This is a genomic window from Photorhabdus sp. RW14-46 (assembly GCF_963887965.1).
GTDB lineage: Bacteria > Pseudomonadota > Gammaproteobacteria > Enterobacterales > Enterobacteriaceae > Photorhabdus > Photorhabdus laumondii.
Map to the genome: position 1 here is coordinate 1 of NZ_CAWPHH010000025.1, position 57,671 is coordinate 57,671.

Here is a 57,671-nt window from a genome sequence, read left to right on the forward strand (position 1 = left end):
AAGCTAATTAAATTAGATGAAGTCTTGAATCACTATTGTGTAGATTTTAAGTACGACATTAAAGCTAATGTCAAAAAAGGGAAAATAAAATTACCCTAAGCTAATAGTAAAAAGCCGGAAAGATCCCTGTGATCTTTCAGCTTTGTTATTTTTATGTTTAAAACAAATAGATTACAGAGTTGGTCTTATATATTAAATATATAACTTAAAATCATAAAAATATAAAACAAATAAGAAGATAAACAGAATAATAATACAGAAAAATATAATATCAATGGTAAATATTAACATAGTCTATATTTTAGCTATTTTATTCTTTTTTTTCTCTTAAACAGCAAAAAACCGGAATCACTTCCGGCTAGCTTCTTTCTTACCGCGGTGAATGCCACGCCAACGCCGACGGGTTAGTACAATGGCAAGGCATCAAGGTAATCACAGATATACTGATGCAATGCTCTAGATAAAATAAATCTACATCAATCAATTAATACCATATCGAAACAAGTAGCTAACATCCAAAATATAGCTAAAAAAGATATGGAGAATGGCAATATTATTAAACCCAAAGATATGTATAACACTAATATTCAGGGGGAAGACGTAAATTAAAAAATCAGACAAAGCATCTTTGATGCTCTGGAGTAAAATTTTAGGATAATTTAACATGGGTAATATAATAATCTTTTATATGGAACCCGTTGAATTTTTTTTAAAAATTCTGATTCTCATCCGGTTCTATTGAAAAATTTAATGAACACGAAATTATTGATAATAAAAATATGACATTAAAGCTTATTTTCGATCAAGACATACCAGGCAACTATATGGTTTTGAGTAATTTTTTCTCTGATCTGGTATCTGAATTTTATCTTCATGAGGATTATAAAAAAGCAGAAAAGGATATCCTTGACAGAATAAAAACATCTACTCAGGATCAAGTTAAAGAAAAGATGAGAAAAAGAAAATAATATCTTATAAGAAAGAAGCAAGAGTTGGCTTATAACATAGAATACGATAATTTTCTAAATGAAGTAAAATATACCTAGATTTGCCAGAAACATGGAAGGATTTAAAGGGTGTAAATCATGACAAATATCATAGGAAATAAGTCCACTTTTGCTGTTGAATACTCTCTTGAAAATAGAAAAAAGTTAATTGGTCGGGCAAGACTCTGGATTAACGGGATTTTTTTGGGAAGTTTAGGCGATACAATATTTTTTGATGGATATTTAATTGGTGGGCTTACAGAAATTTTAAATAAAAATAAGTTAGATGAGAGATATTTACTTGATGATCATCATTTAATCTATGATTTATTAGAAAATGACATGAATCTCTTTGATGATGAAAAATATGATTTAGCAAAATCTTTCTCTGTTAATTTAGGTACATGGTCGGATTATTTTGATATGTACTCATATAAATTAACCGATAATCTCGGTATTATTTTGTGGAAATTTATTGGTCATAATGATGCATTGGAAGATTTAATAGGCTATCCACGCTGTGTATTTTCCGAACAGTTTAGATATGATGAATTGGTTAACATAATAAATAGGCTTCATATTGTAGGATCTTAATAGTGAAGCTTTTTGCTATCTAAAATAATCAGTTATAGCTGAAAAACATGTATATGAAAATTAACTAACTTTGAAAAATCAGCCGGAAAGATCCCCATGATCTTCCGGCTTTGTAATAGTAATACAGGAACATTCCGCAGGGCATATATATGGCCCACCGGGGACTCCTGGAAATCAGGGGCCTCATTTTAATCCTAGAGAATATAATCCTGCGTCTGGAGATGGATTTAGAAACAAAAGTGTCGATGGATTACCAGAACATTATAATTTTCCTTGAGGCAAATAAATGTGGTTTGATCATGCTATTTTTAAAGAAAAAATTAAGTTCATGTTTAATAATGAACTATCGATGGAACATGTTGGATTTGAACAATTTTTATATTATGACACATCTAGATTAAAAATTTTTTTCTGTAGCAAAAATATACCAAACGTTATTCCAGAAAAATGGAGGAGGAAAAAGTTTAATTGTTTTATGATCACATTGACATGTATTGATGTTTCTGTATTGGAAATTAATGGGGGAGGAGTTGCATTTGAATGTACCCCCATTATTGAATCAACGAAGGAAAAAACAGAAATTACAATAAAAAATGATGGCTTTTACCTCCATTGTTCTACCAGAACAATGGTAATAGAGGATATTACACCGCATTGGGATGTACGATGGACTAAATAATATAAATAGCCGGAAAGAGCCCACGAGATCTTCCGGCTTTCTGATGATCTATCTTGGCATACAGCTATGTCCATGATCCGGTCAATTGGATTGGCTGGCTGGGTGTAATACCCAATTTAATTCCAGAAAAGATGCTCTTAGAGCTGCAAAAAGAGATATTGGCATTCCTAAAAACCAGCGTCCAAATAAGTATTTAATCAGAAACATCAAAATACAAAAGAATATGATCAGGTAATGTTAAATAAGATTCCAAAATAGTGCTACATCTTATGCCACCCATAATTCTATGTATAACAATGGGTTGAATAAGGCTATGTGTAGCAGAATTATGAAACGTTATTTAACAGACAAAAATGGTCAACCTATCTTAAATTAAAATAAAAAACCTATTTGGACAAGGTGGTGTAGGTGATCAAGGTTAATTTTAATGTGAAACCTCATGATAATATTAGAACTGGTAGCGTTGATGGAACAGTAGACCATTATAGTTACTAATGGAGATATATATGTATTGGACTGATTTACCAGGTAGTGAATTGATGAAGCGAGTTTATTCAAATCCACCATCTATCAATGAGATAGATATTTTCAGCATTGATGTAAAAAGGGATGGGCCAAAAGTAATTATGTCATTTGATCTTGTAAATAGTCTTCCTGATAAAACTCCAGATAAATGGGGTAAAGATTTTAATAGATGTAGAGCAGGTATTTACTGCTTTGGTGTTTCTAACTTAAATATGCAAGGAATTGGAACCGATATGCTTACAAAAATAGATATTAAAATGATGGATAATAACAATATAGTGAGTATTAAAAATAACGATATAGATATAAAAGTTATTTGCTCACATATAAGTCTTACTGGCCCTTCTGTTTACATAAGAAAATAAAAAGATATGTGTTTGTAAAATTGGTATAAAAATCACTAAACAAAGCCGGAAAGATCCCCGTGATCTTTCCAGCTTTGTTATTTTTATGTTTAAAACAAATAGCTTACAAGGTAAGACTTATATATTAAATATATAAATTAAAATCATAAAAATATAAAACAAATAAGAAGATAAACAAAGGAATAATACAGAAAAATATAAAATTCATAATAAATATATACATATGCTATATTTTAGCTATTTTATTCTGCTTTTCCTCTGAAACAGCAAAAAGCCGGAATCGCTTCCGGCTGGCTTCTTTCTTACCGAGGTGAATACCCATGCCACGCCAATGCCGACGAGTTAGTGCAATGGCAAGACATCAAGGTAATCACGGATATACTGATGCAATTCTCTGGATAAAATAAATCTACATCAATCAATTAATACCATATCGAAACAAGTAGCTCACATTCAAAATATAGCTAAAAAAGATATTGAGAATAGCAATATTATTAAATCCAAAGATATGTATAACACTAATATTCAGGGGGGAAGACGTAAATTAAAAAGTAAGACAAAGCATCTTTGATCTCTGGAGTAAAATTTTAGGATAATTCAATATGAGTGAGATAATAAATTTTTATATGGAGCCAGTTGAATTCTTTAAAAGCTCGGATTTTTTATCCGGTTCTATTGAAGAATTTAATGAATATGAAATTATGGATAATAAAGATAGGGCATTAAAGCTTCTTTTCGATCAAGACATACCAAGCAACTATATGGTTTAGCGTGATTTTTCTCTGATCGGGTATCCGAGTTTTATCTTCATGAGGATTATAAAAAAGCAGAAAAGGATATCCTTGACAGAATAAAAATATCTATTCAAGATCAAGTTAAAGAAAATATGAGATAAAAGAAAACTATATCTTATAAGAAAGAAACAAGGGTTAGTTGATAACATAGAATACGATAACTTTCTAAATGAAGAAAATGACGAATGTAATGACAGGTTAAATATGATAAGCATTTATCGATATTTATTTTATTTTAATCAAGACGCTAAATTAGAAGAAATATTTTCTATATTTAAAAAAGGAGCTATGCCGTGCGGTATAAAAAAAGATAAAAAGACATGAATTATTTTCAATCCTATTATTTTGAAGAATAGTTAATAAAATTATAGATGAACTGCCCTCAAAAACTAAATTCAACATTTAATGACTAGATTTAGAGAGGCAGTTCACAATCACCAGATCTTCCGATGTTCCTATTGATCTACCATGGCGCATACCCACAGTAAGCCAGAGCAGATTGAAGCTTACCGATGGCATCCCTAATCTGATACGCTTCCTCGTCATTCACGGCACAGGCCCGTATCTCCGCCCAGTTCAGCCGCTTAACCAGTTGGGCCAAGGCCAGCGCTTCAATGTGGGTTAACTGAATGTCCTGCAAATGTTCAATCACCACTTTCATTTTATCCTCTCCCTTAACCCGCAAAACCGGTTATCAGCGCCCGCATCTGCTGCTTAATCTCCCGCAGTTGGGCCTGTTGCCGCTGGTACTGCTGATGCTGTTGTTGCGTGGCTTCACTCTCTGGAATCAGCACCAGACAACCGTCCATCACCTTCACCGTAATCTGGTGTTGTGTTCAATAAGAGTTGCTCCCCAGATTAAATACCGTAAAACCTACAAAACCAGCAAAAGATGCCACACCTTTATTTTCACGTGCCATACCTAGCGGAATAGCAATCGCGAACATCACAGGCAGGAAACTGAAAGCCAAGGAGCTGATTTTACTCATCCAGGCAAATAACAACCGAAAAGCTGTGTGATCTAATATCGGTAGTAACGTAATAACCTCTCGGCTACTGGGAGAGCTGCCAATTCCGAGCATAATTCCACAAAATGATAGTAACGCCACGGGCAACATAAATGTTTTACCCAAGCTCTGGAAGAATTCCCATAGCGTAATTTTCTGTTTCTTCTGAGTGAGCATAATGACTCCAGTAGATATTATTAGATACTATTTAATAAATAGCACTACGGGTTATCTGGTGAAGTGGTTCACTATTGATAAATATTTTAGAGGAGGATTATTGGTTTAGTTGGAGCACTAAAAACAACTCAAACAATCATTACTCTCCTTTAAATCATTCATATATTGAACAAAGAACAGGCAGAACCGTGGTATTATTATTCTGCCAAAGGAGAAGTACATTTGGTTGAAGCTGCTGTTATATTTTGAATAGATATCATTGTCATCTTGTCAGGAAAATCTCTCCAACTTCTATTTACAACGGTACTAAGGTAAAAATTCAGTTTTATTCAAATTCTCCTAATAATTCATTTGAGTAATAGTATTAATCATTCAATTAATCTATAAGGTAAAAAATATAATCATCTGATAATTACAAATTGATATTAGTTATATATAGCCAAGTAATACAGCTTTAGCTATTGCCTGGAATTTATTCTTACAATCCAGTTTCTTAACAATATTCATTAGGTGAAAATCAACTGTACTTTTAGTGACACAAATGGTTGATGCAATTTCAATTGATGTCATCCCATCTGCGGTATATCTTAATACTTCTAACTCTCTGTTTGAAAATGAAGTTTCATCAATATAGAACGATTGCAAATACTTTGTGTGTGATGTTAAGTATCTTATTATCCTAATATATACTCCTAAAATTTCTCCACTACATTTATACATTGTCTCGTTATCAATAGGCCCATCTTTTCCTGCAACAGAAAATATTCCATCAGTTCCTGAAAATGCAGGAAGTCCAAAGATGATTCCAGAGCGAAACCCATATTTCTGATTCACATACCAAAGCTCTTGCCCATTAGATTTGGAAAAAAAATCTAAATCCCATATTTTTGAAAAAGAAGGTGGCACAGGCCGGAAATTTAGAACGGGATCAATCATCCAATACTTTTTTTCTATATAAAGGTCCCGCCAAGATTCATGATAATTATCAAAGAAATACACTTCTCGGTTAGAGATAGGAAAGCGCGCCTTTAATAAAAGGGAGAACAAACTAAACCCCGAAATTTTGTTAATAAGCTCACAAATTTCAGCTACAAAATGGGGGTCTACATCTAATTTATGAAAATTATAGGGTAAGGTATATGGTCGATTAATATTCATTCAATGTCCTCTTGAAAATTAAGAATATTGATAGTGAATCCTAATATTTATTATAGTAGAAAAATTTACACTTAATAAAGTAAATAATTATTTAATGCTATACAGAAACAATGTCTGATAAATCACAATGTATTATTGGTAAACAGGAGAAATTATATCAATAGGATTGAAATCCTAATAATCAGGAAAAATAATATATATAAAAACATATTATAGTCATATGAAGAATATTAAACTATTTCCAAGCCAATATAAGTGATTATTTAATGTTTTAATCTAAAACCTTCATGTTTTATTTTTCACAACAATAAATTAACTGAAATACTGAACTATATGAAGCAATACCTGATATATATATGAGTAATTTTCCCATATAAACTATGATTTATCCCAGTAGCTGTTTCAACTTTAATAGTTAATTATATAAAAAGAAAGTTATTAGAATAATAATGAGTAAGCAAAATAACCTTTCGATTCCCAATAAATAGTTTAAATATGTAAAGAGGTGTTATGATGAGTGAAGTCATTCAGGGTAAAGATGATATTGCTATAACCAAGAATTCTATTACAGCTGATGTAACCTTTGTTATTGATGTTGATTCAATTATTGAATATCTTCGTAATAATAATCTTAAAAGTTCTCTGGATCCTAAAGATCCAACAGTTATCCGTCAGCATGTATATATAGCTAATTATACTCCAGAGCTTGGATTGAAAGTGGCGAGTTCATCTGGTGCCCGTGTCACAGTTCCCATTAATGCGAATATTAGATGGAGGGCTACAACTGTATCTAATAATTTCGACTATACGATTATATTGTATAAATTCAAAAAGCTTAGTATAGGAGACGATGTCATCTCTGTCCCATCACAAATATGGTCACAGAACCCTATGGGCAAAAAAGTTCCAATGGTCCCTTCAGGTATTAATGCGAATGAGGATGAACCTAAGATAATTTTTGTCGAATCTCAAGATAGTTATTTCCAAGCAATAGCTCATAAACCCGGTGTAGAACAATATACATGGTTCTTTGCCGCTTATGACGGTAAAAAGCTCCTAGGTTATTATCGATACGATCCATATGTTGAAGTAACTAATAGCTAACCATTTGTATATTTTCATTTTTTACTGGAAAATTATCAAAATAGTTTTCCAGTATTTTTATTTTTCAATTTACTTAAATATCTTTAACAAACACTAATTTATATAATAATATTATTACCTTATAAAGAAAATCTTCTAACCTCCAGGTAAACTCTATTCCCCTCCATAAATTCAACAATCTTCCGACAATTATTCTGCCATCAATTCAGCAGATATTCTTTCTATTATCTATTTCTTTAGCTAAAATAACTTACATGAACTATTACATCTGTCATTATCGTCTATCAAGCTAAATAACCGTGAATTAAAATTTAGCTTATTCTTACTTTCTTAGATTAATCTTTCCTTTCTTTAAAAATCTTCCTAGTACAACTCATGCTATTATTAAAAAAAACATTACCTGTTACTTATTCCACTTAAGTTAATTCATTAATAAGCAATAAAATCATGGCTCTTATTAACTCATTACTATCCGAATAACCAACTAATTAAAATTTCTAATAGAAAATCGAGATATAAAAGAAACGCCACTCGTTAATCAGAGCAAGATATAACCAATAGTGTGCTTTAATAACGAATAAATTAGCCAATATGTATGTCATTACTATCAGGCTATCACCCTATATTTATGTTTTATGGAATAAAATATCATCCTTATCGGTGAATTAATGATAAAAAGAATATCTATTCTCATATTAGGTTGTATTTCCTTTCAGATAATCGCTTCACCGGCAGAGATAAATGATAATCTGCCAATGACTGAGGCTAGAAGGACTCTGCAAGATAGTTCCAGGGAAATTAACCAGCTGATAGAACAACGCCGATATCAGCAACTAAAGCAGCAGGCTAATACAGTCCCTGAGTCAACTCCTGCGCCAGTTTTGCCGGAATCTAAGCAATGTCTGCCGTTAACCGGTGTTTACCTTAAAGGGATCTCCCTGCTCTCTGTTCGGGATTTAAGTACGCTCAGCGCTTTGTCCCCGGCGTGTATCAGTAGTCATGATATCAATCGGCTCAGCCATGAACTGACTCATCTTTATATCAGTAAAGGCTATATCACCGCCCGTGTTCAGTTTATTGCGCCTAATACCGATGGAGAGTTAGGGCTAAATGTTATCGAAGGGTTTGTTGAAAAAATCGAAGGCGGTGATCGCTGGGTGAATAGTAGTATGTTATTTCCCGGTCTGGAAAAACAACCGCTCAATATCACGCAGCTCGATCAAGGTTTAGATCAGGCTAACCGGCTACAGTCCAATAAAACCACCCTGGATATTTTACCAGGAACAGTGAATGGTGGTTCGGTGATTAAGCTGCATAATCAGCGCAGTAAGCCTTGGTTATTGAATATCAAAACTGATAATTATGGGCAAAAGAGTACTGGGAAATGGCGGGTCCGCACCAATGCCAGTTTTGACAGCCCATTTGGTTTATCCGATTTCATCAGTCTGAATGCCAGTAGTACGTTAGATAGCCCATCCAACCGGTATAGCCGTGCCTATACTCTGCTTTATTCAATGCCCTATGGCGCAGCAACATTCAGTGGGTTTGGTAGTTATTCCCAATATGCCAGCCGCCCCCATTTACAAATGAGAACAATAAAGATTTATGGTGATACTCAGCAAATCGGCATGCGTTCTGATTTTGCCTTCTATCGTAATCAATCTCAGATTAATAGTGTCAGCGGGCAATTAACTTACAAGAATTACAATAATTACATCGACAATGCCAAGATTGGCGTCAGTAGCCAAACATTGAGTGTCTTTGAACTCGGTGTTAATCATTTACATATCATTCCAACCGGATTAATCACGCTCAATCTGAGTGTTGAACAGGGTTTGCCTTGGTTTGGAGCACAAACCGGAACCGCTTATCTCGATAAGCAGTTCACCAAAGGCAAGTTGATGGTCAATCTACATCAGCGTTTTATGCTGTTCAACTCGCCTTATCAGCTCAATAACCTGTTTTATGGGCAATACAACCGGCACGGTCTGCCCGGTGTCGAATGGTTAAATATCACTGATCGGAATGCAGTCCGGGGATTTAGCAAAAATACGCTATCCGGGGATAACGGCTGGTATCTGCAAAATACACTGTCCCGGACGTTCCCCCTCGCCAACAGCACATTATCAATGCGTATCGGTATTGATACCGGTCGGGTTCAAGGATATCGCAGCCCACAAGGCTGGCAAAGCAGCGCCGGAATCAGTTCTGGCGCCACACTGAGATACCAACGCATGGTATTCGATATAGAAACCAGTCGAGGAAAGCTACTTTCCAATCGCCAAGCATCTGATGAACCCATTCAGGTGCTAGTCCGTTTTTCTTACACCTTTTGATGGTTTTAAGCAGTACCCAATGCTGTACACACAATAATATAACTAAATATATAGAGACTTAATGTATGAAAAACAAAAAATTCAGGTTATCCCCTACCGGCAAGCTTGCCGCTTCTATGGCAATCATTCTTGTTTCTTGTTCTACCAGTTTTGCCAGTGAAATCGTTGGTGGTGGCGACCCAGCACACCATCCCGATATTTTCGCTGCCGAAGGTAAAGCAACGGTTGTGAATATCGTGACGCCCTCCTCTTCCGGGCTGTCACATAACCAATATCTGGATTACAACGTTGGCCAGATGGGCGTCGTCCTAAATAATGGGCTAGAGGAAGGTCAATCACAATTGGCGGGGCAGCTTGCCGCTAACCCTAATTTGAATGGTCAAGCGGCTAACCTGATTCTGAATGAAGTTATCAGCAGGAACCCTTCCCTGTTATTAGGTCAACAGGAAGTGTTTGGTATCGCAGCAGATTATGTACTGGCAAACCCGAACGGTATCACCTGTAATGGATGTGGTTTTATCAATACTAACCGCGCTTCTCTGGTTGTGGGTAATCCATTGATAGAACAAGGTAATTTGCAAGGTTTCAGTACGTTTAATAATCAGAATAGCCTGAAAATTAAATCGGATGGTTTAATCGCCAATGCGATCCTTGATCTTATCGCACCTAAAATTGACAACCGGGGCTCAGTCACTGCTCAAAAAGAGATTAATGCGATCAGTGGTGAAAATAAAATCTCAGCCACAGGAGAAGTCATTGATTCTCAGCAAGCGTTAACCGGTGTGCTGGATAGCTATTATCTCGGTAGTATGCAAGCCGGGCGTATCCGTCTACTCAATACCGCAAAAGGCAGTGGCGTTAATTTACAAGGTACTCTTACTGCCAGTGATGAGATTATTGTTGATTCCCACGGTAATCTCAATTTAGAAGCAGCACATCTACGCGGTGGAAATATTGATCTCTTGGGTAATGATATTGAGGTAAAAGGTAAAGTCAGCGAATCATCATATAGCCGTGATGGTAGCAATAATTACCAAAGCTATTTCAGCGGTTCTTATACCAATGATAGTAAAAGTAGTCAGTCACTCGCTCGTACTAAGCTTGAAGGCAAAAATATTTCATTAGTCGCCAACAGTAATAACCGGGTTACAGCCACGGATATCGTAGGTGATGATGTGAATCTGAGTGGTGCTAATCTCACTTTAGATGGGCAGCAATTAAAGCAATCCACTAAAAATATTAATAACCAACAGGGTTATTCTTGGCGCCACGAGGTAACTCAGGAAAGTGAAAAACTGCATCAGGCAGGAAACAATATCCAGGCCAAAGGAAATGCGAGCTTAAATGCGACAGAAGGTGACGTTAAGATCCTTGGCAGCAAAATAGATGCTAAAGGTGAGCTAGCGGTTACAGCGAAAAAAGGTGTTCAAATTGCCGGTCTGACTGAGACAGAAAAAAGCGCGGAAACAGGTTACAAAAAAAATCACACGGCTAAATTGCAGACCGGAAGTTGGGAAGAGAGTAAACAGACCGAGCGTTTGATTGCCAGTGAATTACAAGCAGGAACTAATCTTAATATTAAGGCAGGAACTCGTGCTGAAATTCTTGGGACAAAAGTCCATGCAGGTCAAAATCTGACACTGGAAGCCGGTAAACAACTGCAAATCGATGTTCAGAAAACGGCTGATAGCCGGGCTGTACGTGATGATAAAAAATACTGGGGAGGGATCGGCGGCGGTGAGAATAAAGACAACAATGAGTTGAAAGAAACCAACCATGCATCTGAATTAACAGCCAATGGGCGTTTATTGCTGTCAGGCAATGAGGGTATTGCCATTACCGGCAGCAAAGTGAAGGCGGTCCAAGGTGCTTTTGTAAATGCTAATAGTGGCGAATTAACCATCGATAATGCGGTCAGTCATATCAATCGCAAAGTTGATGAGCGAACGGGCACTGTACTCAATATCACTAGCGGTTCAAAAAGAAATAATAGCCAGCAACAGAAATCTCACGGCAGCGAGTTGGTTTCTGAGGCGGATCTTAAATTACTCGGTGATGAAGATATCAATATCATTGGCAGTCGGGTGCAAAGTACCGGTGCGCTTAGCCTGAACACGTCCGGTAATATCAAGGTGCTCTCTTATGGCGAACAGAAACAGGTAGATAAACAAAGCACCTCTCTGGAGCCACAAAGCCACTTCCAACCAAAGGGAGACAAACAGTATCGTGCCGGAATAGGTATTGAACATACCAGTAACAGTCAAAAAAATCAGACGGTAACACAGCAAGCTTCCACGTTGAGTGGCGGTAGCATCACTATCGATGCTGATAAAGATGTCACTCTACGTGGTTCTAATCTGGTGACGACCACAGGTGATGCTAAAATCACCGGTGAGAATGTTCATCTGTTAGCCGAGGATAATAAAAAATCCGAAGAAAAATCTCAGAGTAAAAAGTACGTTGGGGCCTATCTTACCGGAGGAATCGATAAAGTCGGTTCCGGTATTTATGGTCGTTATGAAGGAAATAACAGTAATCATACCAGTACGACTGCTGTTGTTTCCGGTTCTCAGATCGCAGGTAATTTGAACATTAAAGCCAACGGTGAATTGGTTCAGGAAGGGACGAAGCATGAAGTCAATGGCACCTATACCGCAGAGGCAGGCAAAGTCAGCAATCTGGCTGTATCGAATACAGAATCAAGTACCAATCACAAACTACAGGTTGGTACAGATATTGGTGTCAACGTAGATTATAGCGCTGTTACTCGCCCGATTGAGAAAGTGGTTAAAGAACCGGCTAAATCTGCACTGGATGGCACTTTAACCAAAAAAGGCACACCTAATTTCGGCGCGGATATTGCCGCCAACGGCAGTAGTATCCAGACTGCGAACAAAAAGTCCGAAACGGTTGTGACCTCTATTCAGGCCAGCGATATCGTCATTAAAACCAATGGCGAACTGTATGATCAGGGCACTCAATATCGGGCTGATAAAGGTAACGTTACATTAACCGCCGGTAACCATACCAGTGAAGCAGCACAAAACCACCACCAAAGTAGCCACAGTGAAACCAGCGGCAATGCTGACCTACGTGTTTATACCACTACCGGTGAAGATATTTCTGCGAATGGTAAAGGCAAAGGTGGCACGCAAAGCAGCCATACTACGACGACCACAGCAGTCACTAGCCGGATTACCGCAGCGGATGACATTAATATCCGCGTCGAAAGGGATGCTGAATATCAGGGTACCTCTCTGAATGCCGGCTCAGGCAAAGCCAATATAGATGCTAAAGGTGATATCCGTTTTGATAATGCCACCAATAGCACAACGAAAACAGCAACCGGTTATAACGGAGAAGCATCTGCTAAAGGGGGAAATTCGCCAGAGGGCAAGAATGTTCATATCGGTCTTGGCGGCGGTTACAACATAGATAGCAAAAACAGTACCACAGCTCAGGTCAGTGAAATTGGCGGTAAGCAAGGTGTCACTTTGAGTGCAGGCAATAACTTGACGTTGCAAGGTGCTCAAGTGACCGGTAAGCAAATCGACCTGAACGCTAAACAAGGTAATGTTGAACTGGTATCTGCTCAGGATCGCATTAACAACGATGGTTGGGAATTTAACCTGAAAGGCAATGGCGGAAATGCAAGCTCGATCAAGAAAGCAGAAGATGACAGTACAACCACCACCACAAAACAGAACTTTGGCGGGGAAGTCAAAGTCGGTATTGATCGCCTGCAAGCAACGACCCAACGTAATAGCCATATTAAAGGTGAAAATGTTGTTATCAACAGTGGTGGTGATACAACAGTTGCCGGGGCACGGATAGAGGCGGATCAGGTAAAAGGCAGTATTGGTGGTGATCTACGAGTTGAAAGCCGTAAGGATACTGAACATGGGTTAAATGTCGGTGTTGACGCTGGCATGAATTACACGAAAGAATCCAAAGTAAAAAGTGACGATATCCCTAAAGACGAATCAACTAAGGATGATTTTTCCAAAGACGATGTGTCGAACGATGAGGAATTGAAAGATGATCCATCTAAAAACCCAACCGAAGAACCACAACCGAAAGGATGGCAGGAAAGATTAACCTCTACGTTTAATAGTCTTAATAATATTAAAGGTATTAATGGGGTTACAGGTAAACTTAAAAGCAATGTCGATATTAAAGATCGAGAAAATGTCGGTGAACAATCGGTTATTTCCGGCAATCAAGGGGTTAATTTAGATGTAAAAGGAAATACTCATCTGATTGGCGGGCAGATTGGTAGCGAGAAAGGCCATGTCATTCTTAATACCCAAAATGTGGAACAACAATCTGTTACCAGCTATGACAATAGTAAAGGCGGTAACGTTGCATTACCTGATTCTGTTAGCGGAATAGTTAAAGCAGTTCAAGAAGGTGTATTGTCCGGCAAAATACCTTTAGTGAAAACGTATAGTAATGAAACCGAAACTAGTACAACTAATGGCGAAATAATTAATCGTAAATCTGATTAATTTGTTCTTTTATAAAAGATCCTTCAAATGAGGGATCTTTTTATTGCTACCTATATTGAATATTTCAATAGTTCCAATTGACAATGTTAATGCTTTTTCATAATATCAAAAAATTAATAAACGACTTGGTAATATAATTATGTTTGGAATTTTCAAGCGAAATTTAGAACTTGAAAAATACTATAATTCACAAATTGGAATCAAAGGAATATTTAGAAAGGAAACTATTTGTTTAAATATATTCACTGCATATATTATTTTTATGATCGTGTTTAATTTCAATAATCCATTGCTTAGATATGTGGATTACGCTATGGCAATAATGCTAGTCATTATGCTATTAAGTATGTCTATTAAGATAAGTAGAGAGTTTAATATATTGATAAACAGATATCAATCAGAGGATATTAATTACTCTAACGAAAAGATAAAAACTTCACGTAAAGTATTAATTTCAATTATCTTAATAGCTGTTTCAACATTAATGTGGATACCAATCTCATATTTATCCAGCATTATTATATATAATTTTTCATTAAAAGTGCTTTTATTGATGATTATCAGCATATCAATATACCTAATCATGAAAATGTTTAATCAGAGAGTACTCACTATGCATGAATAGGGGATATTAACTCAATACAAGTACGCTTTATACTTTGAATTGTTAGATAATAAGCCGCCACAATGAAAGCGGCTTTTAAATAAAGTTAGCATCAATATTTTTGCATTTCCTTTGAAATTTGATAAATATTTTCTATACCGATAGAGCTTTCATTATCTGAAGCTAAAGTCGTTGTTATGAAACTGAGTTTATCCCTAGATTTGTTGGTAAATGTTACATGATACATTTGCCTATAAATCGGCTGAGATAAATAAATATCATCAAACTCATGTTTATCATTCAGTACTTTTTCCCTTTCAGCCTTAGCTATTTCACGTTGTAGAATAATAGCTATTTCACTTTTATTTAATTTCTCAGAAAGAATTAATGATGTTTGCGTTTTATCAAAATCGATATTATTTCTATCAATACCAAAGTCATTCAAACTATTCGCAGTAAGCTGAGTTGCCCATCCATTTATATCTGAACAATCAGGCCCTGCGGCAATAGCAGATATTGAAAATGATAATACAACTACCGATAGTAATATTATTCGACCGTTAAATCGTGATCGCCACTGACCCATATTTGTTTCCTGATGGATAAATTAAGAACAATACAACCGTCAGAGCCTGTTCCAGGATGTTTCCTATTATCGCCATGAATTTTAAAAGTATCCCTGCCACACATACTATTACTGCTATCTGGGTATACAGCCATACTAATTACCTCCTGAGTTATTGTTTCATTGGTTAATATTATATCTATACCCGTTATCCTTCAAGATGCCTCTTCGTTAAGCTGGTGGCATATCACTTTGACAAGTGACTTAGATTTGACAACGGAATCATCTCGTAGAAATATTGCATAATGAGATTACTCATATTCAAGCAAGGTAACTATTTGAGGCTATGCATGCCAAAGCGTACAGAAAAACAGGAAACAACCCAACATCAGCCGAAAAGGTTATCCAAAACGCCTTTGGAAAAGGGAATTCGTCACGGTAAAAAAGCGATTTCTCTGACGGTCAGAGTAGGAAATTATATCCGCACTATTCCTATTATCGCTCATTTTATCCGTGCAACGCTGCGTTTTAATGATCGGATGGGTAATCAGTTTGGCGCGGCAATAACGTATTTTTCCTTCTTATCACTTATCCCAATTCTGATGCTCTCTTTCGCCATTGCCGGTTTTATTCTGGCCTCTAATCCTGATTTATTGGCAAGACTGATTAACAGTATCGCCAACAGTATTAGTGATCCGACTCTTGCCAATACGCTGAAAAATAGTGTCGATACCGCAATTAAACAACGTACTACCGTGGGATTAACCGGTTTGGCAATTGCGCTGTATTCCGGTGTGAATTGGGTTAGTAATTTACGTCAGGCCATTCTTGCCCAATTCCATCCTGTCTGGGTGCGAAATCAGGAAGATAATGAGAAAATCTATTTTAAATATTTTCGTGATTCTATTTCTCTGATTGGGCTATTATTAGCGCTGGTGATCACGCTATCACTGACCTCTATCGCAGGCTCCGCCCAAGCAACCATTGTTAAGATGTTAGGGCTAGATGGCATTGAATGGCTGCGTCCATCTTGGTTCTTGATTGGATTAGCCATTTCTATTTCAGCTAATTATCTGCTTTTCCTATGGCTATTCTGGGTGCTACCTCGCCACCAGCCAGAACGTAAGGCGCTATTAAAAGGAACATTGATGGCAGCAATAGGTTTTGAAGTGATCAAGTATATTATGACCATGACATTGCCGCGCCTCGCCAATTCCCCTTCTGGTGCCGCATTTGGATCTGTTATCGGCCTGATGACATTTTTCTACCTATTCGCCCGTTTAACGCTATTCTGCGCTGCCTGGATAGCCACCACAGATAATAATCATAAAAATACCGAATAAATGTGCCCTGGCAGAGCGATCTGCTAATAATAACCCAATGAATAAGGAGCTGTTTATGCCGTTTGTTAATATCAGAATTACCCGTGAAGGTGCTACAGCAGAACAAAAGAAGCAATTAATTGAAGGAGCTACTCAGTTACTGGCCGATGTATTAGGAAAAAATCCGGCGACAACTTTTGTCATTATTGATGAAGTCGATACTGATAACTGGGGAATCGGCGGTAAGAATGTGACTGAGCTTAGAGCTGAAGCTAAAAAATAGCCTTCGATAATGAAGGGCGGTATTGTCCGCCCTTTTTGTTGCTTTAAGAGGCTTTTGCCTCAGACTTAGACATCGGTGGTTGTGCCGGAATATCAACCTTATCCTTATGTGGTGTCAGCGACATAATCTGATTAAAGCTGTTTCTTAACTGGTCGACATCCATTTCCGCTTCCCCTTTCGGTTGAATCAGAATAAATGCCACCTCTTGCGACAGGATCTGCTTCAATTCACGATTAAGCATTTCTGGGGTCAAGGAAGCTAAAAATGCTTGTCTCAAACGCTGATACTGCTCAGGGGCGATATCCACCACATTGCTCTGTTGGGACAAAAGGCGCTGATTAATCAGAATATCCGTACTGGTATGAGCATACATGGCAAACAACTGGCTGAGTTGTGCTTGTTTTTGCGCATATAGCTCATCAAATTGTCCCTTCGGCAATCCTTTATCCCGTAATGTGACCAATTCAGCCGCCAGATACTCCATTGCGGGTTTTAAATTACCGGCTGTCGTGTTGAGATTCAGGGCACAGCTCGCACGATGATACTGGACTTTACAATCCAGCCCCAATTTCAACGCTTTATCATTTTTTCTTTCCAGCCCAAGTTGCAGATAGCGATAAAGTGCCTCGCGGGTGATATCACTGATCCAATAGTGATTAAGCACATGCGAATCATTAATCGGCTGCCAATTGAGATCCCAAATCAAGGATAAAGTATCTTCTTTCTTTTTATCGCTGATAATCCCGATGGTCTCCGGTTTCATTGGTGACAACGCTGCAATAGTGGCCGGAGTATGGCGTTTACCTTTCAATGATGAAAATGCTAGGCTGATATTTTCCGGCAGAGTACGGCTATCTACATGTCCCGCAACGTATAACGTCATCATGTCAGGGGTATACCACTGCCGGTAAAACTGTTTAAGCTTCTCCAAATCAATAGGTTGAGGCGCGTTTTGTGCCGGATCGTGCCCTAACAGCGTTGAACCTTTCAAACGTCTACGCCACACGGGATCTTGTATATCGGGTGGATAGGTTGCAACGGATGTATCAGCCATTTTCATGGCATGTTGCAGTGTCTCAGGTGTAAATACCGCTTTGCCCGCAGCATCAGCCAGCCAGTTCAACGCGTCTTTTAATAGTTCAGGCCGATTATGTGGCAAACTCAAGCTATAGAGTGTGAAATCATATGAAACAATCGCTGGAGGCAGTGGGTATTTTGGATCAATAGCACTGTTCCATAACTGCTCTAATTTGGTAGAAGATAAGCTTTTGCTACTAAAGAGTACGACTTTCGGAATCAACCAGGTATAACCCGTTTGTTGGGTTTTCTCCGCCAGTGACCCTGTTTTCACGACCAGGCGCAACTGTATTCTGTCGTTAGGACGTTGTGGTGTCTGCAAAATTTGCCAGTTAAAACCGTTTTCCAGTTTACCTTGTTTCCAGGCAGGGTCAGGCTGCAAGGCTTCTGCCTGCGTCTGGCCCGCAACTGCCAGCATTATCCCACCAATAAAATAACGAATTTTCGTACCCTGCATGTGAACCCCTATAGATGTCTATCCTTGGTTTTAGCCTTCGAAGGTTTAACCATTGATGACAGAATATGTTCCCTTCGACCAATAATAACGGTAGAAAAAGCAAAAACCTGAATTTTAACAGGCGAAATCCTGTCAGGCTTATAACAGAGGATTAGACCTCAAACCGCCATGAATGGTTTCATGATGACGGAGGTTTATGCTTATCAAATTGACGATTATATCCCCTGATCAGCAGGCCCAGTTCATCATCCTGATGGTATTTAGGGCAAGCCATTGGCTCTGATAGTTGCTCGTTATTAAGATCCCGTGCAATGTCACGTAATGGGTGCATAATAATCCGGTTGATACACCAGCTTATCGACACCGTAAGGATAAGGGCCAGTAATAAATAAGTTGTCAGCATCAGTGCCAACGTATTAATGACAAAACGATATACTCGGTTGGAATCCACTTGCAAAATCAGATGCCCTAGCGGTTTAGCATCTGTCGATACTGAACCATAAACATGAAGAGGAATACTCACTTCCACAGGGATCCCAAAAACACGTTTAGCCAGTTCGGGGATTGGGCGATGGGTAGCAAAGCTCAATCGTATCACCCGGATATCCTCCGGTAACACCACATCCGCACGTCCTAAAATACCTACAGTGCGCAGCCCTATCAGCAACTCTTTTGCTTTACTGAGATCGGAATTAAGTAGTGCTTCCGTTAAAGGTGCCTGTACCTGAACTGCCGCATTATTAAGCTGGCTGATATAATCATCTTTACGTTGCTGTATAAAATGACACAATTGAATCGTAATAAAAATAGCAATGGTCACCAGCGTGACGCCGGTCACTGCGGCCATCTGTTTAATGGTTAACGAACGTTTGACGCGCAATTTCATTTTCACTTAAACCAATGCCTGTGGATATCGCAGTTATAACACGTGATCAATGGAATTGAGTATACTTGATTTTATCGCTAGCGATCCTGTTTCACTTATCCAAGTCGTTATTTTTCTGAAATAATTGTCCTTGGTAGCGATAAGTCGCTACCAGAAATATAAGCAAATATTTAAAAGATGATACCGGCTAACCCAATATCACCAAAGATGTTTTATTGAATATACCCGTCATCTTTCAAGTTGCCTCTTTGTTGGCTGCACTCGCTCGCCCCGGTCACCACATAGTTTGCTATGCTCCCGGGGATTCACTCCCTTGCCGCCGCGATTCATCTTGAAATCCATAGGGTATAATTGCCAAGCAATTATTCCACCGTAACATTTTCATCCTGATCGACCGCAAAACAGGCGATCAGTTGATCACCATATTGATTCAATTTTGGCTGAAACTGAGTACAAACGCTAAGTGCCCGGCGACAACGAGCGGCAAATGCACAACCGGGCGGTGGATTCATTGGGCTGGGCAATTCGCCGGTCAATTTTATCCGTTCACGGCGTAATTCAGGATTCAGCCTTGGCGTTGCTGATAATAACGCCTGTGTATAGGGATGACGTGGATGACTGAAAATCATCTCCTTACTGCCTTTTTCCACACAACGACCGAGGTACATCACCATCACTTCATCAGCAATATGTTCAACCACAGACAAGTCATGGGAAATAAAGACATAAGAGAGCCCCAATTCTTGTTGTAAGTCCATCATCAGGTTCAACACCTGTGCCCGCACCGAGACATCCAACGCAGAAACCGGTTCATCCGCAATCACCACATCCGGCTCCAACATTAGGCCACGAGCAATCGCAATCCGTTGGCGTTGACCACCGGAGAACATGTGCGGATAACGGCTGTAATGTTCGGTTTTTAACCCCACTTTTTCCATCATCTGCAACACTTTCTCTTTACGTTCCTGTGCGTTTAACTTGGTATTGATCCGCAGAGGCTCCTCCAGAATCTGCCCAACTTTCTTACGCGGATTAAGTGAACCATAAGGATTTTGAAACACAATCTGGATTTTCTGACGACGTAGCTTTTCAGAGTCTTTATTTGGCACCAGCAGATCTTGCCCCTGATAATAAAGTTCCCCGTCGGTTGGCTTTTCAATCATCGTCAGCAATCGCCCTAGCGTGGATTTACCACACCCCGATTCACCAACAACGGCTAACGTTTTTCCCTTTTCCAATTCGAAAGAGACGCCATCCAACGCTTTTACCGTCCTCGCAGGTGAAAAGAGCCCCCCTTTAATCGGATAATATTTTTTCAGATCTGTCGCTTTTAATAACGGCACAGTGGATATTTGCTGCGCCGGATAAAGATACTCACTCATACTGTCGGCCTCCCCGCATCATCCAACGGTATATGGCATTTCACCTGACGTTCTCCTACCGTTCTTAATTCCGGCTCCACCTGACGACAATGGTCATTTGCATAGGGACAACGCGGATTCAGTAAACACCCGATAGGCCGGTCATATTTCCCCGGCACAACACCCGGTAAAGAGGCAAGACGGGATTTATCCGTAGCAAATTCAGGTAATGCCCGAAGCAGCGCCTGAGTATACGGATGACGTGGTGCCCGGAAGATTTCCGATGCCTTGGCGGATTCCACCACCTGCCCGGCATACATCACGATAATATGATGAGCAGCTTCTGCAACCAATGCCAGGTCATGGGTGATTAATATTAGCGCCATATTTTCCCGTTGTTGCAACTCCAACAACAGTTCAATAACCTGCGCCTGAATGGTGACATCTAAAGCGGTTGTCGGTTCATCAGCAATCAGTAATTTTGGCCGGCAGGCAATCGCCATTGCGATCATCACCCGTTGACTCATACCACCCGATAATTGGTGCGGATACACATCCAGACGCGATGCCGGATCAGGGATACCAACCAAGGTCAACAGATCAATCGCCCGCTGGCGTCGGGTGCGGCGATTGCCGCCTTGATGCACTTTCAGCGCCTCCATAATCTGAAACCCAACGGTATAACAGGGGTTCAAGCTGGTCATCGGATCTTGGAAGATCATTGCCACTTCCGCACCAACCAGTTGGCGACGTTCCTGTTCAGAAATTTTGGTCAGATCACGCTGGTTAAATTCCAGTTTGTCAGCCACCACTCTACCCGGATAATCAATCAATCCCATTACAGCCAATGAACTCACCGATTTACCTGAACCAGATTCTCCAACAATCCCAACAACCTGCCCTTGCTCAACTCGGTAACTGATGCGGTCAACGGCGCGGAATGGTGCCTCTTCGTCACCAAAGTGAACCGATAATTTTTCTACATTTAACAGTGCCATTTCGCCACCTCACTACTGCTTGAGTTTAGGATCAAGTGCATCACGCAAACCATCACCCATCAGGTTAAACGCCAACACGGTCAGCAGAATCGCCACCCCCGGGAATGTCACCACCCACCAGGCACTTTGTGCAAACTGCAATACATCAGACAGCATTGTTCCCCATTCCGGCGTGGGTGGCTGCGCACCCATCCCCAGAAAACCCAAAGCAGCCATATCAAGAATGGCATTAGAAAAACCCAGAGAAGCCTGCACAATCAGTGGTGCCAGACAGTTAGGCAGAATATTGATAAACATCTGGCGCATGGAACCCGCCCCCGCCACCTGTGAAGCCGTCACATAGTCGCGGTTAACTTCGACTAATACCGCAGCACGAGTTAAACGGATGTAATGTGGCAGAGACACAAAGGTCAACGCCAGTGAAGCATTGACAATGGATGGCCCAAATATCGCCACCAGTACCAAAGCCAGCAACAGGCTTGGCAATGCCAGCATAATATCAACGATACGCATGATGATAATATCCACCACACCACCGAAATAACCCGCCAGCACCCCCAGAACAACCCCCATCAATAGGGATAGCACCACCACCAGACAACCTACCAGCAATGAAAGCCGAGCGCCGTACATCAGACGCGAAAGTAAATCACGCCCGACATCATCAGTACCCAGAATAAACTGCCAATTTCCCCCTTCCTGCCATGCCGGTGGCGTCAGCAAAGAATCGCGGAACTGTTCAGCCGCACCGTGTGGGGCAAGCACCCCCGCCAACAGAGCAACCAACAACATCAACACAATATAAACCAAGCCAGCAACGGCCCCTTTATTGCGCTTAAAGTAATACCAGAACTCCTGCATCGGCGTCATAATCTTAGGCGCACTGTTTGCAGGCTCAGTCACTTGAGACATAATGTGCTCCCTATTTCTTATGCCGGATACGCGGGTTAACGACGCCGTATAGCAAGTCAACTATCAGGTTAACCAAGATGATCATGATCGCCACCAGTAATACGCCGCCCTGAACTACCGGATAATCCCGGCGCTGAAGGGCATCGATCAGCCAGCGTCCAAGCCCCGGCCAAGAGAAGATAGTTTCAGTCAGGATCGCCCCCGCCAGCATCATGCCCACCTGCAAGCCGATAACGGTGACAACCGGCAGCAATGCATTGCGAAGCGCATGGACCACAATCACACGCATACGACTCAAACCTTTAGCGCGTGCAGTACGGATATAATCTTCACCTAGTACTTCCAACATAGAAGAGCGGGTCATCCGGACAATCACTGCCAGTGGAATCGTCCCCAAGACAACGGCAGGCAAAATGATATGCATCACCGCATCTTTAAAATCACCGGCTTCACCCCAGAATAGTGTGTCGATCAGCATAAAACCGGTCAGCGGATAACTGTCATCAAGGAAAACACTGTCGCTTATCCGCCCGGATACCGGTGTCAGATCCAACTGGACAGAAACCAGCATGATCAACATGATCCCCCACCAAAAGATCGGCATGGAGTATCCGGTTAGGGAAAGTCCTATCGCAGTATGATCAAAAACAGAACCACGCTTTACTGCCGCCAAGACACCAACGGGAATACCCACAGCAATAGCGAACAGCATGGCGCATATCCCCAGTTCAAGCGTTGCCTGGAAACGGGGAACAAACTCTTCCCACACCGAGATACGACTTTTCATGGAGATACCAAGATCACCATGTAACACATTACTTACATAATGAAAGTATTGCTGCCAAAGTGGTTTATCCAACCCCATTTCGGCCATTAGCTGGGCATAACGCTCAGCCGATATTCCACGTTCCCCGGCCATAATGGTCACCGGATCGCCGGGGATCATATGGACAAAAGCAAAAGTCAGTAAAGTAATGCCAATAAACGTTGGGATTACCAACCCCAGACGTCGGAGTATGAACTGCAACATATCCCGAACTCTCTTTTTTTAAATGCCGGTTACAGCTCTCAGGCCGTTTGGCTTGATAAGGGGGAGGACTTTCCCCCTTTGGCTCACAATTTAATCAATACCTTAAGTCAGAACAGGATTATTCGAGAGACACGTTGCTGAAAATATGTCTGCCTAGAGGATCAACGACGTAACCTTTGACCTCTTTACGGATCGGTTCATATACCGTGGAATGAGCCACAATCAGGGCTGGAACCTGTTCGTGCATCACAGCTTGAGCCTGTTTATAAAGCTCAACACGTTTAGCATGCTCAGAAACGATGCGGGCTGGCTGTATAGCATCTTCAAACGGTTTGTAACACCATTTAGAGTAGTTGGAACCTCGCTCTTTGGCTGCACAGCTAAACAAAGTTGCGAAGAAGTTATCTGGATCACCATTGTCTCCCGTCCAACCCATCATGACAATTTGATGCTCGCCATCTTTAGCTCGCTTCAAATATTCGCCCCATTCATAGCTGACAATTTTGGCCTTAACACCAATTTTTCCCCAGTCAGCCTGGACCATTTCAGCCATACGACGGGCATTCGGGTTGTATGGACGCTGTACCGGCATTGCCCACAGATCAATGGTAAAACCACTTCCCATCCCTGCTTCTTTTAGGAGCTGTTTCGCTTTTTCTGGATCGTACTGATAATCTTTAAGATCATTGTCGTAACCCCACATGGTTGGTGGGATCAGATTTTTGGCTTTCTGACCAGCGCCCTGATAAACCGCTTCAACGATAGCATCTTTATTGACTGCCATCGTCAACGCTTGACGAACTTTGACGTTATCCAATGGCTTTTTAATGACATTGAAAGCGACATAACCGACATTCAGACCCGGCTGTTCCAGCAAAACGATATCTTTATCCTGTTTCATGCGGGCAATATCCGCCGGATTTGGATATGGCATGATCTGACATTCGTTTTTCTGTAATTTTGCATAACGAACGGATGCATCAGGAGTAATAGAGAAAACTAGCCGGTCAACTTTGGCTTTATCTCCCCAATATTCTTTGAAGGCTTTATACAGAATGCGAGAATCTTTCTGATATTGCACCAACTGGAACGGTCCTGTACCAATTGGATTCAGATCGACTTTCTCCGGTGTACCGGCTTTCATCATCTTATCTGCATATTCTGCTGACATAATAGAGGCGAAATCCATGCCTAAGTCAGCCAGGAATGGGGCTTCCGGGCGGCTCAATTCAATCCGGACAGTATAATCGTCTACTTTTTCAACCTTATTGATCATCTCACTCATACCCATGCCAATGAAATATTCATAGCTGCCGCCTGACACCTTGTGGTATGGGTGATTTGCATCTTTTTGCCGCATGAAAGTGTAGATCACATCATCAGCATTAAATTCTCGGCTTGGTTTGAAGTCTTTGCTATCGTGCCACTTAACACCTTTGCGCAGATGAAAAGTGTAAACTTTACCATCATCGCTAATATCCCATCTTTCAGCCAGGCTCGGGATAATTTCAGTTGTACCTGTTTTGAACTCAACCAAACGGTTATACAGTGGTCTGGAGCTGGCATCATAAGTTGTGCCAGCGGTGAACAATTGTGGATTAAAGCCTTCCGGTGAGCCTTCGGAGCAGTAAACCAATGTTTTTGCCTGAACGCTGGCGGTTACGGCCAATGCAACTAAACTGACCCCTAGCTTCAATAACTTCGCTCTTTTAGAGAAAGTTGTCATTTTCTTGCACTCCATTTGTGATGTTGTTATGTACAGCCAGAATCCGCACTTCCTGTCAGAAACTGCGCTGTCTAGATTTTGTTTATTATTTTCAGCTTATCAATTAAACAACTGTTGTCTCTTGCGTCAATAAGATCTCAACAGATGTCATAAACAACAGGAAAACACAAAGGAAACTAATAATTAACATAGTTAGCACAAAAACATGACAATGCGCACATTTTATAGACAAAAAGACCATAAAAAGCTCATGGATGCAGGATTAACCACTGTTAACTTGTGCGCAAAATTTGTGGCTGTTTGATTAATTAGTAAACGATTATTTCAGAGAAAAAGATGATAACTGGCATAAAATGCTGTGTGCCGAATAAAGTCGGCACCTGAAAAATAAGTTAAATAAGTATAACATTAATAATATAAATAAATACAAAAACCCGTTACTCGTTTATCTACTTTTCATCGCTTCTGGTTTCATTAATAATTAACTAGTAAATTAACGACCGTTGCCATTATCAGGTCGCTATTAATGCTAGATAGGTTTCAAATATTCACCTCATTCTTCAATTCTCCTAATTTCTTCATAATTTTGTTGGATAACATCTTTATACCCTATTTGTCTTTTTTATCTTACTTACACCAAGAATGATTAATAAAGAAACTATAACCGAAGCTGCAATCAAACTTTCAACAGAAAACGCGATACGTGAATCAAGATATTGGAAAAGAATCGTAAATACAGGTATCAGTAAAAATAATAAAGAGACATGAAGGGGGGTAATGGCATTAATTGCCTTCAGTACGAGATAAATTGGAAGTAAGTGCCCGACAGCAACAAGAATCAACATCGGAAGAATCATATCAATATTCAAACTAAGAGAAACATCGGAGAGTGAAATATAACAAAATGAAAGTATTACCATTAAAATACTTCTAACAGACAATATCTCATATGTTTGCCATTTTTCCTTGAATAATTTCTTAGAAAAAATAGTGTATAATACCGTTCCTACAGCACCAATTATCACACTAACAATGCCAATAATCCTATCCTGAGTTGAGGTTGATGATAATCCACTATTTCCTAAAAATACATTCACTAGCATCACACCTACACCAATGAGAACTAACCAAGATATGACGACTTCCAATTTTTCTGTTTTTGCCTCGTTTTTATCGATAAAAGATGAAAGGAGGATTGTTATCGCAGGACCACAAGCCACTGAAGCTACCCCCACTATTGCAGGCTCAAGAAAACGTAGCGAAATGATTAACCCCCCCCAATTTAATAGAATTGAGATATTAACAATTAACACCAATAAGGTGTTCTTGCGGACCTTCACAATTAATTGATCAATCCCTTTGAAAATACTTATCATCATAAATAATAAAGTAGATGATATAAAGCAATAAAAGATAACAATAGCTGAATTTATCGATTGTGTTAAATACGCAACAAACACATCAAATGCTGCACTGATGAGGCAAAAAATAACCCCATATATTACGCCATTATATGAAGACATATATCACCTATTATTCTCTTATTCCAAAAATTAAATTTCCGATATTTGATTCCTTTTGTTATTGCGGATTCATCTTTAATATTTCCTGTCGAACAGTCCATCAATGTCATGTTTAGCCGTATCTTACCTTCTTTTTCTAACGTATTAACGATATGCAAAAATATCCTGTCTTTATGCCTACTGATAAAATTTTGATATTCACGCTTCGAAAATACTCGATTATCGTTTATTCTAAACTTATTAATTTCTAGTAAAACTATGTTACCTATGTCATTTAATTTCATATTTACATTCCATTTGATGCTCATAGAATATAATATTCATACACTATTCTTATGTTTTTTCAAACAAGTCATTTAATGAATGAGATATATTTCTCAGATGGATAAATTAAATATCATGGATAGTAATTAAATGTTATTTTTTACTATGATATTATTAGTCTATACCCTATGGATTTCAAGATGCATCGCGGCGGCAAGGGAGAGAATCCCCGGGAGTATAGAGAACTATGTGACCGGGGTGAGCGAGTGTAGCCAACACAGAAGCAACTTGAAAGATGACGGGTATATACGTAATTTTCCTACAGGATTACTGATACAAGAGATTAAATAAATCTCAAGTTAAATAGCGTAATTTATACAGGATTATGTGGAATTACATTAAAAAATGGAAAGTCAATGGAAATGTTATCTACTGAAAAAAAATGCTTAAAAGAAACGAACAATCAAATATTATCAGTCCATTCAACATTGCTGCACGAGAGTTCACTATCATTTACTATCCAAGGTGAAACCTCTCGTTGTGACCAAATTATTCAAAAAGGTGATCACGCGCTAATAGGGATAAACCCCTTTAACTCGCGTTTTTCAAAAGACTATGTAGTGGACCTTATTCAGTGGTCAAGTCATTATTTCCGACAAGTCGACATATTATTACCTTGTGAACGTGAAGCTTCACGCCTTTTAGTCGCTAGTGGAATTGATAATGTTAAAGCTATCAAGAAAACACATCGCGAAATTAGACGTCATTTACGTAACCTTGATTATGTTATTTCCACAGCAACATTGAAAAGTAAGCAAATCAGAGTCATCCAATTTAGTGACTTTTCACTAAACCATGACTACCAATCTCTTAAAACACAAGTTGAAAACGCGTTTAATGAATCAGAATCTTTTAAAAAAAGCTGTCTTGATATGTCCTTTCAAGCCATAAAAGGGCGACTAAAAGGTACTGGGCAATACTTTGGTCAAATTGACCTACAATTAGTATATAAAGCGTTGCCATATATTTTCGCTGAAATTCCTTTTTACCTCAATACCCCTCGATTACTTGGGGTAAAGTATTCTACGTTACTTTATCACCGCCCTTGGTCAATCGGAAAAGGGTTATTTAACGGTAGTTATCCTATACAAGTAGCAGATAAACAAAGTTACGGAATCGTCACTCAATTATAAAACACAAACAGTCTGATGAAATAGTCACTGCGTTTAAAGTTAATACGCTCTTAGTACCAAATATCTTTAGAAAGGAAGCAAAATAATGGCTAAATTAAGCTCTTTCAACATTCACGATCCCAAATTCATAAAAAATCCTTACGATTTTTACGACATTTTGCATAAACAAGATTTAGTTTATTTTGAACAATCCCAAAATAGCTATTTTATTGGCAAATATGAGGATGTTGACGCTATTTTAAAATCCTCAATTTTCAATACTAAGCCATTAACTGCACTTGCCGAACCGGTTATGGGGGATCGCGTTCTTGCTCAAATGGAAGGTGAAGAGCATGCGTGTAAACGAAAATTCATAATGCAAGGACTTTCAAGAGATTATTTTAATCGCTACTACGAACCCATGATTCGAAAGATTACTGAAGATCTCTTACAACCTTATATGGAAAAAGGAAATATAGATATTGTTAATGACTTTGGCCGCGATTATGCCGTATTAGTGACATTAGGTATTCTCGGACTGCCAAGTGATAACTATCGTGATATAGCTGAATGGCACAAGGGTATCGCCAGTTTTATTACCCAGTTTGACCAAACAGAACTAGAAAAAATGCACAGTCTTGAATGTAGTCAGAAATTAATTCGCTTACTAAAGCCTATAATAGATCAGAGACGGCGTAATCCCAGTAAGGACATTATATCTATATTCTGTCAAGATACAGCGATGTCCATGAGTGAAATTACAGCACTGTGTTTAAACATTCTATTAGCGGCTACAGAACCTGCTGACAAGATATTAGCAATGATGCTTAATCACTTAATATCTAATCCGAGTATGCTTGATGTAGTTCTCAAAGATCGCAGCTTAGTTCGAGATGCATTTGAAGAAACTTTACGTCTGACATCCCCCGTACAACTCATTCCAAGAGAGGCGAGTGAAGACGTCACTATTTCTGGTATCGATATACCTAAAGGCGCTGTAGTATTTTGTATGATTGGCGCAGCTAATCGTGATCCATCGGTTTTTCACAAACCAAATGAATTTGATCTATATCGAAGAAAAAATACCACTTCTCCACAGAAAGCAAATCGAAAAAGACATTTAGCTTTTGGTGCAGGTACTCATGCCTGTGCTGCGGCTGCATTTTCACTCAGTCAGTTGGAAGTTTCATCCAATATTATTTTGGATCGCCTGCCCAATTTACGTTTTGCTGATAACTATCATTATCAAGAAACAGGCGTGTATACACGAGGACCTTCTAAACTCCTTTTGAGTTTTGATCCAATAGCATCTTCTGCTATCAAGGAATAGTCGCCTTTATCTGAAAATCACCGTAGAGACGTTGAATTTTCACTACTGTTAACGAATGAAGCACAAAAGAAAAAACCCCGCTCAAAAAGCGGGGTTCTCTAAATTCTGGTCGGCGAGAGAGGATTCGAACCTCCGACCCACTGGTCCCAAACCAGTTGCGCTACCAAGCTGCGCTACTCGCCGAAAACGAGCCGAATCTTACTGCGCTCGCTACAGGCCGTCAATACCTTTTTGATAACCAGAGATTAGTTGCTGATAAAAACAACTGAAAGCCAGTGATGTCGCACTTTCTCACAGATTTCACATCACGCTTAAATTGACTTGAATATCTTGGCTGACGCATCAGATACCAAGCTGATCGAATAAATCATCAGCATCCTTTGCCTGACGAATGTCTTCACCACGATCACTCTTAGCCAAAGTTTCGGCAGTCAATTTATTAGGTGCTCGCATTTCAAACGGTAATGCTTTTTCCTTCGCAACTTTAGTCAAGGTGATACGCTCCAGATCAGATAGGTTAACCCCATACCAACCAAAACCTCGGTAAAATCAATGCCAAGGGCATTAAGTTCCGGCTATCGCATTTCACAACAGCCGGAATTGACTATTTCAGGTCATTATTGCAGTAACGAAATATCTGCCACTCTCAGGAACAAGTCACGCAACTCACTTAACAAAGTTAAGCGATTTACTCGCACCTGTAAGTCTTCATCCATCACCATCACATTGTCAAAGAAAGCATCAACAACTTCACGCAAAGATGCCAACTCAACCAACGCTTCCTGATAGCGACCTTTAGCAAATAGAGGTGCGAGTTTATCCTGTAAAACTATCAGATGCGTTGCCAGTTTCACCTCTTCTGGCGCTTTCAACGTAGAAACATCTACTTTCTCGTTCAATGTCTCTTCAGACTTCGCCAGAATGTTAGAAACGCGCTTATTCGCCGCGGCTAACGCTGCGGCTTCATCCAGTGTACGGAAGTGGGTCACCGCTTTAACACGAGCATCGAAATCAGCAGGCTGCGTTGGACGACGTGCTAATACCGCTTGAATGGTATCGACGCGGTAGCCCTGCTCCTGATACCAAGCACGGAAACGGCCAAGCATAAATTCCACCACATCATCCGTAACCTTGGCATTTGTCAGCTTGTCACCATACAGGCGAACTGCTTCTTCTGTCAGTGTCTGCAAATCCAGTGGCAATTTTTTCTCAACGATAATACGTAGAGCACCCAACGCAGCACGACGCAGCGCAAACGGATCTTTATCGCCTCTCGGATGCTGACCAATACCAAAAATACCCGCCAGAGTATCCATTTTGTCAGCGATCGCTAACGCACAAGAAACGCCTGTAGAAGGCAGTTCATCCCCCGCAAAACGCGGCTGATACTGCTCATTCAATGCCAGAGCAACATCCTCTGCTTCACCGTCATGACGGGCGTAATGCATTCCCATCACACCTTGTGTATCGGTGAACTCAAATACCATGTTGGTCATCAAGTCACATTTGGACAACAAACCCGCACGGGTAGCATGATTCACATCAGCGCCAATTTTCTCTGCAATCCAACCGGCCAACGCCTGAATACGATCCGTTTTATCACGCAAAGTACCAAGTTGTTTCTGGAACAAAACCGTCTCCAGACGAGGTAAATTATCTTCCAGACGCTGTTTACGATCCGTCTTAAAGAAAAATTCTGCGTCGGCCAAACGTGGACGAACCACCTTCTCGTTACCGTCAATGATTTGTTGTGGATCAGAAGAGTCAATGTTGGCAACAAAGATAAAGTTTGCCATCAATTTGCCCGCATTGTCGTAAACCGGGAAGTATTTCTGGTCACCTTTCATGGTGTAAACCAATGCTTCGGCTGGCACTTCAAGGAATTTCTCTTCAAATTTCGCTGTCAGCACAACCGGCCATTCAACCAATGAAGTCACCTCTTCCAGTAAACTGTCACTGATATCAGCAACGCCGCCTAGCTTAATCGCCGCCTGTTCTACATCCTGCTTAATGAGTACCTTACGGGTTGTATAATCTGCAAGCACTCTACCACGTTGCTGCAAAATCTCTGGATACTGCTCTGCATTATCAATCGCAAATTCAGATTCACCCATAAAGCGGTGACCACGAATGACACGTGCGGATTTAATACCCAGAATTTCGCCTTCAATCAGTTCATCACCAAACAACATGGTAACGGTATGAACTGGGCGAACAAACTGAGTCTCTTTATCGCTCCAACGCATCAATTTAGGAATTGGCAACTTATTTAGTGCACTGTTAACCATAGCCGCCAGCAACTCTTTGACACTACGGCCTTTAACCAGCGCACGATACAACAGCCATTCGCCTTTATCTGTCACTAAACGTTCAGCCTGAGCAGCCGTGATACCACAACCGCGAGCCCAACCTTCAGCCGCTTTTGTCGGTTTACCCTCAGTATCAAATGCCTGAGCAATCGCTGGACCGCGTTTTTCGACTTCACGATCAGCTTGCGCCTCATCCAGATTAGCAACTTTTAGTGCCAGACGACGCGGCGTGGCAAACCAACTGATTTCACCATACGCTAAATTCGCGTTATCCAACTCCGCCGCAAAATTAGCAGCAAATGCTTCAGCTAATGAACGAAGAGCCTTCGGCGGCAACTCTTCTGTGCCGATTTCCACCAGGAAAGTCTGTTGAGTCATGACAGCCTCTTAGTTCTGATTCTTGTTACACATAGGGAAGCCTAACGCCTCGCGGGAGGCATAATATGCTTCGGCAACAGCTTTGGTCAGGGTGCGAATGCGCAGGATATAACGCTGGCGTTCAGTCACCGAGATAGCTTTACGGGCATCCAGCAAGTTGAATGTATGGCCCGCTTTGAGAATACGTTCATAAGCTGGCAACGGTAGCGGCGTTTCTAATGCCAGCAGGTCCTGAGCCTCTTTTTCATATTGTTCGAAGCAGGTAAACAGGAAATCAACATCTGCATGTTCAAAATTATAAGTGGATTGTTCCACTTCATTTTGATGATAAATATCGCCATAGGTGGTTTTGCCCAGCGGGCCATCACACCAAACCAGATCATAAACACTGTCTACGCCTTGGATATACATTGCCAGACGCTCAAGACCGTAAGTGATCTCACCCGTGACAGGTTTACACTCAAGACCACCTACCTGTTGGAAGTAAGTAAACTGAGTCACTTCCATCCCGTTAAGCCACACTTCCCAACCCAATCCCCAAGCGCCTAACGTTGGGTTTTCCCAGTTATCTTCAACAAAACGGATGTCATGAACCGTCGGGTCTAACCCTAGCGCCTTCAGAGAATCCAGATACAATTCCTGAATATTGTCTGGGGATGGTTTAATAATGACCTGAAACTGATAGTAATGCTGTAAACGGTTAGGGTTTTCACCATAACGGCCATCGGTCGGACGGCGAGAAGGTTGTACATAAGCAGCAGCAATTGGCTCCGGGCCAAGTGCACGCAGGCAAGTTATGGGATGAGAAGTACCCGCGCCAACTTCCATGTCCAGTGGTTGGACAATGGTGCAGCCCTGGCGCGCCCAATAATCCTGTAATGTCAGGATCAGCCCCTGAAAGGTCTTGGTATCAAACTTTTGCATGTTGGATCCGCACGCGATACATATGAATTTGAAAGGAAGTAGGCCAGTATACCCTTTGACTTTAAGATATACAGCACTGAATTCGCTCTTAATTTCGCCTTGAAATAAAAAAATCTCAATTTGGTTATTTTACTTGTATATCTATACAGTTAAGGTACTGTCAATGACCAACCACTCATACTGAAAGTAACGACTATTGGAATTAACACGTATGGAATTAACACGCTGCCATTGGGTTACCTCTGATCCTCAATATCTGGCTTATCACGACAATGAATGGGGGAAACCGCTACAAGATAGCCAAAAGTTGTTTGAAATGATTTGCCTGGAAGGGCAACAATCTGGGCTATCATGGCTGACTATTCTGAAAAAACGCGAAGGCTATCGTAAATGTTTTCATCAGTTTGACCCGGTAAAAATTGCCGTCATGGATGAAAATGATGTGGCACGGCTGATGCTTGATCCCGCTATTGTCCGCAATCGCGCCAAAATTAACGCTATTATCAACAATGCGCGGGCATATCTTAAAATGCAACAACAGGGTGAAGAATTCAGCACCTTTATCTGGCGTTTTGTTGATAACAAACCGATTATTAATCAGTGGAAAACCATCACAGAGGTGCCGATAAAAACAGATCTTTCAGATGAGTTATCACAAGCTCTGAAAAAAAGGGGGTTTAAATTTATCGGCAGTACCACTTGCTATGCATTTATGCAGGCAACTGGCTTGGTCAATGACCATATAACTGACTGTTTATGTAGAAAATAAATTCAGTGAATTACAATAGTCTCAAGATTAACACCAATAATAAAACTGGATATTAACCAAACATTTAGCTCTTTATTTTAAATGTTAAATTAAATGCCATATTAAATAATTAATAGTCATAATTTTCCAGATTGCACCTCGATAATACGAAGGGTATGGTGTTATTTCTTCTACTTTAAATAACACACCGACAACGAACACGGCTATGATTTTTTCTCAATTCGGTAACAAGTTTACACAAGACGCAGGTATAACCCGCCTGATGAATGACCTTAATCAAGGGTTGCGGACACCTGGTGCAATTATGCTGGGTGGTGGTAATCCGGCACATATCCCGGAAATGGATGACTATTTTCAGCAATTACTGACAGAGATGGTCGCAAGCGGCCAACTCACGGAAACACTATGCAACTATGATGGCCCTCAGGGTAAAGATACGCTAATTCGAGCATTGGCAGAGATGCTGCGCGAAAAACTTGGCTGGGAAATTGGTACACAAAATATTGCCTTGACCAATGGCAGCCAAAGTGCGTTCTTTTATCTATTTAACCTGCTAGCTGGGCGCGGAGAAGATGGCTCTGTCCGCAAAGTGCTGTTTCCACTAGCACCGGAATATATTGGTTATTCTGACTCAGGGCTGGATGAAGGCTTATTTGTTGCCAATAAACCCAATATTGAATTCTTGCCAGAAGGCCAATTCAAATATCATGTTGATTTTGACCATCTCAATATTACCGAAGATATTGGCCTGATCTGTGTTTCTCGCCCAACCAACCCAACGGGTAACGTTATCACTGATGAAGAGTTACAACGGCTAGATTATCTGGCTCAACAACACCAGATTCCATTACTCATTGATAATGCTTATGGCGTGCCATTCCCGGGTATTATTTTTAGCGAAGCTACACCATTGTGGAACCCTAATACTATTCTGTGCATGAGCCTATCCAAATTAGGGCTGCCCGGTTCACGCTGCGGAATCATTATCGCTAACGATAAAATCATCAATGCCGTCAGTAACATGAATGGTATCATCAGCCTTGCGCCGGGCGGTGTCGGCCCCGCAATGGCATTGGAAATGATCCGTCGCAATGACCTGCTTCGTTTGTCACAGGAAATTATCCGCCCGTTCTATCAACAACGGGTTCAAGACGTGATTCAGATTATCCGTCGTTATCTACCGGCGGAACTTTGCCTTATCCATAAACCAGAAGGTGCCATTTTTTTGTGGCTGTGGTTTAAAAATCTGCCGATAACCACAGAAACGCTTTATCAAAGACTGAAAAAACGTGGTGTGTTAATGGTTCCAGGTCACTATTTCTTCCCCGGATTGGAACAAGACTGGCCGCATGCTCATGAATGCATGCGTATGAATTATGTTCCTGATCCGGAAAGTATTGCCAAAGGGATTGCGATTTTGGCAGAAGAAATTGAGCGGGCACATCAGCAAGCAGCCTGAAATCAATATAGTAATTAAATCAATATAGTAAAAAAGCTCCTGCCCGGAAATGCAGGAGCAAAATGATAACGAGGACTTTACATAATTATTTTCAGAATTTGTAGAATGCTTTGTGCATAAAGAAGAGAAAGAAACACGCCTTGTTTGCCCACTCTCCTTAAGCAGCCTCTATTCAATCAGAAATTTCTAAATCCAATGCCTCGAATAGGCGTGTTTTTGTGCGTTTACTGATGGCTAATGCAAGAGTACATTACGCATTAATGAGACTTTCAGCCGATATGCCAAACTGCTTATTCAGTTTCCGTATTATCACGGTTAAGTAGGGGAATATCCTGCATACATAACCCATTCAAGTTTGGGTTACGAACTGCAATATTCATGGTTTGCAAAATTTCGCGACTACAACCATTTTGGCTATCAAATTCTTTAACAAAAGTTAAAAAACCGGGAGATTAGTTCTGTTTACTTACTGATTCTGTCAGAAATTAAATAGCCATGATGCAGTTAATCACACAAATTATAAGGATTTATCACCCCCCAAAGGAGCACAACACTCACGATAACGATGTGACCGGGGTGAGCAAGTGCCATTAACAAAGAAGCAACTTGAAAGATAACGGGTATAGATTATCCAAATCATCATGATGACTTACATTATTTTTTATTAATTAAAAAACAGAAAAAAATCCTGTTACATAAAAAATTCACGACTTTTTGATATCAGGGCTATGGTCAATGTTGTATAACCTGATTATAGTGATTGATATCAAAACTCTTCATTAAGAGATTTGGGAAAATAAAAATTACCCAACAAGCTTATGCAAGAGCAAACTATTTCAGCGGCTTAGCTATACGAGATCGATAGAACCAATGAAGAATAATAAATTAATTCTATTTTGCGTCACATTAGGATGGTTGTTAATTAGCGGGTGCACCAGCATCATGACACATTCAGGGCCTAGCCGCGGTTATTATCCCGGAGCTAAAGCTAACATTGAAATGTTAAAAGACAAAGATACGGGTTGGGTAATGAAACCATTACTCGCGATTGATCTGCCTTTTTCTGCGCTATTAGATACTCTCTTATTACCTTATGACTATATAAAATCTGACGAAGATCAATCAACAAGTTCACCAAAAGAGCGAATTGAAAAAATAGAAAAAGCACAGCGTCAAACCAAAACCAATTAATTGATAATCCGTTCCGGTTTATTTATTGCCACCAGCGGAGAGTGAACTGACGGCAAATATATTTATTTCAATCCGGTTTCCACTAGGAAAATTTGCATATAACCATCGACTTCACGCATAAATGCAATATGATGACTATCCGGTGAAATCACCACCGCATCCGCAGCAGGCGCTTTTTCTGTACGCTTTGTCAAACGTTGCATCTGACCATTTTGTACATCGCACAGCATCACACTGTTATCACAAATAAAAGCAACAAACTGACCACTATTTTCCCAACTAAAAGCAGATTGAATGCCACAGTAACTCTGAGTTATTTGACGTAGCTCGCCACCATTTGGCGATATTGTCCACAATTGCACAATACCATTATCATCTTTCATTAGAAAACCAATCTGTTCACCATTCGGTGAAGCACGCAACCAGTGACGCGGGTTATTCACGACTCCCGGCCAGCGTTTGTGGCTGGTCAATGTCAAACGACGCTGCATTACACTGGCAGGCGGCGCAGGTAACGTTGTTTCCGTACCTTGCAGCGGTTTTTCCCCTGCTATCGCATAATCAGCATCCTGTTCAGGTAAATCAACGATATAGACTTCCGGTACTTTTTCCCCTGTTGCAGAAATAGTATCGCCAATAAATGCCAATGCCCAACGCTGCCAATTACCATCCGCTTTACGATATCCTGCTTGACCTACCCAACACTCTTCATAGGCGCGGTTAATATCATCACTGCCCGGCTCCGGCCGGAAAGTAGTAATACTAACCACAACGGAGAAATAGCTACCATCATATTCACGGGGATGGTGCTTAGGTGGTTCAACTGGTTTGAGGGGCACAGCCACGGCGATATTGCGCAAATCCAGCGCTGGATCAAGCTTATGCATAACATGGTCGTTATAAGTAAAACTTAGACGGCTACCATCCGGGCTGAATACATGAACGTGACTGCCTCCGCGCAACGCTCCCGGGGTATAAGGGGCAGTAATATCCATTGCATCCAGCGTAACCGCTTTTCCCGAAGAATCCTCACTGACAATGACGCCCCGACGGTGATGAAAGTCATAGTGCCATTGCTCATCTGGGCATTCTGGCCCATGAATAAACGCATATCGGACAGGTTCTGTTGGGCTGACTGTCACCACGCCAACATGAGCGCCCTCCTTTGCCTGATAGATAATTTCTGTTTTTCCACTCTGCACATGAATTTTTTCTATCGTTAAACCAGTAAAAGAAGCACCGTTGGGACGAACATCATAAGCTAACCATTGGCTGTCTGGTGTCCAGATATTAATATTAGTAAGCTGGTGGCTACGGTTATCTAACGTGATTTGCCGTTCCTGAAAGGCCATTTTATTATCCTTGCATCAGGTTTTTTCGGATAAATAATATTAATCCGAAATGGATGGAACTAAAAAATTTCAGTCGAGACTTTACCACTTCGACATTACTCTTACTTTTTTATGCTACGTACATTTCATTTCTATGTTACTAAGTGTTCTTTATATCATCGGTATTACTGCTGAAGCGATGACCGGGGCTTTAGCTGCGGGCCGCCGTAAAATGGATATGTTCGGCGTGATTATTATTGCTTCCGTAACGGCGATTGGCGGTGGCTCCGTTCGAGATATACTACTAGGGCATTATCCCCTCGGTTGGGTTAAGCATCCTGAATATATCGTCACCGTTGCCTGTGCCGCCGTAATCACCACTTGGGTTGCGCCGATGATGAAGCATTTGCGCCGCCTGTTTCTGATCCTTGATGCCATTGGCTTGATTGTCTTCTCCATTCTTGGCGCTCAGATTGCGTTGGATATGAGCTATGGCCCAATCATTGCTTCCATTGCGGCGGTTATTACCGGTGTTTTCGGTGGTGTGTTACGCGATATGTTGTGTAACACCATTCCGTTGGTTTTCCAGAAAGAGATCTATGCGGGTGTCTCCTTTACCGCCGCCTGGTTATATATTGGCTTACAGCACACACCGTTACCGCAAAACGGCATTGTTCTGATTACCCTGATCGCCGGTCTGACAGCAAGATTGGTTGCTATTCGCTACCGTCTTGGATTACCGGTCTTTAATTACGAACACTCCGATCACTGAACCATATCAGCGGGGTTAACTACGACCCCGTTTTCCCGGTCAAAACCCGTTATCCCTGCCACTGACAGTTTCTCTGCAATCGCTTTAATCTGCTTGTCATTGACAAAATCAGACAACTTTTTCAACTGCCCGACAGTAAGCTGTTGTTTTAATTGTGCCGCGGCTAATTTCTGCTCCAGTTGCTGCCAGTGATAAACATTATCAGACAGCTTATCCATATAAGGCACTCCAATCCCTTTCATCCAGTAGGAAAAAGGCTGATTTTTTGCCTTGCTGAATTGCGAATAAATAGCCTGTGCCCGTTTATCTCCGATTCCTGGTAAGTCCGCAATTTGTTGAGCTGAAAGCGCTAACCAACCGGTTAAATCAGTGACTAACTTCCGGTCGGTCAACATTACCCAACTACCGCTACTGACACCTGTCATTTGCAGATTTTCACCAAGCCATTTCAATCGTGCATTAAATTGTTGTTCACAACCCACCGTTAACGTCAAACAACTTAGTGCATGATAATGCTGCTTATCCGGTGGCTGAATATCCTGACGCTCTTTGATCCGCCATACCACCTGAGCTAATTTCGGGATACCATGGCCTGCCAATGTCAGCGTCACCTGATCCCCCGGTAATACATCCAACTGCCGCCAACGACGAACAGAACCAATATTGACTCTGCTTATCTGCCGATCATCCAGTTTCACTTTATCCAGCCCAAGAACCACTGAGATTTTGCCCGTTCTGCCAATAGTAAAATTAACTTCCCTGACTTGTGTAACCTGATGGCGTAAAGGGTGTTTCCATGCCACAGCCCAACTGTTAGATCCAGACCGCCACTGGTTTCCTTTAGGTTCAATTTCCTGTTTCAGCACGATACCGTCTGTAGCAAAAGGCATGGGTTGTTCAAAATAGTGCATCCGCAGTTTCTGCACCTGCTCTGGTTCCTCTATTTTATGACTGTAGCGAAGCGCCAATGGAAACCCCATATCTGCCAGTTTGCGCAATTTACTTTCCATCTCCGCAGGGCCATCCGGCCAGCTCCAGATAAACAAACCTATTTGTTTTAATTCTGACGAATGGTCCTTACGCATCATCAAACCCGCAACCCGATTACGAGCGCCATCACTCCCCAATAATTGCTGTCTATGCTCCTCTTTATGCAGAAAGAGTTCTCCTTGCAATACCAAATCAGGTGGAGCATTTTCTATATTCTGCGGAATATCGGGAATATATCGGCTTTTTGCTGTCCAATTTACCCCTTCGGCACCATTGCCCCGGCTGATTAATGAAACAAGTTTCCCGTTCTGATAAACCAATGTTACCGCTACACCATCAATCTTTGGCTGTAACCAGACAGGTAATCTACCGTGCAACCATCGGTTAATTTCCTGCTTGTCTTTCAGTTTACTTAATCCGGTATGAGCAACCGGATGAACAAGCTTATTATCAGGAAAAACTTCCACAGGAAAATCTGAATGGGGTGCTTGTTTCAGACAGAATTGCCAATGAGTCAGCTCCGACATTAATTGATCATAAACCTCATCATCGATCTCGCTGATCCCTTTCTGACGATAGAGCTGATCCCAGTGCGCCATCTGTTGCATCAAGCTGTTAGTTTCACGTTGTAATTTGTCCTGCGACCATTCGGGGCAATTCTTTTCTGTATTCGAAACAAAAATTTCAGCTGCAACTATCGGTGAACTGAAAACAATGAACAGAATTAATATCAATAAATTAAGCATCCGTTGCTCCTTGGCTATCCATGCATAACAACAAAATAGAGGATAAAGAGATGCTGTCCAAGGCAGAGATAATAACTTTGCGAAGCGCTTCGAAGAATAACTGCCTGAAATCCCAAGGTAGCGGACTTTTTCATACATTACACAGAGCGGATATTTATGGTGAAAGCCTGATGTATTTAATATTTGATTCAGGGCTGCCATCAACGATTCCCGCCCCAGAGGTTCTCATCGAAGACAGAGGTTTAATAACCGATAAACTTATCACATACGATAAGTTCAAGGGTCGATATTAAATATGCCACCCAAAATTCAGGCTCGTATCCTAAAAAGGATCTTGGTCTCGCTTATAAACGAATGAAAGAGGTTATAAAATGAGCAAATTAAAATCCCTAAAATCCAAAGCATTAGCTAACTCAGATGTAAAAGCTGAGTATGATGCGCTAGAGACAGAATTCGAGCTAATTAATACTTTATTACGCATGCGGCATGCTGCTGGTCTAACGCAAAACCAAGTTGCACAGCGTATGGGAACAAAAGAGGCGAATATTTCCAGGCTTGAAAAAGGAAACGGAAACCCAACACTTAAGACACTATTGAACTACGCCAGAGCTTGCAATTGTGAATTACATTTTGGCTTCAAAACAACTTAATCCAAACGATATAGAAAAGTACCTTCGGGTGTGCTTCATCAGCTTACGTTCGCCTTTACCGATGAGGATCGTCTCAACAGCACAAATGAGCATCAATTTGCTCGCTCCATTCGGTCCCGCAATAACCCATAGCTGAGGCCGATGCGTCACTCTTCCAAAACCTCAACTACCTGCTCGGTACCACTCATAAAACTAACCAGTTCCCTACGGCCACCTGGATATTCCTTAATAACCACCCCTGATGGAGTGTCAAACTCCGCATAATAAATTGGTTCACCAGCATTGAGGTGAGCACGCGCCTCTGAACCATCGTCATTTGCCAGTTGAGCATCAAAGATAGCCATAAAAGCGCGCTCTTGCGCCGGTGACATTTTTGCTAAATTTTGCAGTTCAAGCCTCATCGCTGTAACCCCTGTAATTTGCACCACAAACTTATGACAGATAAAACTAACTAATGAATATTAAGGTAACAACTGTCGATAAATCACACACCACAGTATGCAGTGTAAATTCCATTCATACTCCGAACAACCCTTATCAATAAATTAAGCATCCGTTGCTCCTTGGCTATCCATGCATAACAACAAAATAGAGGATAAAGAGATGATGTCCAAGGCAGAGATAATAACTTTGCGAAGCGGTTCGAAGAATAACTGCCTGAAATCCCAAGGTAGCGGACTTTTTTATATACTGCATAGAGCGGATATTTATGGTGAAAGCCTAAATCATTTAACTATTTATTGCATTTTAATTAATAATTAAATACACATGTTACTCTGAATACTTGCATATAAATAATTCTTGAGAACATTTATGGATATTACGACAAAAATATTAATAATTCTTTATTTTCTGTTTTACGATTAATTATTAGTAAATTAATTTACGTGTTAATATATTATTAACAACCATAATGATATATATTTCCTTTAAATCTCCCTGATCAAACTTCAACATTGTGAATTTTATAGCTTATTGATACAAAAGAAATTTAAAACGGATTAGAAAAATAGATTTACCATTAGTCTTAATTATTTTTTCCTATTATATTTAAAGAATAGACAACCTTATTCATATCAGTAGAAATGCAGCTTAACCCGCAAGGGATAGATTTCATGACATAGACTCCCTGTGGGAAAAGGTAAATTCGATATAACCTTCATTAGGAGAGTAATATGAATCAAAATAACGATTTCTCACCAAGTATGGATACCAACGACAATCCTATAAAACAATATTGGCAACCAGACAGGAATAGTGACGCTGATAATAATACGCCCATCGCCTCTACTAAAGAGGCAACTGCCATGTTATTACCAAATGGCAGAGTGATCGCTTGGGGAAATGGTCCTAGTAGTCAAATCCCGCCCGACATTGCTCAATTACAGGATATCGTTAGCTTGAGTGCAACAGATGATGCTTTTGCGGCACTACGGAAAAACCGGAGCGTGGTCGCTTGGGGAATCAAAAATGGGGGAGGTCAGGTTCCACCAGAAATTGCCCAATTGCGGGATATTGTCAGTATTAGTGCAATAGGTTCTGCTTTCGCAGCTCTACGATCAAACCGCAGCGTCGTCACCTGGGGATTCCAAGACTTAGGTGCTCAAATCCCACCAGAAATTATTCAATTGCAGGATATTGTCAGCATAAGAGCAACAAATTTTGCTTTTGCGGCTCTACGGGCAAATCACAGTGTTGTTACTTGGGGCGACCCATCTTCGGGTGGCAGTATTCCGTCGGAGATTGCCCAATTACAAGATATCGTCAGTCTGTGTACAACATCGAATGCTTTCGCGGCTCTACGGGCAGATCGCAGTGTGGTTGCCTGGGAAGGCAATAATATCAAAACTCCACCCGAAATTGCCGTATTGCAGGATATTACCAGTATAAGTGCAACAGAAACCGCATTTGCAGCCCTACGGATGAACGGTAGCGTCGTTGCCTGGGGATATGGCGATTATCAAGGCAATCAAGTCCCTTCCGGGATAACTCGATTACAAGATATCGTTAGCCTTAATGCATCAAGAAACTCATTCACAATAGTGCGAACCAATGGTCAGAGGGTAGGCTGGGGCTCTATTTACGACAATAAACTACATAATGAATATGATAGTTAGTTAATCCATTGAGCAGAAGTTTTACGGTACAGAAAAGGTAAATCCGATATGACCTTATTAGGAGAAGAAGATGAGCCAAAATAACGATTTCTCACCAAACATGGATACCCACGATAATTCTATAAAGTTATACCAGCAATTTGGGACATACGGTAATAGTAACTCCAACGACAAAATCTGCATCGTCCCTACGGCCTGGTCAACCGCCATGTTATTACCAAATGGCAGAGTGATCGCTTGGGGAGATGATGATGTCAGAAATATCCCACCCGAAATTGCTCAATTACAGGATATAGTCAACCTGACTTCAACAATCTCTGCTGTAGCCGCGCTGCGGGCAGACCGTAGCGTGGTCGCTTGGGGTGATCGAGACAACGGCGGCGAAGTCCCACCAGAAATTGCCAAATTACGGGATATTGTCAGTCTGAGTTCAACGTCGAGTGCTTTCGCCGCCCTGCGGGAAAACCGTAGTGTAGTCGCTTGGGGAGATCCAGATCAGAAAGCGCCAAATTGGGGAAGCCCAATCCCATCCGATATCGCTGAATTACAGGACATTGTCAGCCTAAGTTCAACATATTCTGCCTTCGCCGCCCTACGAGCGAATGGTAGTGTGGTCGCCTGGGGAAATCCATATCAAGGAGGGCAAGTCCCGTCTGACATTGCCCAATTAAAAGATATTGTCAGAATAAGTACAACTGCGAATACATTCGTGGCCCAGCGGGCGGATGATCAAGTCGTCTCCTGGGGTAAATATTCTGTACCTTCTAATATGAACTACAAGTATTTCGTCAGCCTAAGTTCAACATGGACTTCTTTCGCAGCCCTGCAAAAGGATGGCAGCGTGCTCGCTTGGGGAGATGGAGAATCAGGCGGCAGCGTCCCGACAGAAATTGCTAACTTAACGGACATTGTCAGCCTAAGTGCAACAGACAAAGCATTTGCTGCCCTGCGGGCAGACCGTAGTGTAGTTACCTGGGGTGATCCGAACTCTGGCGGTCAGGTACCACCCGAAATTGCCGCATTAAAGGATATAGTCAGCCTACATCCCGCAATAAGCTCACATCTAGCAAGAGGCTCATTCGCTGCCTTGAGGGCAAATCGCAGCGTAATCATCTGGGGGGCAAGTACCAGCATCCCACCCGAAATCGCCAACTTAACGGACATTGTCAGCCTAAGTGCAGCAAATGATGCGTTCGCTGCCCTAAGGGCAAATGGTAGCGTGGTCTCTTGGGGACACAGTGATCCAAGCGTCAAACTCCCATCTGGGATAGCCCGATTACAAGATATCGTCAGCCTAAGTACAACCGGTAAATCTTTCACAGTCTTACGACAGAATGGTCAGATATTAGCCTGGGATGTTGGTAACGATAATATAGTACATAGTGAATATGATGATTAATCCATTGTCATTATGAATGACTAAAAAACACGAAAACCAAGGCTGAACCATAATACCTCGGTTCAGCCTGTTGAGTATTCACTTTAAATCTCATCACACCCGCTCTCTGTTATTACTAACATTAACTTTCAAATAAAGATTAAAAGACTATGACTTTACGAAATAATTTGGGACGTAAATCCTAAAAACCCAAAAATAACTGACATTTTCATAAACAGGCTAGAGCGGATATTACAATAAACCCCTAGTGATTTTTCTTCCTTGCTTTACAGTTAATACTTAGCATATTAAGTTACATATTTACGTATTAATAAGAGTAGCCATAAAGATGTACATCCCCCCTAAATTCTGCCGCTCAAGTCTCATAATTTCAACCCTTACCACTTATAGATAAAAAAATAATCTGAAATCAACTACCAAAAAATTAATTTAGCATTAATCTTAAGTTATCAGCCGATAACTATTTCCTATTATCTTTTTTTAAAAATAATTGCTAATCTTATTTATGTCTTCGTAGCAATAGAAATTCAGCTTAACCCGCAAGGGATAGGTTTTATGGCATAGGTTCCCTGTAGGTAAAGGTAAATCCGATATAACCTTAAGTTAGGAGAGTAATATGAATCAAGACGATTTCTCCTCAAACATGAGTTCCAGCAATACTCTTACATGAACGAAACCGTGTAATAACAACCTGCACGGGTGACCCGATGCAGAGAATAATCATCTGAAAAAGGAGGGCCCTTAAAAGGCCAATACAATCTGGCCGGGACAGGGTTATCACAAAGAATGAAAATTTTTAATATGGCAACCGGGGAGCTATCCCCATCAGAGTATTATCAACCTAATCCTGCTGCACCCTCTTGGAACCCAACGTGGGCAATCAAAGCTCTCGGGCAACCGGTGATAAATGGGAAAGACAACAGGGGTAAGCCAATTCGTTACCCAGAATCACGTACCAGTCCCTTATTGAATGTCTTTCCGCCAGTAATAAATCGTAATTTTCCAAAGCCGAGAGTAGACGATATGACGCTGGAACAAGGCAGGTTCTGGATAAATGCACAAAACAGCATCTTCAAGGTCCCACGTGTGGTCACAGGCACGTATATCTGTCAGATGATTGCCGAACGTAAAGATGGACGTCCAGGGAAAGCCACAGCAATCCTCAAGACGGATGCTACCGTTGTAAATTATATACTCTACAGGTTCAAGGGAGACAAAAACGTTATGGAATCTAGCGTGAACGACCTGATTTACTCAGCAAACTGCCGAGGGACCGGATTTTCATGGGAGCGTAAACCCGAAGAGAAATTTGAATTGGAAAGTAAGTGGGAAAACGCGGCACTGACAATTAAAATGCAAGACACTTGCGATTGGATTTATGATGTTGCTTTCTGGACGCCACCAAGCAACAATCCAAATGGTCAGTTTAAAGACCCAGCCATCCTGAGACCTAATAGCCAACCTGGAGAAGCCAGATCCCTGTAATAACCCAGATAACCTATCTGGAATGAGAAGGCAGGTAGCAGCAATAAATAAAAATCTTTAACAGAACAACCGGGGAGTAATCCCCGGTTGAGCACTCAATGAATACAGTTGACATCCTCCCCGCCATAAAGAAGGTGTCGCAAAAGCTCATGTTATCCATTAAAATCTGCGCTCTTCCTTTAGGCGCAGATCTTTTATGACCTTATTCACTCGAAAACTGGAACCGTCTGCTTACACTAAACGTCATAGCGTATAACTTATCAAGGGCCGTTGCCCTGATATTATGGGCTATTTTTAGCTTGTCTGGGTTGTCAGTTCCAATAACAGGCAATAAATCTCTGTGGGTTTATTGTCAATGCTGGCCTTTTGCGACACCCTCTAATTTGAAATATTAGCTTACCTGCCCTCTGTTATTACCAAATTAAGTTACTCGTTCACGTAATAATAGTCATAAAGATGTATATCCCCGCTAAATCCCTCTGCCTAAATCTCATTATTACCACTCTTGTGATCTATCTGTGGAAAATAATCTAAAAACCACTACCAACAATCAGGTGTAGCATTAACCTAAGGTTATCAGCCGATAACTTTTTTCTATTAGATTTTTACTTAAATAATGTCTAATATTATTCATATCAGTAAAAATTCAGTTTAACCCGCAAGGGATAGGTTTTATGGCATAGGTTCCCCTGTGGGTAAAAGGTAAATCCAATATATACCCTATGGATTTCAAGATGCATCGCTATTCTGCACGCTACCCTCTGAGTTTTTGGGATACAAATAGCCAAGATTACATTGGCCGAGATGGTTTTCCATTCCGGTTTCAACTCAATAAATAATAGTCATATTGAATTATCTCATGTGTATCAGCCAGCAATAGCTGATAAGAGCCTATCTCAATAGGCGTAATTGTTGCAGGCAGTTTGAACACGGACAGCGCGGAAAAACCGGAGCGTACACGTAGTACGTGAGGATTTTGAGCACTGCCCAGGTTCAAAATGGCAAATAAAATAGCCCTATTGAGATAGGCAGTAAATCTAGCGGCAATAGTAATAGCAGAAAATGGTAGGCAAATATACCTAAAGGCTCGGAAAGCAACATAAAGTAATGCGGACAGTCAGTGCAAAGTGGTATTTGACTTGGGTTTCCTCCGATCAAGAGGAAGTGAATAAGAGCCGGAGTCCAGAGACTAATTGAACAAAACCTGTCATTAAGACAGATAACCTGTAGTGACGACCTGCACGGGTACCCGATGCAGGAAATAATAACTGGAAAAGGGGAATCTCTGAAAGGCCAATGTCATTTGGCCGGGACGGGATTACAGCAATAAATGAAAATTTCTCACGTAACAACTGGGGAACTATCCCCATCTGAATATCCCATGAATGCGGGTAACACATTCATCAACAGAATGAAACAGGATATTGGTCGGATAACGGCACATTACCGCCAGTGGCCGGTATGGATGATGTGCGTGTCTGTAGGGGCGCTCTTTTCCACCTCGGTATTCGCCGCTGCTACACCCAATTGGAACCCAAGTTGGGCAATCAAAGCTCTCGGGAATCCGGTGATAAATGGGCAAGACAACAACGGTAAGCCAATTCGTTACCCAGAAGTGGGTACCAGTACCTTATTGAATGTCTTTCCGACAGTAATAGATCATAATTTTCCAAAACCGATAGGAAAAGAGATGATGCTAAAAGACGGCATGTTCTGGGTTAGAGCACAATACAGAATCTTCAAGGTGCCACATGTGGTTACAGGTAAGTATACCTGTAAGATGGTTGCCAAACGTAAAGATAGATCTCCAGGGAAAGCCACAGTGACCCTCTATACGGATGCTATCGTTGTCAATCCAGACATCTACTGGTTCAAGGGAGACAAAAACGTTATGGAATCTAACGTGAACGACCTGACTTACACAGTAAACTGCCTAGGGACCGGATTTTCATGGGAGCGTAAACCCGAAGAGAAATTTGAATTGGAAAGTAAGTGGGAAAACGGGGTACCGTCAATTGAAATGCAAGACACCTGCAATTGGATTCATAATGTTGCTTTCTGGACACCACCAGACAACAATCCGAATAATAGGTTTAAAGACCCAGCCATCCAGAAACCTACTAGTACGGGCAGTACGGGCAGTGCTAACCTAGCGAAGCCAGATCCCTGTGATAACCCAGATAATATATCCGGGGTGAGAAAGGCAGATAGCCGTAATAAATAAAAATCGTTAATAGAACAACCGGGGAGTAATCCCCGGTTGAGCACTCGAAGTACATTGGAAATAGATAACCCGTTTCCATAACAGTCAGTTTTTACGTAAACCATTTAAATATTACCATTCGAACATTAATTCCTCCAGACCTGCCTCATTCACGCTTAACCCTATTATTTATTTACTCGTTCGCGTTACTCTTTCAATACTTTCATTCGTATGACATCTCAATGTATGTGATATTTTCTTTACCGGAATACATCCACCAAATTATCAACCAATCACTTTTTTCTACTATCTTTCTATGCAAATAACAGGTAATGTTATTCAGTGAAAATATAGATCCGGCTTAACTCACAAGAGTAGGTTTTACCTTATCGGTAGAAATACCGCCAGTAAAAACTGACGGCAGATAAGAGCTAAAATCCAATGAGGTAACGTGTAGTGACAGCTTGCACGGGTACCCAGATACAGAAAATAATAATCGGAAAAAGGAGAATCTCTGAAAGGTCGATATAATTTAACCGGGAGGGGATTACAGCAATAAATGAAAACTTCTAAAGAATATTATGTTCATACGTATACACAACCTAGTCGACCTCAAATCACGAGTAACCCTCAAATCATAGACTGGGTTCCAGAGAAAGCCATTTTAGCTCTCGGAAACCCGAAGATATATGGAAAAGAGAATAACGATAAATTGGTTCGTTATCCAGAAAGTGGGACAAGTACCTTAGTCTTTCCTAAAGGTGATCCACATTTCGATTTTCCAGGGACACGTTTACCTGATACCGCAGTGTTAAAAGATATGATGTTCTGGATTAAAACGAAAAACCGAATCTTCATTGTTCCACATGTTGTTACAGGAAAGTACACTTGTGAGATAATAGCCTCCCGCAAAGATGGCCAGCCAGGAAAGGCCACCATAACACTTTATACGGATGCAATCGTTGAAAATAATGAGCCCCAATGGTTCAAAGGGGACAGTAACGTAATGGAGTCTAAGCTACTCGATCTGTGTTACGAAGTATCTTGCGAAGGAACGGGTTTTTCATGGCAGCGAAAACCTGAAGAGCAAGTTCAATTCGAAAATAACTGGGAAAATGGGGTGCCGTTAATTATAATGCAAGACAGCCAAGATATGCAAAATGTGATCTATAGCCTTGTGCTCTGGTCTGCACCCGTTGATTTAAATCCCAATTTTAAAGATCCTGCCATTCTTTTACCCAATGAATAAAATAATAACCAGCAGAAACTAAGAGCCTATCTCAATAGGCGTAATTGTTGCAGACAGTTTGAACACGGACAGCGCGGAAAAACCGGAGCGTACACGTAGTACGTGAGGATTTTGAGCACTGCCCAGGTTCAAAATGGCAAATAAAATAGCTCTATTGGGATAGGCAGTAAGAGTAAAGGTCATTTATCTGGAATGAAGCGATAGCAACACAATGAAAATCTTTAACCAGACAACCGGGGAACAATCCCCGGTTGAGTATCCAATGAATACGGATAATATACTGAGTTATCATTCACCTTGTTTTTTATCAATCTGAAATATCACAATATTCAATTCCAGTTATTATACTGATTTTCCAATAAAAATTAAAAAAGCGATAACTTCTCACTTCAAATGAGAAGTAAATAACCAATTACTGTAACTGTTAATATTTACACTAACCATTTAATATCATGACGTCGGGTTTAACTCTTCTGAGTCACATCATTCACGTTCAATCACATTATTCGTTTACTTTTTCATGTTATCCTTTCAATACTTTCATTCGTATAACACCTCAATTTATGTGATATTTTCTTTACTGGAATACATCCACAAAATTATAAACTGATCGTGTTTTTCTATTATCTTTTTATTCAAATAACAGGTAATGTTACCCAGTGGCAATATAAATCTAGCTTAACTCGCGATAAACCAATTTTATCTTATAGGTAAAAGCAAACCCAATATTAACCTTATTTAGGAGAGCCAATATGAACCAAAATGACCATCTCTCATCAAACATGGCTACCGGTGATCGTTTTATCCAGCAAAACCTAAAATCAGGCAGAGAAAGTCACTCTGGTGGCAATACCTCCATCATCTCTATTGAATCGACAACCGTCATGTTATTGCAAAATGGCAGAGTGATCACTTGGGGGAAAAACTCAGATGATAATCAAGTCCCGCCACCAATTGCCGAATTTGCCGAATTGCAGGATATTGTCAGCATAAGTGCAACAAAATCTGCATTTTCAGCCTTGCGGGCAGATGGCAGCGTGTCTATCTGGGGTTCACTCCTCAATGACCTACTCCCGCCACAATCAAAAGTGGATAAGATGAAGAATATTGTCAGTGTGAGTGCAATTCCAATAAGAGATGTTTTCACGGGCCTACGGGCGGACGGCAGCATAGCCTCTTGGGGAGCAGTGGATTTTTTAAACACGGCTCTGCCAAGAATGTGTGGATTATCGCTACACAATATCATCAGCCTAAGCGCAACAGAGCAATCTTTTGCCGCCTTACGGGCAGATGGCAGCGTCGTCTCCTGGGGATTGGATTTTTTGCCAACCCCACCCGAAATTGCCGCATTAAAGGATATTGTCAGCCTAAGTTCAACAAATAATACTTTCGTGGCCTTACGAGCGAACGGCAGCGTTGTCTCTTGGGGTGTGGAAATTATCCCGCCAGAAATCGCCAAATTACAAGATATCGTTAGCATAACTACCAATTATAATTATGCCGCCGCCCTACGGGCAGACCACAGCGTCGTTTCCTGGTGGGGAATAGTGGTTCCACCCGAAATTGCCGCATTAAAGGATATTGTCAGTTTAAGTGCCACACCGTATGCCTTTGCCGCCTTGCGAGCCGACCGCAGTGTGGTTGCCTGGGGAGATATAGACATTGGCGGAACATTACCACTTAAGATTGCTCAACTGAACGATATCGTCAGCCTGAGTGCAGCAGATTGTGCTTTCGCAGCTCTGCGGGCAGATGGCAGCGTCGTTGCCTGGGGACAACCAAGTCGCGGTGGTTATGTGCCACCGGAAATTGCTAAGTTGAAGGATATCGTTAGCCTGAGTGCATCACACTCTGCATTTGCAGCCTTGCGAGCAGATGGCCGCAGTGTAGGTTGGGGAGGAGGAGATACCAAAGCACATGGTGAATACAATTAATCAGTAAATGTGTTTTTTAGCAGGAGAGACGCTGGCCTGAAAATTGAGTTAATCCTCATAATCTCTTCACCTGTTATGAACGGATTAACACACTACGCTGACCGCCAGCAAATCAAATACCGCAATACAGGTGCTTACACCCTTTAAGCAGAAACCCAGTTTGATGGGGAAGAAATAGGTTTTGCGGCGCAGAATTCCTACAAATAAATCCGACACAGCCTATCAGGAGAGTGATATGAATCAACATAACGAGTTCTCATTCAGCACAGAGACCAAAGACACTTTTATCAAACAACGATCTGGAAGAAAAACTATCAGCTATGGTAGCAATGACGTCATAGACTCTAATGACTTTGGAACCGCCATATTATTACAGAATGGCCATATCGTTGCCTGGGGGGATGCGCGCTACGGTGGCGAAATCCCACCTGAAATTGCTCAACTGAGCGATATTGTCAGTTTAAGTGCAACAAGTGGTGCTTTCGCCGCCTTGCGAGCCGACCTCAGCGTCGTTGCCTGGGGGGATGCGGGCTACGGTGGCAAAATCCCACCTAAGATTGCTGAACTGAACGATATTGTCAGTTTAAGTGCCACACAATACGCCTTTGCCGCCCTGCGAGCCGACCGTAGCGTCGTTAATTGGGGGAATAATTTCGACGGTGGCAAAGCCCCACCTGAAATTGCTCAACTGAACGATATTGTCAGTTTAAGTACCACACAATACTCCTTTACCGCCTTGCGAGCCGACCGTAGCGTCGTTACTTGGAGCAATGAGCACTACAGTGGCAAACTCCCACCTGATATTGCTCAACTGAACGATATTGTCAGTTTAAGTTCAGCATATGATAGTTTCGTCGCCTTGCGAGCCGACCGCAGCGTTATTGCTTGGGCCGGTAGTTATAATTATGTCCCATCAGACATGGCTCAGCTGAATGATATTGTCAGTTTAAGTGCAAATAATGATGCTTTCGCTGCCCTACGGGCAAACCGCAGCGTTGTTGCCTGGGGAGGGGGTTATAGCGGTAATGTCCCATCAGACATTGCTCAGCTGAATGATATTGTCAGTTTAAGTGCAAATGATGATGCTTTCGCTGCCCTACGGGCAAACCGCAGCGTTGTTGTTTGGGGAAGGAGTGATAGGAATGATGTCCCATCAAAAATTGCTCGGCTGAATGATATTGTCAGCCTAAGTTCGACAAATTCTGCTTTCTCGGCCTTACGGGCAAACCGTAGTGTCGTTGCTTGGGGAGATCTAGATAATGGTGGCATACTCCCACTCGATATTGCTCAACTGAACGATATCGTCGGCCTGAGTGCAACAAATTCTGCTTTCGCGGCCCTGCGGGCAGACCGTAGTGTCGTTGCCTGGGGGAAGCCAAGTACCGGTGGGTTTGTTCCACCCGAAATCGCTAAATTGCAGGATATTGTCAGCGTAGACTCATCGGGGAGCGCCTTTACGGCTTTGCGAACAAATGGCAAACGAGTTGGCTGGGGAGGCGGGGATATTAAAGCACATGGTGAATACGATTAATTGCCGATTAAGCCATACTCTTTCATTGTAACCCGGTGACTGCTCCCCGCCGTAAAAAAACAGCGAGGCTTCCCACTTCTCAGGCCGCAACCGTCTTTATGACGGATTTACGCTGGCCTCCGTGGGCAGAAACGACAAGTCCCGCCGCCTGTAATGCTGTTATGCCCTTGCGCTGGATGTTGATCGCCGCATTGATATCGCGGTCATGTTCGACTCAACAGAAAGGGCATTGCCAGATCCGCCCGCTCATGGACTGCCGCCAGACGTAATCGGGCCTTGCCGCGGTTAGCACTGCCCTTTTAAGACAGTAAAAACGCTCAAAATAACGCGCTTTTTCATCTCAATGCGTCGGATATTATAGTGCTTCTTAACAATTAAAACTCCTTGAGAAATTAGCCATCGGCGGAACTCACTGTATTTCATCCATGCCTCCTTTTCGACCAAGCGATGGTGACACATAAAACAGCAAATACACCATTTTTGTTTCATTCAACAACAGTTGTGATAATACATAGAGCAAAATTTTAACTAAAGAAGTCAACCCTTGGCGATACAAAATATCCATTGGCAATTTTTCCCCTAAGAAAATTTCGGCGGAAATGCATCGGCAACGCGACATGTGTGAATGGGTACGTGTATACTGTTATAAGAATTTTATTCTGCCTTATTTAATTATTATCCAATCAACCAAGATACCACCATGATCCAAGGCACGTTATATATTGTCTCCGCGCCAAGCGGAGCGGGTAAATCAAGCCTGATTCAGGCTTTGTTAAAGACTCAACCTCTGTATGATACTCAGGTTTCTGTTTCCCATACCACACGTGCAATGCGTCCCGGAGAGAATCAGGGTGAACACTATTTCTTTGTCACGGAAGAAGTATTTCGTCAGATGATCAGTAACCATGAATTTCTGGAACACGCCCGTGTTTTTGATAATTATTACGGTACATCCCGGAAAATGATTGAAGACACCCTTGCCAGTGGGGTTGATGTTTTTCTTGATATCGATTGGCAAGGAGCGCAGCAGATCCGCAAACAAATGCCCTCTGCCCGCAGCATTTTTATCCTGCCGCCGTCAAAAGAAGAGCTCTGTCGCCGTCTGCGCGGTCGAGGGCAGGATAGTGAAGATATTATTGAAAAACGCATGGATCAAGCCGTTGCAGAAATGGTTCACTATAACGAGTATGATTATTTAATCGTTAATGATGATTTCAATACTGCATTGGCCGATCTGCACACCATCATCCGTTCAGAACGCCTGCATCGGGAGCGCCAGGCACAACGGCATGATGCTTTAATCAGCAAATTATTGGCAGACTGAACCAAGTTTCAGTATGATGCCCAGTCATTTCTTTACCTGTGGAGTCGCACACATATGGCACGCGTAACTGTTCAAGACGCTGTAGAAAAAATTGGTAACCGTTTTGACCTGGTGTTGGTCGCCGCTCGTCGAGCACGTCAACTGCAAACAGGAGGTAAAGATCCTCTGGTTGCTGAAGAGAACGATAAAGTCACGGTTATCGCTCTGCGTGAAGTGGAAGAGGGCCTGATCAACGGTAAAATTCTGGACGTACGTGAACGCCAGGAACAACAAGAGCAGGAAGCCGCAGAAATGCAGGCGGTTTCCGCTATCGCGGAAAGTCGTCGTTAATCTACGGTAGGTCTGCCTTGTATCTGTTCGAAAGCCTGAATCAGCTTGCCCAAAAATACCTGCCCGGGGCTCAGATTGAGCTCCTCAAGCAGGCTTACTCTGTTGCGCGGGATGCCCATGAAGGGCAAACCCGTACCAGCGGTGAGCCCTACATTACTCATCCTGTCGCAGTTGCCTGCATTTTAGCCGAGATGCGTCTCGACCATGAAACGCTGATGGCCGCCTTGTTGCATGATGTTATTGAAGACACGCCCGCCACCTTTCAGGATATCGCCCAGCCTTTCGGCCCGGTGGTTGCCGGGTTAGTCGAAGGGGTCTCCAAACTTGATAAGCTGAATTTCCGCGATAAAAAAGAGGCACAAGCGGAAAATTTCCGCAAAATGGTCATGGCAATGGTGCAGGATATCCGCGTCATTTTGATCAAACTGGCGGACCGTACCCACAATATGCGCACGCTCGGCGCGTTACGCCCAGATAAGCGCCGCCGTATCGCCCGGGAAACGTTAGAGATCTACAGCCCCTTAGCCCATCGTTTGGGTATCCATCATCTGAAAACAGAGTTAGAAGAGCTGGGGTTTGAGGCCCTTCACCCTAACCGCTACCGGGTTATCAAAGAAGTGGTAAAAGCGGCCCGGGGTAACCGTAAGGAGATGATCCAGAAAATTCTGTCTGAAATCGCAGGCAGGCTGACTGAAGCCGGCATTGAATGCAAAGTCAGCGGCAGGGAAAAACATCTCTATTCTATTTACCAGAAAATGCACCTCAAAGAGCAACGTTTTCATTCAATTATGGATATCTATGCTTTTCGGGTCATCGTTAATAATGTTGATATCTGCTATCGGGTTTTGGGGCAGATGCACAGCCTGTATAAACCCCGCCCGGGCAGAGTCAAAGATTACATTGCCATCCCTAAGGCCAATGGCTATCAATCCCTGCACACTTCCCTGATTGGCCCTCATGGGGTGCCAGTCGAGGTCCAGATCCGCACCGAAGATATGGATCAAATGGCTGAAATGGGCGTCGCGGCACACTGGGCTTATAAAGAACAAGGTGAATCCGGTACCGCCGCGCAAGTCCGTGCGCAGCGCTGGATGCAAAGTCTGCTGGAATTACAGCAAAGTGCCGGTAGCTCTTTTGAATTTATCGAAAGCGTTAAATCTGATCTGTTTCCTGATGAGATTTACGTTTTTACCCCAAAAGGGCGCATTGTGGAATTACCCGCCGGTGCCACCCCGGTTGATTTTGCTTACGCCGTACATACCGATATTGGTCACGCCTGCGTTGGCTCACGGGTTGATCGCCAGCCATATCCATTATCTCAGTCTCTTACCAGCGGCCAAACCGTTGAAATTATTACCGCGCCGGGTGCCCGGCCAAATGCCGCCTGGCTGAACTTTGTCGTCAGTTCAAAAGCCCGCGCTAAAATTCGTCAATTGTTGAAAAACCTAAAGCGGGAAGACTCCATTGGGCTGGGGCGTCGCCTGTTAAATCACGCGTTGGGTAGTGGGAAGAAACTGGTTGATATTCCACCGGAAAGTATCAATAAAGAATTGACGAGAATGAAACTCTCGACAATAGACGATCTGCTGGCTGAAATCGGGCTTGGCAATACCATGAGTATCGTCGTCGCCCGTAATTTGCTAGGCGCGCCGCCAGAAAATACCACAAATACCTATCACAACAATGGTGCTCGTAAATTACCCATCAAAGGCGCTGACGGTGTGCTGATTACGTTTGCCAAATGTTGCCGGCCCATCCCCGGTGACCCTATCATCGCCCATATCAGTCCCGGCAAAGGGTTGGTTATCCACCATGAGTCTTGCCGTAATATCCGTGGTTATCAGAAAGAACCCGAAAAATTTATGGCCGTCGAGTGGGATCAAGAGATCAATAACGATTTCACCGCCGAAATAAAAGTGGACATGTTTAACCATCAAGGGGCGCTGGCAAATCTGACCGCCGCCATTAATGCAGCCAATTCCAATATTCAGAGTATGAATACCGAAGAGAAAGACGGCCGGGTTTACTGTGCTTTTATCCGGCTCACGACTAAAGACCGTATTCAGTTAGCGAATATTATGCGCAAAATTCGGATCATGCCGGATGTGATGCGAGTCAGTCGTAACAGAAACTAAACCGGATAGCCCGTGCAAATCAGCAGGTGAACAATCAACAGCGCTATCCACCGCCGACCCACAAGACACCGGCGGCGGATACGGGGCTGACAGCACGTCATCCCGGTTATCAAAGAACAGACCAATCAATACTGAATCAACCTCATCCAGTATGCGGTCTAACCAACCCTCCTCACCCACACCAAACATCAATACCAATCCGATAGCGATAAACAATAGCGGCAAAATCCATGTTCGGCACCAATACGCTAACAGCATACGGGGATACCGCGAGTAGCGAATTTTGTTGCCCAATAAAAACCCACAGACGGCCAACAATATGATCCCGATAACCAGTACCATCCGACTTATCAGCATCCCATAAGGCATCACACACAAAATCGATGAAAACTCGCCCTTCATCATATCCCGCCAAACAGCCACATGTGTGATACGACTCAGGAGATAAACGGACCACAAGCCCGCTGCAAAAACCAAGTGCGCCAAATGCACATGTGATTAGCTTGTGATAATGTCCGGGAGCGCGTCGACTTCACCGTTTTCGTTACCGACGCCTGACCCTTCTGAGGCATGGGTTCAACGACGGCCGTAACAATTAGCATCTGCCGGCGACTTCCCTGCTTCTCACGAAAGAAGACTTTTTCACAGGCGATCACATCACGTCGCTCATTGTAGATATAATTCATCACATCTGTTGCCCGG

General features: G+C 41.6%; 47 protein-coding genes, 1 tRNA gene and 3 pseudogenes (1 of these 51 running past the window's edge). 28 read left to right on the top strand and 23 right to left on the bottom strand.

All coding sequences use genetic code 11. The features are described from left to right. The first annotated feature begins 1,085 nt into the window (after positions 1–1,085). The 5 genes from AACQ38_RS17350 (at position 1,086) to AACQ38_RS17365 (ending at position 3,919) form a co-directional block, all read left to right on the top strand. Positions 1,086–1,580 carry a hypothetical protein gene (locus AACQ38_RS17350; protein ID WP_011144723.1) on the top strand — a complete coding sequence of 165 codons (495 nt, stop codon included), beginning with the start codon at positions 1,086–1,088 and terminating at the stop codon, positions 1,578–1,580. 121 nt (positions 1,581–1,701) lie between these two features. Beyond that, on the top strand, positions 1,702–1,857 hold the full coding sequence (locus tag AACQ38_RS24155; RefSeq protein ID WP_411181912.1) for an HNH/endonuclease VII fold putative polymorphic toxin: 156 nt from the start codon (positions 1,702–1,704) through the stop codon (positions 1,855–1,857). A gap of 9 nt (positions 1,858–1,866) precedes the next feature. After that, positions 1,867–2,259, top strand: a complete 393-nt coding sequence (locus tag AACQ38_RS17355) for an immunity 50 family protein (protein ID WP_011144721.1) — start codon at positions 1,867–1,869, stop codon at positions 2,257–2,259. Positions 2,260–2,765: 506 nt separating this feature from the next. Next, positions 2,766–3,149, top strand: coding sequence for an immunity 50 family protein (locus tag AACQ38_RS17360; protein WP_242685616.1), 384 nt, complete (start codon positions 2,766–2,768; stop codon positions 3,147–3,149). Positions 3,150–3,751: 602 nt separating this feature from the next. After that, complete coding sequence (locus AACQ38_RS17365) at positions 3,752–3,919, top strand: hypothetical protein (protein WP_207631908.1); 168 nt, start codon at positions 3,752–3,754, stop codon at positions 3,917–3,919. A gap of 487 nt (positions 3,920–4,406) precedes the next feature. Here the strand turns inward: AACQ38_RS17365 and AACQ38_RS17370 are convergent, their stop codons facing one another. The 4 genes and pseudogenes from AACQ38_RS17370 to AACQ38_RS17385 form a co-directional block, all read right to left on the bottom strand. Continuing rightward, on the bottom strand, positions 4,407–4,604 hold the full coding sequence (locus AACQ38_RS17370) for a DUF7706 family protein (RefSeq protein ID WP_165578711.1): 198 nt from the start codon (positions 4,602–4,604) through the stop codon (positions 4,407–4,409). Between the two features lie 13 nt (positions 4,605–4,617). Further along, positions 4,618–4,752, bottom strand: coding sequence for a hypothetical protein (locus AACQ38_RS17375; protein ID WP_011144716.1), 135 nt, complete (start codon positions 4,750–4,752; stop codon positions 4,618–4,620). Between the two features lie 30 nt (positions 4,753–4,782). After that, positions 4,783–5,127 (bottom strand): annotated as a pseudogene (locus AACQ38_RS17380) (PTS transporter subunit EIIC); the annotation flags it as partial. A gap of 429 nt (positions 5,128–5,556) precedes the next feature. Continuing rightward, positions 5,557–6,285 carry a LuxR family transcriptional regulator gene (locus tag AACQ38_RS17385; RefSeq protein ID WP_165578686.1) on the bottom strand — a complete coding sequence of 243 codons (729 nt, stop codon included), beginning with the start codon at positions 6,283–6,285 and terminating at the stop codon, positions 5,557–5,559. A 513-nt stretch (positions 6,286–6,798) separates the two neighbouring features. Between AACQ38_RS17385 and AACQ38_RS17390 the strand changes: the two genes are divergently transcribed. The 3 genes from AACQ38_RS17390 (at position 6,799) to AACQ38_RS17400 (ending at position 14,233) form a co-directional block, all read left to right on the top strand. Beyond that, positions 6,799–7,389 carry an inclusion body family protein gene (locus AACQ38_RS17390; protein ID WP_011144713.1) on the top strand — a complete coding sequence of 197 codons (591 nt, stop codon included), beginning with the start codon at positions 6,799–6,801 and terminating at the stop codon, positions 7,387–7,389. Positions 7,390–8,057: 668 nt separating this feature from the next. Next, the gene (locus AACQ38_RS17395) at positions 8,058–9,725 is read left to right on the top strand and encodes a ShlB/FhaC/HecB family hemolysin secretion/activation protein (protein WP_112872335.1); all 1,668 of its coding nucleotides are present in this window, start codon (positions 8,058–8,060) and stop codon (positions 9,723–9,725) included. A 65-nt stretch (positions 9,726–9,790) separates the two neighbouring features. Next, on the top strand, positions 9,791–14,233 hold the full coding sequence (locus AACQ38_RS17400) for a hemagglutinin repeat-containing protein (RefSeq protein ID WP_165578687.1): 4,443 nt from the start codon (positions 9,791–9,793) through the stop codon (positions 14,231–14,233). A gap of 716 nt (positions 14,234–14,949) precedes the next feature. On the opposite strand, the gene AACQ38_RS17405 is transcribed toward AACQ38_RS17400, so the two are convergent. Further along, positions 14,950–15,423: a hypothetical protein gene (locus AACQ38_RS17405; RefSeq protein ID WP_165578688.1), complete on the bottom strand. Its 474-nt coding sequence runs from the start codon at positions 15,421–15,423 to the stop codon at positions 14,950–14,952. Between the two features lie 329 nt (positions 15,424–15,752). On the opposite strand from AACQ38_RS17405, the gene yhjD reads away from it, so the two are divergent. Both yhjD and AACQ38_RS17420 read left to right on the top strand, forming a co-directional pair. Then, entirely contained in the window at positions 15,753–16,745 is a 993-nt protein-coding gene (gene yhjD, locus AACQ38_RS17415) for an inner membrane protein YhjD (RefSeq protein ID WP_011144705.1), read from the top strand. Positions 16,746–16,800: 55 nt separating this feature from the next. Then, positions 16,801–17,007, top strand: a complete 207-nt coding sequence (locus AACQ38_RS17420) for a 2-hydroxymuconate tautomerase family protein (protein WP_011144704.1) — start codon at positions 16,801–16,803, stop codon at positions 17,005–17,007. Between the two features lie 43 nt (positions 17,008–17,050). Here the strand turns inward: AACQ38_RS17420 and AACQ38_RS17425 are convergent, their stop codons facing one another. The 8 genes from AACQ38_RS17425 to AACQ38_RS17460 all read right to left on the bottom strand — a co-directional run bounded on the left by AACQ38_RS17425 (position 17,051) and on the right by AACQ38_RS17460 (position 26,977). Continuing rightward, positions 17,051–18,541: an insulinase family protein gene (locus AACQ38_RS17425; protein WP_165578689.1), complete on the bottom strand. Its 1,491-nt coding sequence runs from the start codon at positions 18,539–18,541 to the stop codon at positions 17,051–17,053. 178 nt (positions 18,542–18,719) lie between these two features. Next, positions 18,720–19,427: a HAMP domain-containing protein gene (locus AACQ38_RS17430; protein ID WP_165578690.1), complete on the bottom strand. Its 708-nt coding sequence runs from the start codon at positions 19,425–19,427 to the stop codon at positions 18,720–18,722. A 362-nt stretch (positions 19,428–19,789) separates the two neighbouring features. Continuing rightward, positions 19,790–20,809 carry a dipeptide ABC transporter ATP-binding subunit DppF gene (gene dppF / locus AACQ38_RS17435; RefSeq protein WP_011144701.1) on the bottom strand — a complete coding sequence of 340 codons (1,020 nt, stop codon included), beginning with the start codon at positions 20,807–20,809 and terminating at the stop codon, positions 19,790–19,792. Next, positions 20,806–21,786 (bottom strand): dipeptide ABC transporter ATP-binding protein, encoded by a 981-nt coding sequence (gene dppD / locus AACQ38_RS17440; RefSeq protein ID WP_058588547.1) that lies wholly within the window; start codon positions 21,784–21,786, stop codon positions 20,806–20,808. The genes dppF and dppD overlap by 4 nt, the downstream gene beginning before the upstream one ends. 12 nt (positions 21,787–21,798) lie before the next feature. Beyond that, complete coding sequence (dppC, locus tag AACQ38_RS17445) at positions 21,799–22,698, bottom strand: dipeptide ABC transporter permease DppC (protein ID WP_011144699.1); 900 nt, start codon at positions 22,696–22,698, stop codon at positions 21,799–21,801. 10 nt (positions 22,699–22,708) lie between these two features. Further along, complete coding sequence (dppB, locus tag AACQ38_RS17450) at positions 22,709–23,728, bottom strand: dipeptide ABC transporter permease DppB (RefSeq protein ID WP_165578691.1); 1,020 nt, start codon at positions 23,726–23,728, stop codon at positions 22,709–22,711. Positions 23,729–23,846: 118 nt separating this feature from the next. Then, entirely contained in the window at positions 23,847–25,454 is a 1,608-nt protein-coding gene (gene dppA / locus AACQ38_RS17455; RefSeq protein ID WP_011144697.1) for a dipeptide ABC transporter periplasmic-binding protein DppA, read from the bottom strand. 602 nt (positions 25,455–26,056) lie between these two features. Next, on the bottom strand, positions 26,057–26,977 hold the full coding sequence (locus AACQ38_RS17460) for an EamA family transporter (RefSeq protein WP_011144696.1): 921 nt from the start codon (positions 26,975–26,977) through the stop codon (positions 26,057–26,059). Between the two features lie 414 nt (positions 26,978–27,391). Between AACQ38_RS17460 and AACQ38_RS17465 the strand changes: the two genes are divergently transcribed. From AACQ38_RS17465 to AACQ38_RS17475, 3 genes are all read left to right on the top strand, one after another. Further along, entirely contained in the window at positions 27,392–27,592 is a 201-nt protein-coding gene (locus tag AACQ38_RS17465) for a hypothetical protein (protein WP_162265317.1), read from the top strand. 65 nt (positions 27,593–27,657) lie between these two features. After that, positions 27,658–28,434 carry a tRNA-dependent cyclodipeptide synthase gene (locus AACQ38_RS17470; protein ID WP_242685617.1) on the top strand — a complete coding sequence of 259 codons (777 nt, stop codon included), beginning with the start codon at positions 27,658–27,660 and terminating at the stop codon, positions 28,432–28,434. A gap of 85 nt (positions 28,435–28,519) precedes the next feature. Then, positions 28,520–29,743 carry a cytochrome P450, cyclodipeptide synthase-associated gene (locus AACQ38_RS17475; protein ID WP_165578692.1) on the top strand — a complete coding sequence of 408 codons (1,224 nt, stop codon included), beginning with the start codon at positions 28,520–28,522 and terminating at the stop codon, positions 29,741–29,743. 106 nt (positions 29,744–29,849) lie between these two features. Here the strand turns inward: AACQ38_RS17475 and AACQ38_RS17480 are convergent. The 4 genes and pseudogenes from AACQ38_RS17480 to glyQ form a co-directional block, all read right to left on the bottom strand. Then, positions 29,850–29,926, bottom strand: a tRNA-Pro gene (locus AACQ38_RS17480). 159 nt (positions 29,927–30,085) lie between these two features. Beyond that, a pseudogene (locus AACQ38_RS17485) lies at positions 30,086–30,297 on the bottom strand (type II toxin-antitoxin system RelB/DinJ family antitoxin). Positions 30,298–30,360: 63 nt separating this feature from the next. Continuing rightward, positions 30,361–32,430: a glycine--tRNA ligase subunit beta gene (gene glyS, locus AACQ38_RS17490; RefSeq protein WP_165578693.1), complete on the bottom strand. Its 2,070-nt coding sequence runs from the start codon at positions 32,428–32,430 to the stop codon at positions 30,361–30,363. Between the two features lie 9 nt (positions 32,431–32,439). Then, positions 32,440–33,354, bottom strand: a complete 915-nt coding sequence (glyQ, locus tag AACQ38_RS17495) for a glycine--tRNA ligase subunit alpha (protein ID WP_011144691.1) — start codon at positions 33,352–33,354, stop codon at positions 32,440–32,442. 211 nt (positions 33,355–33,565) lie between these two features. On the opposite strand from glyQ, the gene AACQ38_RS17500 reads away from it, so the two are divergent. The 3 genes from AACQ38_RS17500 (at position 33,566) to AACQ38_RS17510 (ending at position 36,773) form a co-directional block, all read left to right on the top strand. After that, the gene (locus tag AACQ38_RS17500) at positions 33,566–34,123 is read left to right on the top strand and encodes a DNA-3-methyladenine glycosylase I (protein ID WP_041379871.1); all 558 of its coding nucleotides are present in this window, start codon (positions 33,566–33,568) and stop codon (positions 34,121–34,123) included. Positions 34,124–34,328: 205 nt separating this feature from the next. After that, positions 34,329–35,582 (top strand): valine--pyruvate transaminase, encoded by a 1,254-nt coding sequence (locus AACQ38_RS17505; protein ID WP_011144689.1) that lies wholly within the window; start codon positions 34,329–34,331, stop codon positions 35,580–35,582. 870 nt (positions 35,583–36,452) lie between these two features. Further along, positions 36,453–36,773, top strand: coding sequence for a YceK/YidQ family lipoprotein (locus AACQ38_RS17510; protein ID WP_011144687.1), 321 nt, complete (start codon positions 36,453–36,455; stop codon positions 36,771–36,773). A gap of 62 nt (positions 36,774–36,835) precedes the next feature. Here the strand turns inward: AACQ38_RS17510 and AACQ38_RS17515 are convergent, their stop codons facing one another. After that, complete coding sequence (locus AACQ38_RS17515) at positions 36,836–38,125, bottom strand: DUF3748 domain-containing protein (protein ID WP_165578694.1); 1,290 nt, start codon at positions 38,123–38,125, stop codon at positions 36,836–36,838. Between the two features lie 133 nt (positions 38,126–38,258). Here AACQ38_RS17515 and AACQ38_RS17520 point away from each other — a divergent pair, with 133 nt between their 5' ends. Then, entirely contained in the window at positions 38,259–38,876 is a 618-nt protein-coding gene (locus AACQ38_RS17520; protein ID WP_113026531.1) for a trimeric intracellular cation channel family protein, read from the top strand. Here the strand turns inward: AACQ38_RS17520 and ligB are convergent. Then, positions 38,870–40,813 (bottom strand): NAD-dependent DNA ligase LigB, encoded by a 1,944-nt coding sequence (ligB, locus tag AACQ38_RS17525; RefSeq protein ID WP_242685618.1) that lies wholly within the window; start codon positions 40,811–40,813, stop codon positions 38,870–38,872. The genes AACQ38_RS17520 and ligB overlap by 7 nt on opposite strands. Positions 40,814–40,983: 170 nt before the next feature. Between ligB and AACQ38_RS17530 the strand changes: the two genes are divergently transcribed. Then, positions 40,984–41,262 carry a helix-turn-helix domain-containing protein gene (locus AACQ38_RS17530; protein ID WP_165578695.1) on the top strand — a complete coding sequence of 93 codons (279 nt, stop codon included), beginning with the start codon at positions 40,984–40,986 and terminating at the stop codon, positions 41,260–41,262. A gap of 146 nt (positions 41,263–41,408) precedes the next feature. Here AACQ38_RS17530 and AACQ38_RS17535 read toward each other — a convergent pair whose 3' ends face one another. Then, entirely contained in the window at positions 41,409–41,663 is a 255-nt protein-coding gene (locus AACQ38_RS17535) for a hypothetical protein (protein ID WP_165578696.1), read from the bottom strand. A gap of 774 nt (positions 41,664–42,437) precedes the next feature. Between AACQ38_RS17535 and AACQ38_RS17540 the strand changes: the two genes are divergently transcribed. The 7 genes from AACQ38_RS17540 (at position 42,438) to AACQ38_RS17570 (ending at position 53,180) form a co-directional block, all read left to right on the top strand. Beyond that, on the top strand, positions 42,438–43,379 hold the full coding sequence (locus tag AACQ38_RS17540; RefSeq protein WP_165578697.1) for an RCC1 domain-containing protein: 942 nt from the start codon (positions 42,438–42,440) through the stop codon (positions 43,377–43,379). Positions 43,380–43,449: 70 nt separating this feature from the next. After that, complete coding sequence (locus tag AACQ38_RS17545; RefSeq protein WP_165578698.1) at positions 43,450–44,778, top strand: RCC1 domain-containing protein; 1,329 nt, start codon at positions 43,450–43,452, stop codon at positions 44,776–44,778. A gap of 786 nt (positions 44,779–45,564) precedes the next feature. Next, the gene (locus AACQ38_RS17550) at positions 45,565–46,263 is read left to right on the top strand and encodes a hypothetical protein (RefSeq protein ID WP_165578699.1); all 699 of its coding nucleotides are present in this window, start codon (positions 45,565–45,567) and stop codon (positions 46,261–46,263) included. A 1,330-nt stretch (positions 46,264–47,593) separates the two neighbouring features. Next, a complete protein-coding gene (locus AACQ38_RS17555; protein ID WP_242685619.1) occupies positions 47,594–48,487 on the top strand; it encodes a hypothetical protein in 894 nt (297 codons plus the stop codon). 538 nt (positions 48,488–49,025) lie between these two features. Beyond that, complete coding sequence (locus AACQ38_RS17560) at positions 49,026–49,715, top strand: hypothetical protein (protein ID WP_109791270.1); 690 nt, start codon at positions 49,026–49,028, stop codon at positions 49,713–49,715. Positions 49,716–50,467: 752 nt separating this feature from the next. Then, complete coding sequence (locus tag AACQ38_RS17565) at positions 50,468–51,649, top strand: hypothetical protein (protein ID WP_165578700.1); 1,182 nt, start codon at positions 50,468–50,470, stop codon at positions 51,647–51,649. A gap of 235 nt (positions 51,650–51,884) precedes the next feature. After that, positions 51,885–53,180, top strand: coding sequence for an RCC1 domain-containing protein (locus tag AACQ38_RS17570; RefSeq protein WP_165578701.1), 1,296 nt, complete (start codon positions 51,885–51,887; stop codon positions 53,178–53,180). 79 nt (positions 53,181–53,259) lie between these two features. Here the strand turns inward: AACQ38_RS17570 and AACQ38_RS17575 are convergent. After that, a pseudogene (locus AACQ38_RS17575) lies at positions 53,260–53,421 on the bottom strand (zinc ribbon domain-containing protein); the annotation flags it as partial. A gap of 459 nt (positions 53,422–53,880) precedes the next feature. Here AACQ38_RS17575 and gmk point away from each other — a divergent pair. From gmk to spoT, 3 genes are read left to right on the top strand one after another with little or no spacing between them, the layout of a single operon-like run. After that, positions 53,881–54,504, top strand: a complete 624-nt coding sequence (gmk, locus tag AACQ38_RS17580) for a guanylate kinase (RefSeq protein WP_165578702.1) — start codon at positions 53,881–53,883, stop codon at positions 54,502–54,504. A gap of 54 nt (positions 54,505–54,558) precedes the next feature. Further along, positions 54,559–54,834, top strand: coding sequence for a DNA-directed RNA polymerase subunit omega (gene rpoZ / locus AACQ38_RS17585; RefSeq protein WP_011144672.1), 276 nt, complete (start codon positions 54,559–54,561; stop codon positions 54,832–54,834). Between the two features lie 17 nt (positions 54,835–54,851). Then, positions 54,852–56,969, top strand: a complete 2,118-nt coding sequence (spoT, locus tag AACQ38_RS17590; protein WP_011144671.1) for a bifunctional GTP diphosphokinase/guanosine-3',5'-bis pyrophosphate 3'-pyrophosphohydrolase — start codon at positions 54,852–54,854, stop codon at positions 56,967–56,969. Here the strand turns inward: spoT and AACQ38_RS24160 are convergent. Together AACQ38_RS24160 and AACQ38_RS17600 are read right to left on the bottom strand one after the other, a co-directional pair. After that, positions 56,901–57,371, bottom strand: a complete 471-nt coding sequence (locus AACQ38_RS24160) for a hypothetical protein (RefSeq protein ID WP_109791267.1) — start codon at positions 57,369–57,371, stop codon at positions 56,901–56,903. The two genes, spoT and AACQ38_RS24160, sit on opposite strands and share 69 nt — an antisense overlap. 35 nt (positions 57,372–57,406) lie before the next feature. Continuing rightward, positions 57,407–57,671, bottom strand: partial view of a CaiF/GrlA family transcriptional regulator gene (locus AACQ38_RS17600; RefSeq protein WP_238409185.1) — the 3' portion only. The gene runs 212 nt beyond the window's last position; the window shows 265 of its 477 coding nt (coding positions 213–477); the start codon falls outside the window, past its right edge; its stop codon occupies positions 57,407–57,409.

Excerpts from the sequence above, each read along its gene's own strand:
- AACQ38_RS17350 (WP_011144723.1), top strand. The coding sequence starts at position 1,086 with ATGACAAATATCATAGGAAATAAGTCCACTTTTGCTGTTGAATACTCT.
- AACQ38_RS17355 (WP_011144721.1), top strand. The coding sequence starts at position 1,867 with ATGTGGTTTGATCATGCTATTTTTAAAGAAAAAATTAAGTTCATGTTT.
- AACQ38_RS17360 (WP_242685616.1), top strand. The coding sequence starts at position 2,766 with ATGTATTGGACTGATTTACCAGGTAGTGAATTGATGAAGCGAGTTTAT.
- AACQ38_RS17365 (WP_207631908.1), top strand. The coding sequence starts at position 3,752 with ATGAGTGAGATAATAAATTTTTATATGGAGCCAGTTGAATTCTTTAAA.
- AACQ38_RS17370 (WP_165578711.1), bottom strand. The coding sequence starts at position 4,604 with ATGAAAGTGGTGATTGAACATTTGCAGGACATTCAGTTAACCCACATT.
- AACQ38_RS17375 (WP_011144716.1), bottom strand. The coding sequence starts at position 4,752 with ATGGACGGTTGTCTGGTGCTGATTCCAGAGAGTGAAGCCACGCAACAA.
- AACQ38_RS17385 (WP_165578686.1), bottom strand. The coding sequence starts at position 6,285 with ATGAATATTAATCGACCATATACCTTACCCTATAATTTTCATAAATTA.
- AACQ38_RS17390 (WP_011144713.1), top strand. The coding sequence starts at position 6,799 with ATGAGTGAAGTCATTCAGGGTAAAGATGATATTGCTATAACCAAGAAT.
- AACQ38_RS17395 (WP_112872335.1), top strand. The coding sequence starts at position 8,058 with ATGATAAAAAGAATATCTATTCTCATATTAGGTTGTATTTCCTTTCAG.
- AACQ38_RS17400 (WP_165578687.1), top strand. The coding sequence starts at position 9,791 with ATGAAAAACAAAAAATTCAGGTTATCCCCTACCGGCAAGCTTGCCGCT.
- AACQ38_RS17405 (WP_165578688.1), bottom strand. The coding sequence starts at position 15,423 with ATGGGTCAGTGGCGATCACGATTTAACGGTCGAATAATATTACTATCG.
- yhjD (WP_011144705.1), top strand. The coding sequence starts at position 15,753 with ATGCCAAAGCGTACAGAAAAACAGGAAACAACCCAACATCAGCCGAAA.
- AACQ38_RS17420 (WP_011144704.1), top strand. The coding sequence starts at position 16,801 with ATGCCGTTTGTTAATATCAGAATTACCCGTGAAGGTGCTACAGCAGAA.
- AACQ38_RS17425 (WP_165578689.1), bottom strand. The coding sequence starts at position 18,541 with ATGCAGGGTACGAAAATTCGTTATTTTATTGGTGGGATAATGCTGGCA.
- AACQ38_RS17430 (WP_165578690.1), bottom strand. The coding sequence starts at position 19,427 with ATGAAATTGCGCGTCAAACGTTCGTTAACCATTAAACAGATGGCCGCA.
- dppF (WP_011144701.1), bottom strand. The coding sequence starts at position 20,809 with ATGAGTGAGTATCTTTATCCGGCGCAGCAAATATCCACTGTGCCGTTA.
- dppD (WP_058588547.1), bottom strand. The coding sequence starts at position 21,786 with ATGGCACTGTTAAATGTAGAAAAATTATCGGTTCACTTTGGTGACGAA.
- dppC (WP_011144699.1), bottom strand. The coding sequence starts at position 22,698 with ATGTCTCAAGTGACTGAGCCTGCAAACAGTGCGCCTAAGATTATGACG.
- dppB (WP_165578691.1), bottom strand. The coding sequence starts at position 23,728 with ATGTTGCAGTTCATACTCCGACGTCTGGGGTTGGTAATCCCAACGTTT.
- dppA (WP_011144697.1), bottom strand. The coding sequence starts at position 25,454 with ATGACAACTTTCTCTAAAAGAGCGAAGTTATTGAAGCTAGGGGTCAGT.
- AACQ38_RS17460 (WP_011144696.1), bottom strand. The coding sequence starts at position 26,977 with ATGTCTTCATATAATGGCGTAATATATGGGGTTATTTTTTGCCTCATC.
- AACQ38_RS17465 (WP_162265317.1), top strand. The coding sequence starts at position 27,392 with ATGTTATTTTTTACTATGATATTATTAGTCTATACCCTATGGATTTCA.
- AACQ38_RS17470 (WP_242685617.1), top strand. The coding sequence starts at position 27,658 with ATGGAAATGTTATCTACTGAAAAAAAATGCTTAAAAGAAACGAACAAT.
- AACQ38_RS17475 (WP_165578692.1), top strand. The coding sequence starts at position 28,520 with ATGGCTAAATTAAGCTCTTTCAACATTCACGATCCCAAATTCATAAAA.
- glyS (WP_165578693.1), bottom strand. The coding sequence starts at position 32,430 with ATGACTCAACAGACTTTCCTGGTGGAAATCGGCACAGAAGAGTTGCCG.
- glyQ (WP_011144691.1), bottom strand. The coding sequence starts at position 33,354 with ATGCAAAAGTTTGATACCAAGACCTTTCAGGGGCTGATCCTGACATTA.
- AACQ38_RS17500 (WP_041379871.1), top strand. The coding sequence starts at position 33,566 with ATGGAATTAACACGCTGCCATTGGGTTACCTCTGATCCTCAATATCTG.
- AACQ38_RS17505 (WP_011144689.1), top strand. The coding sequence starts at position 34,329 with ATGATTTTTTCTCAATTCGGTAACAAGTTTACACAAGACGCAGGTATA.
- AACQ38_RS17510 (WP_011144687.1), top strand. The coding sequence starts at position 36,453 with ATGAAGAATAATAAATTAATTCTATTTTGCGTCACATTAGGATGGTTG.
- AACQ38_RS17515 (WP_165578694.1), bottom strand. The coding sequence starts at position 38,125 with ATGGCCTTTCAGGAACGGCAAATCACGTTAGATAACCGTAGCCACCAG.
- AACQ38_RS17520 (WP_113026531.1), top strand. The coding sequence starts at position 38,259 with ATGTTACTAAGTGTTCTTTATATCATCGGTATTACTGCTGAAGCGATG.
- ligB (WP_242685618.1), bottom strand. The coding sequence starts at position 40,813 with ATGGCAGCCCTGAATCAAATATTAAATACATCAGGCTTTCACCATAAA.
- AACQ38_RS17530 (WP_165578695.1), top strand. The coding sequence starts at position 40,984 with ATGAGCAAATTAAAATCCCTAAAATCCAAAGCATTAGCTAACTCAGAT.
- AACQ38_RS17535 (WP_165578696.1), bottom strand. The coding sequence starts at position 41,663 with ATGAGGCTTGAACTGCAAAATTTAGCAAAAATGTCACCGGCGCAAGAG.
- AACQ38_RS17540 (WP_165578697.1), top strand. The coding sequence starts at position 42,438 with ATGAATCAAAATAACGATTTCTCACCAAGTATGGATACCAACGACAAT.
- AACQ38_RS17545 (WP_165578698.1), top strand. The coding sequence starts at position 43,450 with ATGAGCCAAAATAACGATTTCTCACCAAACATGGATACCCACGATAAT.
- AACQ38_RS17550 (WP_165578699.1), top strand. The coding sequence starts at position 45,565 with ATGAAAATTTTTAATATGGCAACCGGGGAGCTATCCCCATCAGAGTAT.
- AACQ38_RS17555 (WP_242685619.1), top strand. The coding sequence starts at position 47,594 with ATGAAAATTTCTCACGTAACAACTGGGGAACTATCCCCATCTGAATAT.
- AACQ38_RS17560 (WP_109791270.1), top strand. The coding sequence starts at position 49,026 with ATGAAAACTTCTAAAGAATATTATGTTCATACGTATACACAACCTAGT.
- AACQ38_RS17565 (WP_165578700.1), top strand. The coding sequence starts at position 50,468 with ATGAACCAAAATGACCATCTCTCATCAAACATGGCTACCGGTGATCGT.
- AACQ38_RS17570 (WP_165578701.1), top strand. The coding sequence starts at position 51,885 with ATGAATCAACATAACGAGTTCTCATTCAGCACAGAGACCAAAGACACT.
- gmk (WP_165578702.1), top strand. The coding sequence starts at position 53,881 with ATGATCCAAGGCACGTTATATATTGTCTCCGCGCCAAGCGGAGCGGGT.
- rpoZ (WP_011144672.1), top strand. The coding sequence starts at position 54,559 with ATGGCACGCGTAACTGTTCAAGACGCTGTAGAAAAAATTGGTAACCGT.
- AACQ38_RS24160 (WP_109791267.1), bottom strand. The coding sequence starts at position 57,371 with ATGAAGGGCGAGTTTTCATCGATTTTGTGTGTGATGCCTTATGGGATG.